General features: G+C 73.2%; 50 protein-coding genes and 1 pseudogene (1 of these 51 cut by a window edge). 27 read left to right on the top strand and 24 right to left on the bottom strand.

Translation table 11 applies throughout. The features are described from left to right. Positions 1-615: the 3' portion of an NCS1 family nucleobase:cation symporter-1 gene (locus tag ACF07V_RS21705; protein ID WP_392156324.1), read on the top strand. It extends 927 nt beyond the left edge of the window; the window shows 615 of its 1,542 coding nt (coding positions 928-1,542); the start codon falls outside the window, past its left edge; it ends in the stop codon at positions 613-615. Here the strand turns inward: ACF07V_RS21705 and ACF07V_RS21700 are convergent. Then, the gene (locus ACF07V_RS21700) at positions 569-1,360 is read right to left on the bottom strand and encodes a serine protease (RefSeq protein ID WP_392156322.1); all 792 of its coding nucleotides are present in this window, start codon (positions 1,358-1,360) and stop codon (positions 569-571) included. The two genes, ACF07V_RS21705 and ACF07V_RS21700, sit on opposite strands and share 47 nt — an antisense overlap. Positions 1,361-1,786: 426 nt before the next feature. Further along, a complete protein-coding gene (locus tag ACF07V_RS21695; protein WP_392156320.1) occupies positions 1,787-2,842 on the bottom strand; it encodes a biotin/lipoate A/B protein ligase family protein in 1,056 nt (351 codons plus the stop codon). Between the two features lie 112 nt (positions 2,843-2,954). On the opposite strand from ACF07V_RS21695, the gene ACF07V_RS21690 reads away from it, so the two are divergent. The 7 genes from ACF07V_RS21690 to ACF07V_RS21660 all read left to right on the top strand — a co-directional run bounded on the left by ACF07V_RS21690 (position 2,955) and on the right by ACF07V_RS21660 (position 9,092). Further along, positions 2,955-3,791 (top strand): inositol monophosphatase family protein, encoded by an 837-nt coding sequence (locus ACF07V_RS21690; protein WP_392156319.1) that lies wholly within the window; start codon positions 2,955-2,957, stop codon positions 3,789-3,791. Between the two features lie 72 nt (positions 3,792-3,863). Next, positions 3,864-5,276 (top strand): phytoene desaturase family protein, encoded by a 1,413-nt coding sequence (locus tag ACF07V_RS21685; RefSeq protein WP_392156434.1) that lies wholly within the window; start codon positions 3,864-3,866, stop codon positions 5,274-5,276. A gap of 10 nt (positions 5,277-5,286) precedes the next feature. Next, the gene (locus ACF07V_RS21680) at positions 5,287-5,907 is read left to right on the top strand and encodes an L-threonylcarbamoyladenylate synthase (protein WP_392156318.1); all 621 of its coding nucleotides are present in this window, start codon (positions 5,287-5,289) and stop codon (positions 5,905-5,907) included. Between the two features lie 109 nt (positions 5,908-6,016). After that, complete coding sequence (locus tag ACF07V_RS21675; RefSeq protein ID WP_392156317.1) at positions 6,017-6,793, top strand: metallophosphoesterase; 777 nt, start codon at positions 6,017-6,019, stop codon at positions 6,791-6,793. A 72-nt stretch (positions 6,794-6,865) separates the two neighbouring features. Next, positions 6,866-8,344, top strand: a complete 1,479-nt coding sequence (locus ACF07V_RS21670; protein WP_392156315.1) for an AlkA N-terminal domain-containing protein — start codon at positions 6,866-6,868, stop codon at positions 8,342-8,344. A gap of 22 nt (positions 8,345-8,366) precedes the next feature. Then, positions 8,367-8,867, top strand: a complete 501-nt coding sequence (locus ACF07V_RS21665; protein WP_392156313.1) for a methylated-DNA--[protein]-cysteine S-methyltransferase — start codon at positions 8,367-8,369, stop codon at positions 8,865-8,867. 21 nt (positions 8,868-8,888) lie between these two features. Continuing rightward, on the top strand, positions 8,889-9,092 hold the full coding sequence (locus ACF07V_RS21660; protein ID WP_093873280.1) for a type II toxin-antitoxin system VapB family antitoxin: 204 nt from the start codon (positions 8,889-8,891) through the stop codon (positions 9,090-9,092). 12 nt (positions 9,093-9,104) lie between these two features. Here ACF07V_RS21660 and ACF07V_RS21655 read toward each other — a convergent pair whose 3' ends face one another. Beyond that, positions 9,105-10,169, bottom strand: a complete 1,065-nt coding sequence (locus ACF07V_RS21655) for an ADP-ribosylglycohydrolase family protein (RefSeq protein ID WP_392156311.1) — start codon at positions 10,167-10,169, stop codon at positions 9,105-9,107. A gap of 43 nt (positions 10,170-10,212) precedes the next feature. Next, complete coding sequence (locus ACF07V_RS21650) at positions 10,213-11,886, bottom strand: BCCT family transporter (protein ID WP_392156310.1); 1,674 nt, start codon at positions 11,884-11,886, stop codon at positions 10,213-10,215. A 112-nt stretch (positions 11,887-11,998) separates the two neighbouring features. Between ACF07V_RS21650 and ACF07V_RS21645 the strand changes: the two genes are divergently transcribed. The 3 genes and pseudogenes from ACF07V_RS21645 to ACF07V_RS21635 all read left to right on the top strand — a co-directional run bounded on the left by ACF07V_RS21645 (position 11,999) and on the right by ACF07V_RS21635 (position 14,633). Then, positions 11,999-13,150, top strand: coding sequence for a glycerate kinase (locus tag ACF07V_RS21645; RefSeq protein WP_392156309.1), 1,152 nt, complete (start codon positions 11,999-12,001; stop codon positions 13,148-13,150). A 478-nt stretch (positions 13,151-13,628) separates the two neighbouring features. After that, a pseudogene (locus ACF07V_RS21640) lies at positions 13,629-14,057 on the top strand (GNAT family N-acetyltransferase); the annotation flags it as partial. 60 nt (positions 14,058-14,117) lie between these two features. Next, a complete protein-coding gene (locus ACF07V_RS21635) occupies positions 14,118-14,633 on the top strand; it encodes a GNAT family N-acetyltransferase (protein WP_392156432.1) in 516 nt (171 codons plus the stop codon). A gap of 64 nt (positions 14,634-14,697) precedes the next feature. On the opposite strand, the gene pssA is transcribed toward ACF07V_RS21635, so the two are convergent. The 9 genes from pssA to ACF07V_RS21590 form a co-directional block, all read right to left on the bottom strand. After that, a complete protein-coding gene (pssA, locus tag ACF07V_RS21630; protein WP_392156430.1) occupies positions 14,698-15,564 on the bottom strand; it encodes a CDP-diacylglycerol--serine O-phosphatidyltransferase in 867 nt (288 codons plus the stop codon). Then, complete coding sequence (locus tag ACF07V_RS21625; RefSeq protein WP_123456200.1) at positions 15,557-16,213, bottom strand: phosphatidylserine decarboxylase; 657 nt, start codon at positions 16,211-16,213, stop codon at positions 15,557-15,559. Before ACF07V_RS21625 ends, pssA begins: the two co-directional genes overlap by 8 nt. A 169-nt stretch (positions 16,214-16,382) precedes the next feature. Continuing rightward, positions 16,383-17,588 (bottom strand): acyl-CoA dehydrogenase family protein, encoded by a 1,206-nt coding sequence (locus ACF07V_RS21620; RefSeq protein ID WP_017236794.1) that lies wholly within the window; start codon positions 17,586-17,588, stop codon positions 16,383-16,385. 2 nt (positions 17,589-17,590) lie between these two features. Further along, positions 17,591-18,103, bottom strand: a complete 513-nt coding sequence (locus ACF07V_RS21615; RefSeq protein ID WP_015656728.1) for a MaoC family dehydratase — start codon at positions 18,101-18,103, stop codon at positions 17,591-17,593. A 5-nt stretch (positions 18,104-18,108) separates the two neighbouring features. Further along, entirely contained in the window at positions 18,109-19,074 is a 966-nt protein-coding gene (locus ACF07V_RS21610; RefSeq protein ID WP_351845217.1) for a CoA ester lyase, read from the bottom strand. Continuing rightward, a complete protein-coding gene (locus tag ACF07V_RS21605; RefSeq protein ID WP_392156307.1) occupies positions 19,071-21,107 on the bottom strand; it encodes a protein meaA in 2,037 nt (678 codons plus the stop codon). The genes ACF07V_RS21610 and ACF07V_RS21605 overlap by 4 nt, the downstream gene beginning before the upstream one ends. 10 nt (positions 21,108-21,117) lie before the next feature. Then, positions 21,118-22,455 (bottom strand): crotonyl-CoA carboxylase/reductase, encoded by a 1,338-nt coding sequence (gene ccrA, locus ACF07V_RS21600; protein ID WP_392156306.1) that lies wholly within the window; start codon positions 22,453-22,455, stop codon positions 21,118-21,120. Positions 22,456-22,858: 403 nt separating this feature from the next. Then, a complete protein-coding gene (locus ACF07V_RS21595; protein ID WP_392156304.1) occupies positions 22,859-23,701 on the bottom strand; it encodes a TetR family transcriptional regulator in 843 nt (280 codons plus the stop codon). A 115-nt stretch (positions 23,702-23,816) separates the two neighbouring features. Next, a complete protein-coding gene (locus ACF07V_RS21590) occupies positions 23,817-25,598 on the bottom strand; it encodes a 3-hydroxyacyl-CoA dehydrogenase family protein (RefSeq protein WP_392156303.1) in 1,782 nt (593 codons plus the stop codon). A gap of 342 nt (positions 25,599-25,940) precedes the next feature. Here ACF07V_RS21590 and ACF07V_RS21585 point away from each other — a divergent pair, with 342 nt between their 5' ends. Then, complete coding sequence (locus tag ACF07V_RS21585; RefSeq protein ID WP_392156301.1) at positions 25,941-26,549, top strand: HEAT repeat domain-containing protein; 609 nt, start codon at positions 25,941-25,943, stop codon at positions 26,547-26,549. On the opposite strand, the gene ACF07V_RS21580 is transcribed toward ACF07V_RS21585, so the two are convergent. The 4 genes from ACF07V_RS21580 to ACF07V_RS21565 form a co-directional block, all read right to left on the bottom strand. Then, positions 26,523-27,833, bottom strand: a complete 1,311-nt coding sequence (locus ACF07V_RS21580) for an MFS transporter (protein WP_392156299.1) — start codon at positions 27,831-27,833, stop codon at positions 26,523-26,525. The genes ACF07V_RS21585 and ACF07V_RS21580 overlap by 27 nt on opposite strands. 133 nt (positions 27,834-27,966) lie before the next feature. After that, the gene (locus tag ACF07V_RS21575) at positions 27,967-28,419 is read right to left on the bottom strand and encodes a RidA family protein (RefSeq protein ID WP_392156297.1); all 453 of its coding nucleotides are present in this window, start codon (positions 28,417-28,419) and stop codon (positions 27,967-27,969) included. Positions 28,420-28,498: 79 nt separating this feature from the next. Continuing rightward, on the bottom strand, positions 28,499-30,127 hold the full coding sequence (locus ACF07V_RS21570; protein WP_392156295.1) for an alpha/beta hydrolase: 1,629 nt from the start codon (positions 30,125-30,127) through the stop codon (positions 28,499-28,501). 114 nt (positions 30,128-30,241) lie between these two features. Beyond that, positions 30,242-31,273: an Rv2578c family radical SAM protein gene (locus tag ACF07V_RS21565; protein ID WP_392156293.1), complete on the bottom strand. Its 1,032-nt coding sequence runs from the start codon at positions 31,271-31,273 to the stop codon at positions 30,242-30,244. Positions 31,274-31,420: 147 nt separating this feature from the next. Between ACF07V_RS21565 and ACF07V_RS21560 the strand changes: the two genes are divergently transcribed. Together ACF07V_RS21560 and ACF07V_RS21555 are read left to right on the top strand one after the other, a co-directional pair. Beyond that, complete coding sequence (locus ACF07V_RS21560; protein WP_017236784.1) at positions 31,421-31,864, top strand: SRPBCC family protein; 444 nt, start codon at positions 31,421-31,423, stop codon at positions 31,862-31,864. A 238-nt stretch (positions 31,865-32,102) separates the two neighbouring features. Then, positions 32,103-34,565: an MFS transporter gene (locus tag ACF07V_RS21555; RefSeq protein ID WP_392156291.1), complete on the top strand. Its 2,463-nt coding sequence runs from the start codon at positions 32,103-32,105 to the stop codon at positions 34,563-34,565. 11 nt (positions 34,566-34,576) lie between these two features. On the opposite strand, the gene ACF07V_RS21550 is transcribed toward ACF07V_RS21555, so the two are convergent. Further along, positions 34,577-35,716, bottom strand: coding sequence for a hypothetical protein (locus ACF07V_RS21550; protein WP_392156289.1), 1,140 nt, complete (start codon positions 35,714-35,716; stop codon positions 34,577-34,579). A gap of 161 nt (positions 35,717-35,877) precedes the next feature. Between ACF07V_RS21550 and ACF07V_RS21545 the strand changes: the two genes are divergently transcribed. From ACF07V_RS21545 to ACF07V_RS21525, 5 genes are all read left to right on the top strand, one after another. After that, positions 35,878-37,626: a hypothetical protein gene (locus tag ACF07V_RS21545; protein ID WP_392156287.1), complete on the top strand. Its 1,749-nt coding sequence runs from the start codon at positions 35,878-35,880 to the stop codon at positions 37,624-37,626. Between the two features lie 95 nt (positions 37,627-37,721). After that, positions 37,722-38,555, top strand: a complete 834-nt coding sequence (locus tag ACF07V_RS21540; protein ID WP_392156285.1) for a M55 family metallopeptidase — start codon at positions 37,722-37,724, stop codon at positions 38,553-38,555. After that, entirely contained in the window at positions 38,548-39,882 is a 1,335-nt protein-coding gene (locus ACF07V_RS21535; protein ID WP_392156283.1) for a M20/M25/M40 family metallo-hydrolase, read from the top strand. The genes ACF07V_RS21540 and ACF07V_RS21535 overlap by 8 nt, the downstream gene beginning before the upstream one ends. A 46-nt stretch (positions 39,883-39,928) precedes the next feature. After that, the gene (locus ACF07V_RS21530; protein ID WP_392156281.1) at positions 39,929-41,929 is read left to right on the top strand and encodes a S9 family peptidase; all 2,001 of its coding nucleotides are present in this window, start codon (positions 39,929-39,931) and stop codon (positions 41,927-41,929) included. Next, positions 41,926-42,861 (top strand): LD-carboxypeptidase, encoded by a 936-nt coding sequence (locus tag ACF07V_RS21525; RefSeq protein ID WP_392156279.1) that lies wholly within the window; start codon positions 41,926-41,928, stop codon positions 42,859-42,861. The genes ACF07V_RS21530 and ACF07V_RS21525 overlap by 4 nt, the downstream gene beginning before the upstream one ends. A gap of 69 nt (positions 42,862-42,930) precedes the next feature. Here the strand turns inward: ACF07V_RS21525 and ACF07V_RS21520 are convergent, their stop codons facing one another. After that, a complete protein-coding gene (locus tag ACF07V_RS21520) occupies positions 42,931-43,584 on the bottom strand; it encodes a GntR family transcriptional regulator (protein WP_392156277.1) in 654 nt (217 codons plus the stop codon). Positions 43,585-43,784: 200 nt separating this feature from the next. On the opposite strand from ACF07V_RS21520, the gene ACF07V_RS21515 reads away from it, so the two are divergent. Continuing rightward, positions 43,785-45,569: a CocE/NonD family hydrolase gene (locus ACF07V_RS21515; protein ID WP_392156275.1), complete on the top strand. Its 1,785-nt coding sequence runs from the start codon at positions 43,785-43,787 to the stop codon at positions 45,567-45,569. A gap of 41 nt (positions 45,570-45,610) precedes the next feature. Here ACF07V_RS21515 and ACF07V_RS21510 read toward each other — a convergent pair whose 3' ends face one another. Further along, positions 45,611-46,699 carry an adenosine deaminase gene (locus ACF07V_RS21510; protein WP_392156274.1) on the bottom strand — a complete coding sequence of 363 codons (1,089 nt, stop codon included), beginning with the start codon at positions 46,697-46,699 and terminating at the stop codon, positions 45,611-45,613. Positions 46,700-46,778: 79 nt separating this feature from the next. Next, positions 46,779-47,534: a GntR family transcriptional regulator gene (locus ACF07V_RS21505; RefSeq protein WP_392156273.1), complete on the bottom strand. Its 756-nt coding sequence runs from the start codon at positions 47,532-47,534 to the stop codon at positions 46,779-46,781. A 190-nt stretch (positions 47,535-47,724) separates the two neighbouring features. Here ACF07V_RS21505 and ACF07V_RS21500 point away from each other — a divergent pair, with 190 nt between their 5' ends. From ACF07V_RS21500 to ACF07V_RS21490, 3 genes are all read left to right on the top strand, one after another. Further along, positions 47,725-47,979 (top strand): DUF1049 domain-containing protein, encoded by a 255-nt coding sequence (locus ACF07V_RS21500; RefSeq protein ID WP_392156271.1) that lies wholly within the window; start codon positions 47,725-47,727, stop codon positions 47,977-47,979. Next, a complete protein-coding gene (locus ACF07V_RS21495; protein WP_392156270.1) occupies positions 47,976-48,326 on the top strand; it encodes a hypothetical protein in 351 nt (116 codons plus the stop codon). The genes ACF07V_RS21500 and ACF07V_RS21495 overlap by 4 nt, the downstream gene beginning before the upstream one ends. Before the next feature lie 145 nt (positions 48,327-48,471). Beyond that, positions 48,472-49,023, top strand: a complete 552-nt coding sequence (locus ACF07V_RS21490) for a GNAT family N-acetyltransferase (RefSeq protein ID WP_392156269.1) — start codon at positions 48,472-48,474, stop codon at positions 49,021-49,023. Here ACF07V_RS21490 and ACF07V_RS21485 read toward each other — a convergent pair. Continuing rightward, on the bottom strand, positions 49,020-49,352 hold the full coding sequence (locus ACF07V_RS21485; RefSeq protein WP_392156268.1) for a DUF6204 family protein: 333 nt from the start codon (positions 49,350-49,352) through the stop codon (positions 49,020-49,022). The genes ACF07V_RS21490 and ACF07V_RS21485 overlap by 4 nt on opposite strands. A 180-nt stretch (positions 49,353-49,532) precedes the next feature. Between ACF07V_RS21485 and ACF07V_RS21480 the strand changes: the two genes are divergently transcribed. After that, positions 49,533-51,491 carry a DUF5107 domain-containing protein gene (locus ACF07V_RS21480; RefSeq protein WP_392156267.1) on the top strand — a complete coding sequence of 653 codons (1,959 nt, stop codon included), beginning with the start codon at positions 49,533-49,535 and terminating at the stop codon, positions 51,489-51,491. Between the two features lie 48 nt (positions 51,492-51,539). Here the strand turns inward: ACF07V_RS21480 and ACF07V_RS21475 are convergent, their stop codons facing one another. Further along, positions 51,540-52,376, bottom strand: coding sequence for a methyltransferase domain-containing protein (locus ACF07V_RS21475; RefSeq protein ID WP_392156265.1), 837 nt, complete (start codon positions 52,374-52,376; stop codon positions 51,540-51,542). 90 nt (positions 52,377-52,466) lie between these two features. Further along, positions 52,467-52,967, bottom strand: coding sequence for a GNAT family N-acetyltransferase (locus ACF07V_RS21470; RefSeq protein WP_392156263.1), 501 nt, complete (start codon positions 52,965-52,967; stop codon positions 52,467-52,469). Positions 52,968-53,132: 165 nt separating this feature from the next. On the opposite strand from ACF07V_RS21470, the gene ACF07V_RS21465 reads away from it, so the two are divergent. From ACF07V_RS21465 to ACF07V_RS21455, 3 genes are all read left to right on the top strand, one after another. Beyond that, positions 53,133-54,347: a sulfite oxidase gene (locus ACF07V_RS21465; RefSeq protein WP_392156262.1), complete on the top strand. Its 1,215-nt coding sequence runs from the start codon at positions 53,133-53,135 to the stop codon at positions 54,345-54,347. 82 nt (positions 54,348-54,429) lie between these two features. Continuing rightward, a complete protein-coding gene (locus ACF07V_RS21460) occupies positions 54,430-55,662 on the top strand; it encodes an aminotransferase class I/II-fold pyridoxal phosphate-dependent enzyme (protein WP_392156261.1) in 1,233 nt (410 codons plus the stop codon). A gap of 64 nt (positions 55,663-55,726) precedes the next feature. Further along, positions 55,727-56,773: an MBL fold metallo-hydrolase gene (locus ACF07V_RS21455; RefSeq protein WP_392156259.1), complete on the top strand. Its 1,047-nt coding sequence runs from the start codon at positions 55,727-55,729 to the stop codon at positions 56,771-56,773. The last annotated feature ends 27 nt before the right edge of the window (positions 56,774-56,800 follow it).

Below are 56,800 nucleotides of genomic sequence, written 5' to 3'. Positions count from 1 at the left end.
GCGCCGGTCTGGGACCCGGTCGCGCTGGCCGCGAAGACCGACAACGTCTTCGGCCTGCTGTTCGCCCTGGTGACGGTGCTCGTCGCGACCCTGTCGGTGAACATCGCGGCGAACGTCGTCTCCCCGGCGTACGACCTCGCCAACCTCGCCCCGCGGCTGGTGAACTTCCGTACGGGCGCGCTGATCACCGGCGTCGTCGGCGTGCTCATCATGCCGTGGAAGCTCACCGCCACCCCGGAGCTGTACATCTTCACCTGGCTCGGCCTGGTCGGCGGCCTCCTCGGTACGGTCGCGGGCATCCTCATCGCCGACTACTGGCTCGTCCGCCGGACCGTCCTCGACCTCGGAGGCCTCTACCGGGCCGACGGCCCCTACTGGTACCGGGGAGGCTGGAACCCGGCGGCCGTCCTCGCCTTCGTGGTCGGCGGCGTCCTCGCGGTCGGCGGCTCCCACTCGGCGCCGGGCGCGGGCCCGTTCCCCGAGGACGGCCTGATCCCCTTCCTCGAACCGCTCTCCGACTACGGCTGGGCCGTGGGCCTGGCCGCCGCCCTGCTCCTCTACACGGCCCTCATGAGGCGCGGGGCAGCTTCCCGGCGGTCCTCCCGATCCAGCTGAGGTAGGACCAGACCCGGGTGTTCACGGCGGGGGTGTCGGTCGCGCAGCCCTTCCCGTACGAGACCAGTCCGACCAGGTACGGCGTCCCCGCGACCGTGTGCACGAGGGGGCCGCCGGAGTCGTACTGACAGGTGTCCCGCCCGGGCGCGTACGTGCAGAGCTGGGCGGCGGTGACCCCGGACATGCCGCGGGTGCCGCACGTCGGGCTGCTCATGGTGCCGAGGACCACGGTCCGCAGGACGTCGGAGGTGCGGCCCCCGAAGGAGGTGGCGCCCCAGCCGGGGGCCTCGACCTGGGTGTGGTCGAAAGCGCCGTGGGCGTACCGGGCGGGCAGGGCGACCGGCCGCACGTCACGGTTGAACGCCACCGGTTCGGCCAGCCGGATCAGCGCGATGTCGTCGCGCTGGGTGGCCGGGTCGTAGCCCGGGTGCGGGAGGAACGAGGCCGGGGCCGCGAGCACCGCGTTCGGGCTGTCGTCCGCGCGCGTCAGGTCGTGGTCGCCGAGGAGCACCCCCACGCGCGCGGTGCTGCTGTACGAGCCGGTGAGACAGTGCGCGGCGGTCAGCACGTACCGCTCGCCGACCAGCGCCCCACCGCACATCACCCGCCGCTCCTCCCGGTCCACGAGCCCGACCATGTACGGGTACTGATGGGGCCGTGCCTCCTGCCCGCCCACGACCGCGTACGCGTGCGGCGCGACACCGAGGGGGCACACGCCCAGCACCGCGCCCGCGACCGTCGCCATGAGCTTCCTCGCCCGTCCCACCTGATCTCCGCCCTGTCGACACCGTGTTCCGGGCCCGGCGACGGTGCGGAGACGTTTCCGCACGTCCGTCCCGGCCCGCGTGGGCATCAACGACGGGGGCACGGTGGGGTCACCTGATCACGGGGCCGGACTGGTGACCGAGGCGGTGCTCAGCGGTCCGCGTCGGGTGCCCGGCCGGGAGCGTGCGCGGCGGCGGCCGCGTCCCAGGCCGGGCTCCGCCCGGGAGCGGCCCCCGCCCCGTTGTGGGCATGCGTTCCGCCGGGGCGGAACGCATGGGCACGACGGACGGCGCCCTTGCCGGCGCCAGAGGCTTCCGTGCCTGGACCCGCACCCGTTGCGCGGCGCCCTGGGGTGCGGGTTCAGGCGCAGGGGGCGAGGCGCCGCCAAGCGCGTCGGCCCGGGTGACTACGGCACCCGGGCCGTCCACTCCCGCGTGCCGAACTTGGACTCCGCCAGCTCCTTCGCCCGCGTCAGTTCGTCCTCCGTGAGGCTGCCCACCGTGAGGCCGTAGCGGTTGCGGAAGGACGCGATCATCCGGTCGATCACCGTCTCGCGCGGCAGGCCCGTCTGGCGGCGCAGCGGGTCCACGCGCTTCTTCGCACTCTTCGTGCCCTTGTCGGAGAGCTTCTCCCGGCCGATCCGCAGCACCTCCGTCATCTTGTCCGCGTCGATGTCGTACGCCATCGTCACGTGGTGCAGGACCGCGCCCTCGCCCGCCACCAGCCGCTTCTGCGCCGCGCCCGCGATCTTGCCGGCGTCCGTCGCGATGTCGTTGAGCGGCTGGTACCAGGCCCGGATCCCCATGTCGCCGAGCGCGCCGAGCACCCAGTCGTCGAGGTAGGCGTAGCTGTCGGTGAAGGACAGGCCCTGCACGAGGGCGTCGGGGACGGAGAGCGAGTACGTGATCGTGTTGCCCGGCTCGATGAACATCGCCCCGCCGCCGCTGATCCGGCGCACCACCTCGATGCCGTGCCGCTCCGCCGCCTCCGGGTCGACCTCGTTGCGCAGGGACTGGAAGCTGCCGATCACCACGGCCGGGGCGCCCCACTCCCACACCCGCAGGGTCGGCGGGCGGCGGCCGGACGCCACCTCGGCCGTCAGGACCTCGTCGAGCGCCATGTGGAGCGCGGGGGACTGCGGCGGCTCGTGGATCAGCTGCCAGTCGTAGTCGGTCCAGTCCGTGGCGTGGGCGAGTGCGCGGCGGACCGCGACCCCGACGCCCTCCGCGGTCAGGCCGAACATCTGTGTGCCCGGCGGGAGCGCCGCGTCGATGCGCGCCGCGAGTCCCGCGGCGTCCGTGTCGACCGGCGCGCCCTCCAGGGCCCCGTCGATCGCGAGGATCGCCTCGTCCGGCTCCAGGAAGAAGTCGCCGGCGACCCGGACGTTCCGCAGGACCCCGTCCTCGGTGTCGAGGTCGACGACCACCAGTTTTCCGCCGGGGACCTTGTACTCGCCGTGCACGGAAGCCTCCCTGTAAGTAAGGGGTGAACTCGGCCAAAGGGTACTCCCCGGGGAAACGGAGGATGACAAGTGCGGCATTCCGGTTGTCAGCGGCCCGTGCTTAGCTGGAGGCATGATCGAAGACTTCCTTGAAAGCGTCCTCGGCGGCCGTACGACCGAGGTCGAGGAGGCCGTCCGCAAGGCGGCCGCCGCCGAGATCATGCCGCGCTTCCGGCAGCTCGCCGCCGACGACATCGTCGAGAAGAACGGCCCGCACGACCTGGTCACCGTCGCCGACCGGGCCGCCGAGGCGCACCTCACCGCCTCCCTCACCGCCCTGCTGCCCGGCTCCGTGGTCGTCGGGGAGGAAGCGGTCCACGCCGACCCGACCCTGTACGAGGCGCTGCGCGGCGACGCCCCCGTCTGGATCGTCGACCCGGTCGACGGCACGCGCCAGTTCGTCCACGGCGACCCCGGTTTCTGCACCCTCGTCGCCCTCGCCCGGCACGGCGAGGTCCTCGCCTCCTGGACCTTCGCGCCCGCTCTGGAGGAGTTCGCCGTCGCCGTGCGCGGGCGCGGCGCCACCCTCAACGGGCAGACGATCCGGTCGGGTTCGCCGGCGCCCGGCGAGGTCCTGGAGGTCGCCACCTCCCACCCCGACTACACCACCCCGGACCAGAAGCGGGCGCTGCTCGGCCTGCAGGTCGAGGGCGTCCGGCCGCGCCCCTGCGGCTCTGCCGGGCTCGAATACCTGGCCGTGGCGCGCGGAGAGCTGTCCGGGACGGCCTTCTCCTGGGAGTACGCCTGGGACCACGCCGCCGGACTGCTCCTCGTCGCCGAGGCGGGCGGCGCGACCACGACGATCGCGGGGGAGCCCTTCCGTATCGCCGGGGGCAACGCGCTGCCGTTCACGACCGCACGGGACGCGGCCACCGCGGAGCGGATCCGGACGCTCCTCGGGGGCGCGTGAGTCACCGACCGGCCCCCGCCTATCCTGGGAGCCTTGGCCATCGGCTGACGAAGGAGTCCGAAGGTGACGAACGTGACGTCGATGTTCGATGCCGTCGTCGTGGGGGCGGGGCCCAACGGACTGACGGCCGCTGTCGAACTGGCCCGGCGCGGGCTCTCCGTGGCCGTCTTCGAGGCCAAGTCCACTGTCGGCGGCGGCGCCAGGACCGAGGAGCTCACCCTCCCGGGTTTCCGTCACGACCCCTGCTCCGCCGTGCATCCGCTCGGTGCCGGCTCGCCCGTCTTCAAGACGATGCCGCTCGACCGGTACGGCCTGGAGTGGCTCCACCCCGAACTGCCCATGGCCCACCCCTGGGACGACGGCACCGCCGCCGTCCTCGCCCGCTCCGTCGCCGAGACCGCCGCCTCCTTCGGGCCGCGCGACGCCGGGACGTACCGCAGGCTCGTCGCCCCCTTCCTCGGCAAGTGGGACACCCTCGCGAGCGACTTCATGCAGCTGCCGCTCACCGCGCTGCCCCGCGACCCGGTCACCCTCGCCCGCTTCGGCCTCGCCGGACTGCCGCCGTCCACCTGGCTGATGCGCAGGTTCCAGGACGAGAAGGCGCCCGCGCTCTTCGCCGGCATGGTGGGCCATGTCATCGCCCCGCTGGGCGGCTTCGCCACGGCCGCCGTCGGCCTGGTCTTCGCGCTCGCCGCGCACGCGGGCGGCTGGCCGATGCCCCGGGGCGGCTCCCAGTCGATCTCCGACGCCCTCGCCGCGTACCTCAAGGACCTCGGCGGCGCCGTCCACACCGACTTCGAGGTCAAGCGGCTCGACGACCTGCCGCCCGCCCGCGCCTACGTCTTCGACACCTCGCCCGCCGCCCTCGCCCGGATCGCCGGCTTCGGCGGGCACTACGACCACTACAAGTACGGCGCCGCCGCCTTCAAGATCGACTACGCGCTCGACGGGCCCGTGCCCTGGACCGCCGAGGAGGCCCGCCGGGCCGGCACCGTCCAGGTCGGCCCCACCGCCGGCGAGATCGGCACCGCCCTGCGCGAGGCCTCCTCCGGCACCGCGCCCGAGGCCCCCTTCCTCATCACCGCCCAGCCCAGCCTCGTCGACCCCTCCCGCGCCCCCGAGGGCAAGCACGTCTTCTGGGCCTACGGCCATGTGCCCCACGGCTGGCGCGGCGACCTCACCGAGGCGATAGAGCGTCAGATCGAGCGCTTCGCCCCCGGCTTCCGCGACCGCGTCCTCGCCCGCGCCACCGCGGGCCCGCCCGAACTCGCCGAGCGCAACGCCAACTACATCGGCGGCGACATCGCCTGCGGCGCCGCCCGAGGCCTCCAGCTGGTGCTGCGCCCCAGGCTCTCCCTCCGCCCCTACGCCACCCCGCACCCGGCGGTCTTCCTCTGCTCCTCCGCGACCCCGCCCGGTCCCGGCGTGCACGGCATGTCCGGGCACAACGCGGCGAAGGCCGTGTGGCGGAGCCTGCGAAAATAGACTGCTCCCCATGGCCAAGTACTTCGACGTGCACCCCGACAACCCCCAGCCCCGCACCATCGGCGCGGTGGCCGAGTCCATCAGGAACGGGGCGCTCGTCGCGTACCCGACCGACTCCTGCTACGCGCTCGGCACCCGGCTCGGCAGCCGCGACGGCATCAGCCGCATCCGCGCCATCCGCGACCTCGACGACCGGCACCACTTCACGCTGATGTGCGCGAACTTCGCCCAGCTGGGCCAGCTCGTGCACATCGACAACGACGTCTTCCGCGCGGTCAAGGCGTCCACCCCCGGCGCGTACACCTTCATCCTCCCGGCGACGAAGGAGGTGCCGCGCCAGCTCCTCCACCCCAAGAAGAAGACCGTCGGCGTCCGCATCCCCGACCACGTCGTCACCCAGGCGCTCCTCGCCGAGCTCGGCGAGCCGCTGCTCTCCAGCACCCTGCTCCTGCCCGACGAGGCCGAACCGCTCACCCAGGGCTGGGAGATCAAGGAGCGGCTCGACCACCAGGTGGACGCCGTCCTCGACTCCGGCGACTGCGGCACCGAACCCACCACCGTCGTCGACTTCTCCAGCGGCGAGCCCGAGATCGTCCGCCGCGGCGCGGGGGACACCACCCGCTTCGAGTAGCCGAACCGGGGAAGGCCACCGGTCCCGGATCGGCCCTTCCCGGCCCGCCCGTGATCACCGTACGGTCGCGTGAACGCCCGTTCACGCGCACCCACGGAGGTCCGGCCGCATGATCGTCATCGCCCACGTCAGCGACGTCCACATCGACGGCGATCCGCGCAGCCAGGACCGCACCCGCGCCGTCCTGCGGTACCTGGAGGAGCTGCCGTACGACCTGGCGGCCGTCCTCGTCACCGGCGACATCGCCGACCACGGGACCCCGGACGAGTACGCGGCGGCGCGGGAGCTGCTGACCTCCCGCCACCCGCTGCTCGTCTGCCCCGGCAACCACGACGACCGCGCCGCCTTCCGCAAGGGCCTCCTCCCCGAGGAACACCTCACCGAAGAGGCCGCGCCGCGCCCCTACGCCCCCGTCAACCAGGTGATCCGAGGCGAGGGTTTCGTCATCGCCCTCTGCGACTCCTCGGTGCCCGGCGAGGACCAGGGCCTCCTGGAGGACGAGACCGTCGAGTGGCTCGACGGCGTGCTCGCCGCCACCCCGCACGAGGTGCCCGTCCTGGTCGCCTTCCACCACCCGCCGGTGCCGCTGCACACCCCGTACGTGGACGGGATCCGCCAGTTCGGAGAGGAGCGGCTCGCCGCGCTCGCCGACCGCCACCCCCACCTCACGGCCTTCCTCGCGGGCCACGCCCACACCGCCGCCGCCACCACGTTCGCCGGGCGTCCGCTGCTCGTCGCGCCCGGCGTCGTCTCCGCCCTCCGGCTGCCGTGGGAGAACCCGACCGACGACCCGCACGTCCACCTCGGACTGCCGCCCGCCCTCGCCTTCCACGTCCTCGGCGAGGACGGCCGGCTGACCACCCACTACCGGACCGTCACCCTCTGAGACCGGCAGGGGGCGGACGTCCATGTCGTTTTCTCGCCAGCCCACGAGCCGTCCGTCCCCGATCCTGGAACCATGCACACCGACACCGAGCGCTGCGTACGGGCCGTCCAGTCGAAGGAGGCCCGTTTCGACGGCGTGTTCTTCACCGCCGTCCGCACCACCCGGATCTACTGCCGGCCCAGCTGCCCGGCCGTCCCGCCCAAGCCGGAGAACATGGAGTTCCACCCCAGCGCCGCCTCCTGCCAGCGCGCCGGCTACCGGGCGTGCAAGCGGTGCCGGCCCGACACCAGCCCCGGCTCACCCCAGTGGAACGTCCGGGCCGACGCCGTCGCCCGCGCCGTCAGGCTCATCCAGGACGGCGTCGTCGACCGCGAGGGCGTCCCCGGCCTGGCCCGGCGGCTCGGCTGGTCCACCCGCCAGATCGAACGCCAGCTCCTCGCCGAGCTGGGCGCCGGACCGCTCGCACTGGCCCGCGCCCAGCGCGCCCAGACCGCCCGGCTGCTCATCGAGACCACCGTGATGCCCTTCGGCGAGATCGCCTTCGCGGCCGGCTTCTCCTCCATCCGCACCTTCAACGACACCATCCGCGAGGTCTTCGCCCTCACCCCCGGTGAGCTCCGCGCCCGCGCCGCCCGCCGGTCCTCCCTGCAAGCGAGCGCGACCCCGGGCGTCATCAGCCTCCGGCTGCCGTTCCGCGCCCCACTGGAACCCTCCAACCTCTTCGGGCACCTCGCCGCGACCGCCGTCCCCGGCGTGGAGGAGTGGCGCGACGGCGCCTACCGGCGGACGCTGAGCCTCCCGTACGGACACGGCATCGTCGCCCTCGCCCCGCGCCCCGACCACATCGCCTGCCGCCTCTTCCTCACCGACCCCCGCGACCTCACCCACGCGATCAGCCGCTGCCGGCGGCTCCTCGACCTCGACGCCGACCCCGTCGCCGTCGACGAGCAGCTCCGCACCGACCCCCTGCTCGCCCCGATCGTCGACAAGGCGCCCGGCCGCCGGGTACCGGGGTCCGTCGACGCCGCCGAGTTCGCCGTACGGGCCGTCCTCGGCCAGCAGGTCTCCACCGCCGCCGCCCGCACCCACGCCGCCCGCCTCGTCACCGCGCACGGCGTCCCGATCGACGACCCCGAGGGCGGCCTGACCCACCTCTTCCCGAGCCCCGAGGCGCTCGCCGCCCTCGACCCCGAGACCCTCGCCCTGCCGCGCAGCCGCCGCACCACCCTCCTCACCCTCGTCCGGGCCCTCGCCGACGGCTCGCTCCCGCTCGGCCCCGCCGACGACCGCGAGGAGGCGCGCGCCCGGCTGCTCGCCCTGCCCGGCTTCGGCCCCTGGACCACCGAGGTCATCGCCATGCGGGCCCTCGGCGACCCCGACGCCTTCCTCCCCGGCGACCTCGGCGTGCGCCGCGCCGCCGAGGCGCTCGGACTGCCCGGCACCCCGGCCGCGCTCACCGCCCGCGCCGCGCACTGGCGCCCCTGGCGGGCCTACGCCGTCCAGTACCTCTGGGCGACCGACGACCACCCGATCAACCTCCTTCCCGTGTAACGGACCGTCAGGAACCCATCCCATGCCCACCATCCAGCACACCGTCGTGGACAGCCCCTACGACCCGCTGACCCTCGTCGCCGTCGACGGCGTCCTCAGCCGCATGTACATGACGGGACAGCGCCACCGCCCGCCCGAGGAGACCTTCGGCGAGCCCGACCCGCGCCCCTTCGGCGAGGCGATCCGCCAGCTCGACGCCTACTTCGCCGGCGAACTCACCGAGTTCGACCTGCCGTTGAACCTGGTCGGCACCCCGTTCCAGCTGCGCGTCTGGGAGCAGCTCCTGCGCATCCCGTACGGGGAGACCCGGACCTACGGCGAACTCGCCGAGGAGCTCGGCAGCCCCGGCGCCTCCCGTGCCGTGGGCCTCGCCAACGGCAAGAACCCCGTCACCATCATCGTCCCCTGCCACCGGGTCATCGGGTCGGGCGGCAGCCTCACCGGCTACGGCGGCGGCCTGGACCGCAAGCAGCGGCTGCTCGCCTTCGAATCGGGTGCGGCGGAACCCGACGCCCTGTTCTGAGCAGGGTGTTAGGTTCCCGCCATGGCCAAGGTGAACATCGGTCTCGACGCCGAACTCGTCGTGGAAGTCATGGTCCTGGCAGGCATCGGCAACCCCCAGGACGCCGTCGAGGCGGTGGTCCGCGACTACATCGCCCGCGGCCACCGCACCGAGGCGCGGGCCGTCAGCCGCGACGAACCCCAGCGCACCGGCGAGATCGTCCCGCCGGAGCCCCCGCAGGGGTGAGGTGCCGGAGCCTCAGCCCCGCTCCGCCAACCGCAGGGTTCGCTCCGCCAGTTCGCTGATGCGGACGCCGTCGAAGCCGAAGACGGCACTGCGCACCCGGTCCCGCAGCGGTTCGGACCACTGCGGCGGGATCGCGGCGGCGCCGCAGCGGACCCCGGCCACCGAGCCCGCCGTCGCCCCGTTGGAGTCGGTGTCCAGGCCGCCGCGGACGGTCAGGGCGATGGTTCGGGTGAAGTCCCCTTCCCCGTACAGGAGTCCGGCGGTCAGGACGGCCGCGTTCGGGACGGTGTGGATCCAGCCGAGGCCCGCCGTCCGCTCCGCGAGCTCGGTGAGCGCCTCCGACCAGCCGAGCCCCGACTCGTACAGCGCGATCGTGCCCCGTACCGTCCGGGCGAGCCGGCTGCTCGCCGGCACCCGCTCCAGGCTCGTCTCCAGGGCCGACCGCAGGTCCGGCGCGGTGAAGGCCGCCGCGATCAGCGCCGCCGCCCACATCGCCCCGTACACGCCGTTCCCCGTGTGCGAGAGGACCGCGTCCCGGCGGGCGAGCGAGGCCGCCCGGCGCGGATCGCCCGGACAGGTCCAGCCGTACACATCGGCCCGGATCAGCGCGCCGATCCACTCCTGGTACGGATTGTCGTACGTGGCCGTCAGCGGCGGCCGCAGCCCGTCCGCCAGGTTCCGGTAGGCGACCCGCTCCGCCGTGAACGTCTGCAGGTACGGCAGCCGCAGCAGCCACTCCCGGCCGACCTGCTCGGTGGTGAACGCGAAGCCGTACGTCTCCAGGAGGTGCAGCCCCAGCACCGACCAGTCGACGTCGTCGTCCCGGCAGCTGCCGTCGATCCCGCCCCGCACACACCGCTCCCACTCCGGCCGCAGCTCGAAGTCCGCCGCCCCGGGCGGCGGGGGAGGGAGGTAGTCGGTCAGCGGGAGCGCCCCCGTCAGCCGGAGATACGCGTCGATGCGCTCCCGGGTCCAGTGGTCGCCGCGCTCCACGGGCTTGCCGAGCATGTTCCCGGCGATCCGGCCCGTCCAGCCGCCCAGGATCCGGTCCCCGAGCTCCCCGTCCGTGAACCCCATACCTCCGGTGTACCGAACGCGGGGGCCGGGCGCGCGCCGAGCATCAGCCCTCGCCGTCGAGCGGCGGTTCCGCGCCGGTACGGGCCTTCTCCGGCGGCCGCGGCGGGCGCAGCGGGTCGCCGCCCCGCTCCGTCATCGCCTCGCCCACCAGCGTCCGCACCGCGTCCCGCAGCCCGTGCAGGGCGTGCTGCCGGGCCGGGCCCGCCCCCGGGTCCTCCCGCAGCTCCTTCAGGAGCGCGAAGCACAGCACCAGCATCACCACCACGAACGGCAGCGCCACCAGGATCGTCGCCGTCTGCAGCGAGCTCAGACCGCCCGCCACGAGCAGCACCGCCGCCACGGCCGCCATCAGCACGCCCCAGGTCACCACGAGCCAGGTCGGCGGGTTGAGCGAGCCGCGGCTCGTCAGCGAACCCATCACGAGCGAGGCCGAGTCCGCGCTCGTGACGAAGTACGTCATCACCAGGACCATCGCGATCACCGAGGTCACCGTCCCGATCGGCAGCGCCTCCAGCATCGCGAACAACGAGGCCTCCGCGCCGTCCTTCACCGCCGTCGCCAGGTCCGCCGCACCCGTCGATTCCAGCCGGATCGCGGTCCCGCCCATCACGCAGAACCACACCACCGTCGCCCCCGACGGCACGAGCAGCACCCCCACCAGGAACTCGCGGATCGTCCGGCCGCGTGAGATCCGGGCGATGAAGGTGCCGACGAACGGCGCCCAGGACAGCCACCACGCCCAGTAGAAGATCGTCCACGTGCCCAGCCAGTCCCGGTCGGTGAACGCACCCGTACGGCTCGCCATCGGCAGCAGCTGGTGCAGATAGCCGCCGACGGAGGCCGGGATGGTGTCCAGGATGTAGACGGTCGGGCCCAGCAGGAACACGAAGACCATCAGACAGGCCGCGAGGACGATGTTCAGCGTGGACAGCCACTTCACGCCCTTGTGGAGACCGGAGAACGCCGACAGGACGAAGGCCCCCGACAGCGACACGATGATGATCAGCTGCGTCGCCGTGGAGTTCTCCACGCCCATCGTCAGATTCAGCCCCTCGGCGACCTGCAGCGCACCGAGGCCCAGACTCGTCGCCGTGCCGAACACCGTCGCGAACACCGCGAGCAGGTCGATCGCCTTCCCCGGCCAGGAATCCGCCCGGCGCGCCCCCATCAGCGGCACGAAGGCGGAGCTCAGCCGGTTCCCCCGGCCCTTGCGGAAGCCCGCGTACGCGAGCGCCAGACCCGCGATGCCGTAGATCGCCCACGGCGTCAGCGTCCAGTGGAAGAACGAGTACTCCAGGGCCGTCCGGGCCGCCGCGCCCGTCCCCGCCGGGACCCCGCTCGCCGGAGGAGGACTCAGGAAGTGCGTCAGCGGCTCCCCGACCCCGTAGAACATCAGACCGATGCCCATTCCGGCGCTGAACATCATCGCGATCCACGCCAGGTTCGTGAACTCCGGCTCGGAGTCGTCCGCACCCAGCCTGATCCGGCCGAAGCGGCTCAGCGCGATCACCACGCACAGCACCAGGAAGGTGTCCGCGGCGACCACGAAAAGCCAGGCGAAGTTCGACAACACCCAGCTCAGCGCGGTGGACGACGCCCGGTCGAAGGAATCCTCGCCCAGCGCCGCCCAGCCGACGACCGCGACGACGGCCGCGACGCCGATCCCGATGACCTTGCCGTCGGGCCTGCCGTCCGGAACGATCTTTTCCGTACTCATGTGACCCCACTATGGTGCGGAATATCGCCTTATCAGGGGGTGGCACGCCGTCTGGCGGTACGGATAGGCTCCCCCTCGGCGCGACTGCACGTTCGAAAGCAAGGGATGCAAGGTGACGGACGGGGCAGCAACTCAGGTCGCTCACGTTCTCGTGGCGGCCGACAAGTTCAAGGGCTCGCTCACGGCCGTACAGGTCGCGGAGCGGGTCACAGCAGGACTGCGACGGGTCGTCCCGGAGCTCACGGTGGAAACGCTGCCCGTCGCGGACGGCGGCGACGGCACCGTCGCGGCGGCCGTCGCGGCCGGCTTCGAGCGGCGCGAGGTCCGTGTGACGGGCCCGCTCGGCGAGCCGGTCACCGCGGCGTACGCGCTGCGCGGCACCACCGCGGTCGTCGAGATGGCCGAGGCCTCGGGCCTCCAGCTGCTCCCGCCCGGTGTGTTCGCCCCGCTGACGGCGACCACGTACGGCTCCGGAGAGCTGCTCCGCGCCGCCCTCGACGCCGGTGCGACCACCCTCGTCTTCGGCGTCGGCGGCAGCGCCACCACCGACGGCGGATCCGGCATGCTCGCGGCGCTGGGCGCCCGGTTCCTCGACGCGGACGGCGAGCCCGTCGGCCCCGGCGGCGCGCCGCTCGCCGACCTCGCCACGGCCGACCTCAGCGGTCTCGACCCCCGCTTCGCCTCCGTCGACCTGATCCTCGCGAGCGACGTCGACAACCCGCTGACCGGCCCGAAGGGCGCCCCCGCCGTCTACGGACCGCAGAAGGGCGCGACCCCGGACGACGTCCGGGTGCTGGACGCGGCCCTCGCCCACTTCGCCACCGTCCTGGAGAAGGCCGTCGGGCCGCGCGCCGCCGAAGCGGCCGTCGCCCCCGGCGCGGGCGGCGCGGGCGGCATCGGGTACGGCGCGCTCATCCTCGGCGCGAGCTTCCGGCCCGGCATCGAGCTGATGCTGGAGGTCCTCGGCTTCGCCCCGGCCCTGGAGCGGGCCACCCTCGTCATCACCGGCGAGGGTTCCCTCGACGAGCAGACCCTCCACGGCAAGGCCCCGGCCGGCGTCGCCGCCGCCGCGCGCGCCGCGGGCAAGGAGGTCGTCGCGGTCTGCGGCCGGCTCGCCCTGCCGCCGGAGGCGCTGGGAGCGGCGGGCATCCGCCGCGCGTACGCCCTCGCCGAGCTGGAGCCGGACCCGGCGAAGTCCATGGCGAACGCGGGGCCGCTGCTGGAGGACGCGGCGTCGAACCTGGCCCGCGACTTCCTGGCATAACCAGGACGCCCCGCTGCGGACAGCGGTGCCCACCCGCCGCCCGCCCCGTTGTGGGCAGGCGTTCCGCCGGGGCGGAACGGGTGGGCACAACGGACCCGCGCCCTGCCGACGCCAGAGGCTTCTGTGCCCTGAACCCGCACCACGTTGTGCGCCGCCGCTGAGCTGCGGGTCCAGGCGCGGAACGCGGAGGCGCCGCTAGAGGGCGCCGTCCCGTGTGCCCACCCTCCCCCAAGCTCTCGGCTCCGCTCGAGCAGGGGGGACCCCCATCGCCCCAGCGGGACGATTGCCCACACGGCGGGTGGACGGGGGCACCGCGCGCACGGGGCGGGGCGAAGCCCCGGGCGGGGGCACCGCACCGCACGGGCGCGGGCCCACACGGGCGGGGCGCGGGCCCACACGGCGGGTGGGGCGAGGGGCGCCGCCCGCCTGGCGCGGGGCTCGTCATCTGGTGGAAACACGCCGGTGTGAAGCTGCCCCCATGACTGCTGCCCGCATCGAGGAGAACCGCTCCCACCCCCGCCTCCCTGACCTGCTCCGCGCCTACCATCTCGTCAACCAGGCCGAGAAGGGCACCGCCGTCGCCTCCGTCGACGAGCTCCCGGCCGTATACCGCGTCGAGACCGAGGACCCGGCCGCCGCGTTCGCCGACGACACCGTCCTGCTCGCCACCCCGCCCGGCGCGGACGAGCCGGCGGGATGCGTCGTCCTCAAGGCCCCCAGGGAGGGCCGCGCGCCCGAGATCAAGCGGCTCTGGGTCGCGCCCGAGGCCCGGAGGAAGGGCCTCGCGAAGGCCCTCATGGCCGAGGCCCTGCGCCGGGCCGCGGACTCCGGCGTGCCCGCCGTACGCCTCACCGTCTGGAACTGGCGGGAGGAGCCGCTCGCCCTCTACCGGAGCCTCGGCTTCGCGACGGTGGATCCCTGGGACGACCGTCCGGACCTCCTGTGCCTGGAGCGGCGGCTCGACGTCATCGAGCACCTCACCCCCGACGCCGTACGGACCCACGCCCCCGCCGGACTCGCCGCGCTCCTCGTGGACGCCGTGGACGGCGGGGCCTCCGTCGGCTTCCTGGCGCCCCTGGACCCCGCCGAGGCGGCCGCCTGGTGGTCCCGCGTCGCCGAGGAGGCCGCACAGGGCGTACGGGACGTCTGGGCCGCCCAGGGACCCGACGGGCGCCTCACCGGCGTCGTCACCCTCGTCCGTACGGGCACGGCCAACGGCCGGCACCGCGGCGAGATCGCCCGGCTCCTCGTGCACCGCTCCGCCCGCGGCCGCGGCCTCGGGCGGAGCCTGCTCGCCACGGCCGAGGCCCACGCCGCCGCCACCGGTCTCCGTCTGCTCGTCCTGGACACCCAGACCGACAGCCCGGCCGAGCGCCTCTACCGGGGCGCGGGCTGGACCGTCGCCGGGACGATCCCGGACTTCGCCGCCGACCCGGCCGGCACCCTTCGCGCCACCACGCTGTACTACAAGCGGCTCGGCTAGGGCATGCGAAAGGGCCCCGGGAGGCGATTCGCCTCCCGGGGCCCTTCCGTACGACGTCCGTGCGCTACGGCAGCTGTGCCGCCCGCGCCTCCCGGCTCTCACGCCGGTTGCCGCGGAAGGTGTTCACTCGGCGGGCCGTCGCGAAGAGGGGGATCACGGCGCCCATCACGACCTGGAGCGCGCAGCCGGTCTGGAGCAGGAACGCCCCGCCCGGCGCGTCGAACGCCCAGGCCGCCAGCATGGCCATCGCGCCGACGATCCAACTGAGCATCGCCACCGCGAGGACACCCCGCGGCTTGGGGTACTCGACCCGGCTGACCATCAGCCACGCCACTCCGATGATCGCGAGCAGCGTCGGGATGAAGGGCAGCTCCAGGAGCACGATCGAGACGACCGTCAGCGCGCCGAAGGGGCTCGGCATGCCCTGGAACATGCCGTCCTTCATCGTCACGCAGGAGAAGCGAGCCAGCCGCAGGACCACCGCGAGCAGCACCACGATCGCGGCGACCGCCGAGACCTTCTGCTGCGCGTCGTCCGCGACCATGCCGTACACGAGCACGAAGTAGGCCGGGGCCAGACCGAAGCTGATCAGGTCCGACAGGTTGTCGAGCTCGGCGCCCATCGGCGAGCTGCGGAGCTTGCGCGCCACGATGCCGTCGAAGAGGTCGAAGATCGCTGCGGCCAGCATTAGGATCACGGCGGTGGCGGCGCTGTTGCGCGCCATGCCGGTCTCGCTGCTGCCGGTGAGGTGCGGGATGAGGATGCCGGTGGTGGTGAAGTACACCGCCATGAAGCCGCACGTGGCGTTACCGAGCGTGAGGGCGTCCGCTATGGACAGCCTCAGCGACAGCGGCATCTCCTCGGCTTCGTCGGCCGCCTCCGCCTCGGCGTCGGCGACCCAGTCGGCGGCACGTGTGTCGGGATCAATCACGGTCAATGCGAGTCACCCCCGCTGTGGTGGCCTGGCCGACCTCGACCGCGACCTCGACACCCTCGGGGAGGTAGATGTCGACGCGCGAGCCGAAGCGGATCAGACCGATACGGTCACCCTGCTCGACCTTCGTCCCCTGCGGGATGTACGGCACGATCCGCCGGGCGACGGCGCCCGCGATCTGGACCATCTCGATGTCGCCGAGCTCGGTGTCGAAGTGCCAGACAACGCGCTCGTTGTTCTCGCTCTCCTTGTTGAACGCCGGGACGAACCCGCCGGGGACGTGCTCCACGGACGTCACCGTGCCGGCAAGCGGGGCGCGGTTGACGTGGACGTTCAGCGGGCTCATGAAGATGGCGACCCGGGTGCGTCCGTCCTTCCACGGCATGATGCTCTGCACCACACCGTCGGCGGGGGAGATGACCCGGCCCTGAGCGATCTCACGCTCGGGGTCGCGGAAGAACCACAGCATGCCGGCCGCGAGAGCGGTGGTCGGCACGGCGATGGCCGCGGCGCGCCTCGACTTGCGGGAGCGCGCGAGGCTGAGTGCCGCGGTGGCGACGGTCGGCAGAAGCCACGGCGATGCTCCGCGTGCGATGCGTGCGCCCTTGAGGCTGTCGCGATGTGCAGAGGTTCGACTGTCGGGCATGGATGACCTTCGTAGCGGATGATGCCGCACTGGCAACGGGGGACGGCGGCTTTCCGGCGATGCTATCGGTTGCGGGGCGCAACTGGGCAAGCCAGGAACCGAGTCGACGGCCGGAAGACGAACACAGGGTGTGATCTTCTTCGCGGCCGTACCGACTCAAAAGCGACAATCAGCCCTGGAATCGGTACTCCTCCAGGAGCCGACGACCAATGATCATTTTCTGGATCTCGGCGGTACCTTCACCGATGAGCAGCATCGGTGCCTCCCGGTAGAGGCGCTCGATCTCGTACTCCTTGGAGAAGCCGTATCCACCGTGAATGCGGAAGGCATCCTCGACGACCTCCTTGCAGTATTCGGAGGCGAGGTACTTCGCCATCCCTGCTTCGAGGTCGTTTCGTTCCCCGGAGTCCTTTTTGCGTGCTGCGTTCACCATCATGGCATGGGCGGCCTCGACCTTGGTAGCCATCTCGGCCAGCTTGAACTGAATCGCCTGGTGCTGGGCGATCGCCTTGCCGAAAGTGTGACGTTGCTGGGCATAGGAGACACCCAGTTCGAAAGCACGCTGTGCGACGCCGCAACCACGGGCCGCCACGTTCACGCGGCCGACCTCGACGCCGTCCATCATTTGGTAAAACCCTCGGCCGGTGACCCCGCCGAGCACGCGATTGGCCGGAATGCGCAGTCCGTCCATGATGAGTTCGGTCGTGTCGACGCCCTTGTAACCCATCTTGTCGATCTTCCCGGGGATCGTGAGGCCGGGGCGGACCTCTCCGAAGCCGGGCTCCTTCTCGACGAGGAAGGTCGTCATCGACTTGTGGGGGGCCGTGCCCTCCGGGTGTCCTTCGTCACTTCGGACGAGAACGGCCACCAGCGTTGACGTGCCGCCGTTCGTCAGCCACATCTTCTGGCCGTTGAGGACGTACTCGTCGCCGTCCTTGACGGCCTTGGACGTGATCGCCGACACGTCCGAGCCGAGGCCCGGCTCCGACATCGAGAAGGCGCCGCGCGTCTCGCCGGCCGCCATCCGCGGAAGGAAGTACTCCTTCTGCTCCTGGGTGCCGTGCTGCTTCAGCATGTACGCCACGATGAAGTGCGTGTTGATGATGCCGGAGACCGACATCCAGCCACGGGCGATCTCCTCCACGCACAGCGCGTAGGTGAGCAGCGACTCGCCCAGGCCCCCGTACTCCTCGGGGATCATCAGGCCGAAGACGCCGAGCTCCTTGAGCCCGTCGACGATCTGCTGCGGGTACTCGTCGCGGTGCTCGAGCTCCGTCGCGACCGGAATGATCTCCTTGTCGACGAAGTCCCGGACCGTGGCGAGGATCTCCTGCTGGACATCGGTCAGACCGTGGGTCTGGGCGAGTCGCGCCATGACTACTTCCCCTGTTCCTTGAGCTCGGGGCGGCCGGGCTGCTCGCCGCCGCGCTCCTTGATGTACGTCTCGGTGGGGACCATCACCTTGCGGCGGAAGACGCACACGAGGGTGCCGTCCTGCTTGTAGCCCTTGGTCTCGACGTAGACGATGCCGCGGTCGTTCTTCGACTTCGACGGGGTCTTGTCGAGGACCGTGGTCTCGCCGTAGATCGTGTCGCCGTGGAAGGTCGGCGCCACGTGCCGCAGCGACTCGATCTCCAGGTTGGCGATGGCCTTGCCGGAGACGTCCGGCACGGACATGCCGAGGAGCAGCGAGTAGATGTAGTTGCCGACGACGACGTTCTTGCCGAAGTCCGTCGTGTTCTCGGCGTAATTCACATCCATGTGCAGCGGATGGTGGTTCATGGTGAGCAGACAGAAGAGGTGGTCGTCGTACTCGGTGACCGTCTTTCCGGGCCAGTGCTTGTAGACGGCACCGACTTCGAACTCTTCGTAGGTACGGCCGAACTGCATCGGACTCAGGCCTCCGGGATCTCGAACTTGCTGGTGCGCTGCATGCCGGCGGCGCGGCCCTTGCCGGAGATGACCAGGGCCATCTTGCGGGAGGCCTCGTCGATCATCTCGTCGCCGAGCATCGCGGAGCCCTTCTTGCCGCCCGCCTCGGAGGTGTAGTAGTCGTACGCGTCGAGGATCAGCTCGGCGTGGTCGTAGTCCTCCTGCGAGGGCGAGAAGATCTCGTTCGCGGCGGCGACCTGGTCCGGGTGCAGCACCCACTTGCCGTCGAAGCCCAGGGCCGCGGCGCGCTGCGCGACCGCCCGGTAGCCCTCCTGGTTGCGGATCTGCAGGTAGGGGCCGTCGATCGCCTGGAGGTTGTTGGCGCGGGCCGCCATCAGGATGCTCATCAGGATGTGGTGGTACGCGTCGGCCGGGTAGCCGGGCGGCTGCTCGCCCACGACGAGGGACTTCATGTTGATGGAGGCCATGAAGTCGGCCGGGCCGAAGATGATCGTCTCGACGCGCTGGGAGGCCTGGGCGATGGCGTTGACGTTGGTCAGGCCCTGGGCGTTCTCGATCTGCGCCTCGATGCCGATCTTGCCGACCTCGAAGCCCATGGTCTTCTCGATCTGGGTGAGCAGCAGGTCGAGGGCGACGATCTGCTGGGCGTCCTGGACCTTCGGCAGCATGATGCAGTCGAGGTTCTGGCCGGCGCCCTCGACGACCGTGACGACGTCGCGGTAGGTCCAGTGGGTCGTCCAGTCGTTGACGCGGACCACGCGGGTCTTGCCGGTCCAGTCGCCCTCGTTGAGGAACTTCACGATGGTGTGCCGGGCCTCGGGCTTGGCCAGCGGGGCGCACGCGTCCTCCAGGTCGAGGAAGACCTGGTCGGCCGCGAGGCCCTGGGCCTTCTCCAGGAAGCGCGGGTTGGAGCCGGGCACCGCCAGGCAGGAGCGGCGGGGGCGGAGCCGGTTCACAGGGCTGGTCATGCGAGGACCTCCGTACTTTCAAGGGGGCTGAGCTTGTTCGCTTGCCGGATCTCGTCGACGATACGGCCGATGATCTCCGTGATACCGAAGTCCTTCGGTGTGAAGACCGCGGCGACACCCGCGCGCTTCAGTTCTGCGGCGTCGGCGTTCGGGATGATCCCGCCGACGATGACCGGGATGTCCGTCGCGCCGGCCTCGCGGAGGCGGTCGAGGACGTCGGGGACCAGCGCGGAGTGCGAGCCGGAGAGGATCGACAGACCCACGCAGTGCACGTCCTCCGCCAGGGCGGCGTCCACGATCTGCTCGGGGGTCAGCCGGATGCCCTGGTAGACCACCTCGAAACCGGCGTCACGCGCGCGTACGGCGATCTGCTCGGCCCCGTTGGAGTGCCCGTCCAGGCCCGGCTTGCCGACGAGCAGCCGCAGCCGCCCGACGTTCATGTCCTCGGCGGTCCTGGCCACCTTCTCGCGGACCAGGGCGAGCGGCGTGCCTGCCTCGGCCGTCACGGCCACCGGGGCGGAGGAGACGCCGGTCGGGGCGCGGAACTCGCCGAACACCTCGCGCAGGGCCCCGGCCCACTCGCCGGTGGTGACCCCGGCGCGGGCGCACTCCAGGGTGGCCTCCATGAGGTTGTCCGTGCCCTTGGCGGCCTCCTTGAGGCGCTCCAGGGCCTTGCAGGGCCGCGGGTGGTTGAACGGCGGCTGGTAGCGGTTGTCGCGCCAGGTCTTCATCGAGCCGACGACCCGGGCCTCGACCGCCGGGTCGACCGTCATGATCGCGGTGTCCAGGTCGGCGGTGAGGGGGTTCTCCTCGGTCGACTGGAAGATGTTGACGCCGACGATCTTGTCGTCGCCGGCCTCGATCCGGGCGCGCCGCTCGGCGTGCGAGGAGACCAGCTGCGACTTGAGGTAGCCGGACTCGACGGCCGCCATCGCGCCGCCCATCTCCTGGATCCGGTCGATCTCGGCCAGGCACTCCTCGACCAGGGCGTCCACCTTGGCCTCGATCACGTGCGAGCCGGCGAAGATGTCCTCGTACTCCAGCAGGTCGGACTCGTGGGCGAGCACCTGCTGGATGCGGAGCGACCACTGCTGGTCCCAGGGCCGGGGGAGGCCGAGGGCCTCGTTCCAGGCCGGGAGCTGCACGGCACGGGCGCGGGCGTCCTTGGAGAGGGTGACCGCCAGCATCTCCAGGACGATCCGCTGGACGTTGTTCTCCGGCTGGGCCTCGGTCAGGCCGAGCGAGTTGACCTGGACGCCGTAGCGGAACCGGCGCTGCTTGGGGTTCTCGATGCCGTACCGCTCCAGCGTGATCTTGTCCCAGATGCGGCCGAAGGCGCGCATCTTGCACATCTCCTCGATGAAGCGGACGCCCGCGTTCACGAAGAAGGAGATGCGGGCGACGACCTCGCCGAACCGCTCCTCGGGGACCTGGCCCGAGTCGCGGACCGAGTCGAGGACGGCGATCGCGGTCGCCATCGCGTACGAGATCTCCTGGACCGGCGTGGCCCCGGCCTCCTGCAGGTGGTAGCTGCAGATGTTGATCGGGTTCCACTTCGGGATGTGGTTGACCGTGTACGCGATCATGTCCGTCGTGAGGCGGAGCGAGGGGCCGGGCGGGAAGACGTGCGTCCCGCGCGACAGGTACTCCTTCACGATGTCGTTCTGGGTGGTGCCCTGGAGCTGGGTGATGTCCGCGCCCTGCTCCTCGGCGGCCACCTGGTAGAGCGCCAGCAGCCACATGGCGGTGGCGTTGATCGTCATCGAGGTGTTCATCTGCTCCAGGGGGATGTCCTGGAACAGCCGGCGCATGTCACCGAGGTGCGAGACGGGGACGCCGACCCGGCCGACCTCGCCGCGGGCGAGGATGTGGTCGGGGTCGTACCCGGTCTGCGTCGGCAGGTCGAACGCGACCGAGAGGCCGGTCTGACCCTTGGCGAGGTTGCGCCGGTACAGCTCGTTGGACGCCTCGGCGGTCGAGTGACCGGCGTACGTCCGCATGAGCCACGGCCGGTCCTTCTGGCGCTCAGTCATCTTCGGGACCTCAGATGTTCCGGAAGCGGTTGATGGCGTCGATGTGCTGGGCCCGGAGCTCCGGGTTGCTGACGCCCAGGCCCTCCTGCGGGGCGAGGGCGAGGACGCCGACCTTGCCCTGGTGGAGGTTGCGGTGGACGTCGTAGGCGGCCTGGCCGGTCTCCTCCAGGGAGTAGACCTTCGACAGGGTGGGGTGGATCTTGCCCTTGGCGATCAGGCGGTTGGCCTCCCACGCCTCGCGGTAGTTGGCGAAGTGCGAGCCGATGATCCGCTTCAGCGACATCCACAGGTAGCGGTTGTCGTACTGGTGCATGTAGCCCGAGGTCGAGGCGCAGGTGGTGATGGTGCCGCCCTTGCGCGTGACGTACACGGAGGCGCCGAAGGTCTCGCGGCCCGGGTGCTCGAAGACGATGTCGATGTCCTCGCCGCCCGTCAGCTCACGGATCTTGGAGCCGAAGCGCTTCCACTCGCGCGGGTCCTGGGTGTTCTCGTCCTTCCAGAACTTGTAGCCCTCGGCGTTGCGGTCGATGACCGCCTCGGCGCCCATCGACCGGCAGATGTCGGCCTTCTCGGGGGAGGAGACGACACAGATCGGGTTGGCGCCGCCGGCCAGGGCGAACTGCGTGGCGTACGAGCCGAGTCCGCCGCTCGCGCCCCAGATGAGGACGTTGTCGCCCTGCTTCATGCCGGCGCCGTTGCGGGAGACCAGCTGGCGGTAGGCGGTGGAGTTGACGAGGCCGGGGGCCGCCGCCTCCTCCCAGCTCAGGTGGCCGGGCTTCGGCATCAGCTGGTTGGACTTGACGAGGGCGATCTCGGCGAGGCCGCCGAAGTTGGTCTCGAAGCCCCAGATGCGCTGCTCGGGGTCGAGCATCGTGTCGTTGTGGCCGTCGGAGGACTCCAGCTCGACCGAGAGGCAGTGCGCGACGACCTCGTCGCCGGGCTGCCAGGCGTTGACGCCCGGGCCGGTGCGCAGGACGACGCCCGCGAGGTCGGAGCCGATGACGTGGTACGGCAGGTCGTGGCGCTTGGTGAGCTCGGAGAGACGCCCGTAGCGCTCCAGGAAGCCGAAGGTCGAGACGGGCTCGAAGATCGAGGTCCAGACCGAGTTGTAGTTGACGGAGCTCGCCATGACGGCCACGAGCGCCTCGCCCGGGCCGAGCTCGGGGAGCGCGACGTCGTCGAGGTGGAGCGACTTGCGGGGGTCCTTGTCGCGACTGGCGACTCCGGCGAACATCTCGGCCTCGTCCTTGTGGACGGTGACGGCCCGGTACGACTCGGGGAGCTTGATGTTCGCGAAATCGGCGGACGTGGAGTCCGGCGACTGGATCGCGTCCAGGATTTCCTTCACGGGTTGCCTCCGGCGGTGAGCGTCCTGAGGGAGGGACGCCTGGGGGTTACGGCGGGAAGTGCTGCTGCTGTGGAGGTGTGCCGTCGGTTCGGCTGGGTGGTGCGGTGGCGGCGCTGTGTGGTGGAGCGCGAGGGTGCCTGTGACGCAGGCGTCCGGGCGCACGAGCCGTTGGCTTGTGGGGACAGCCGGCGAACGAGGTGATCTCTGCTCGCCGGCCGCCCGGACAACATCAACGTATGGCACGCCGTGTCACCTGACAAGGCACTGCGTGCCAACAATTTCACTCAGATGCAATCTGCCCGTCACGGATGAGCGATGATCGATCGAAATGGCCCGTGAGCTGCGGGAACGCAAGGAGGGCCGCCCCCGGAAATCGGGGGCGGCCCTCCTGGTGGAAGAGGTGTCAGGGCTTCGTGAGCGCCTGCTGGATGGTCCGCATGACCTCGTCGAGCGGAGCGTCCGTACGCGCCACGGCGACCACGACGTCGCCCGTCGTGGACGCGGTCGCGGCCACCGGCTGCTCCGGGGCTGGCTCGGCCGGTGCGGCGGTGGTGCTCCCGGCGGGCGCCGGGCGGGCGCCTATGCCCGTGCCGAAGGTCTCCCGGACGATGGCGAAGGCGTGGTCGAGCTGGGCCTCCACGTCGCCCTCGCCGCCCGCCCGCAGCCAGCGGCGCAGCACGTGGTTGTGGGCGGTGACGACCGCCGACGCGGCCACCTCGGCGAGCAGCGGGTCGTCGTTGCCGGCGTGGTGGTCCCGCTCGTCGAAGTGCCCGAGCAGATAGCGGGTGAAGAGCCGCTCGTAGCGGGCCACCGAGGCGATCTCCCGCTCGCGCAGGGTCGGCACCTCACGGGTGAGCCGGTAGCGCTCCACGGAGACCGCGGGAGACCCCGCGTACATCTTCATGACTTCCTTGATGCCCCGGCACACCGTGTCGAGCGGGTGCTCGTGCGGCGGGGCGGCGTTCAGCACGGCCTCCGCCCGCACGAGGGTGTCGTCGTGGTCCGGGAAGATCGCCTCTTCCTTGGACCGGAAGTGCCGGAAGAAGGTCCGCCGCGCGACCCCGGCCGTGGCCGCGATCTCGTCGACGGTCGTCGCCTCGTACCCCTTCGTCGCGAAGAGCTCCATCGCCGCGGCGGCGAGCTCCCGGCGCATCTTGAGCCGCTGCGCGGCGGCACGAGTGCCCGCCGTGCTCTCCGGAGCGTCGGACGGGGACGTGGCACGGGGTGTCTTCGCGGCCTTGGGCATGGTCCGAACGTACTGCATCGGAGTGGGAGTGTGCCCAGGTGGGGGCGGGGAGACCCCCGGGACACCGGCGGTGCCCGGGGGGCTCAGCAGACCGCCCCAGCCGGGGCCGCGGGGCTCAGCGTCGGGCATATTCGCGGAAGCCGCGACCCGTCTTGCGGCCGAGGCAGCCCGCCGCGACCAGGTGCTCCAGGAGCGGGGCGGGGGCGAGGCCCGGGTCGCGGAACTCGCGGTGCAGCACCTGCTCGATCGCGAGCGAGACGTCCAGGCCGACCACGTCGAGCAGCTCGAACGGGCCCATCGGGTAGCCGCCGCCCAGCTTCATCGCCGCGTCGATGTCGTCCAGGGTCGCGTAGTGCTCCTGGACCATCTTGATCGCGTTGTTCAGGTACGGGAAGAGCAGCGCGTTCACGATGAAGCCGGCGCGGTCGCCGCAGTCCACCGGGTGCTTCCTGATCTTCGCGGTGACCTCGCGGACGGTGGCGTGGACGTCGTCGCCGGTCAGGACCGTGCGGACGATCTCGACCAGCTTCATCGCCGGCGCCGGGTTGAAGAAGTGCATCCCGATGACGTCCTGCGGGCGCGTGGTGGCCCGGGCGCAGGCGATGACGGGCAGCGAGGAGGTCGTGGTGGCGAGCACCGCGCCCGGCTTGCAGATCTTGTCGAGCCGCGTGAACAGCTCCTGCTTGATCTCCAGGTCCTCGGCGACCGCCTCGACGGCCAGGTCGACCTCGGCGAAGGCGTCGAGGGAGCCGGCCGGGGTGATCAGGGCGAGCGTCTCGTCGCGGGCCTCGCCCGTCATCCGGCCCTTGTCGACCGAGCGGGCCAGGGACTTGGCGATCCGCGCCTTGGCGGTGTCCGCCTTCTCCTGGGAGCGGGCGGCGAGCACGACCGCGTACCCGGCCTTGGCGAAGACCTCGGCGATCCCGGAGGCCATCGTGCCCGAGCCGGCGACGCCGACCGAGCGGACCTCGCGGCCGTCGCCGGTCCCGGCGGAGGTCAGCGGGGTCAGCGCGTCGCGCACGACCTCGCCGGAGCCCGGCGCCGCGTACGTGTAGAAGCCGCGGCCCGCCTTGCGGCCGGTCAGACCGGCCTCGCTGAGCTGCTTGAGGATCGGGGCGGGGGCGTGCAGCCGGTCGTGCGAGGCCGCGTACATGGCCTCCAGGACCGTACGGGCCGTGTCGACGCCGATCAGGTCGAGCAGCGCCAGCGGGCCCATCGGCAGGCCGCAGCCCAGCTTCATCGCCGCGTCGATGTCCTCGCGGGAGGCGTACTTGGCCTCGTACATGGCGGCGGCCTGGTTCAGGTAGCCGAAGAGCAGGCCGTCCGCGATGAAACCGGCCCGGTCCCCGACCGCCACCGGCTCCTTGCCGAGGTCCTGCGCGAGGCGCGTCACGGCGTCCACGGCGCGCGGGTCGGTCAGCACGGAGGAGACGACCTCGACCAGCTTCATGGCCTGGACCGGGGCGAAGAAGTGCAGGCCCAGGACCCGCTCGGGGTGCGCCGAGTCGGCGGCGAGCCGGGTCACGGAGAGGGCGTTCGTGCCGGTGGCCAGGATCGTGCCGGGCCGGACGATCCCGTCCAGGGCGCGGAAGACCTCCTGCTTCGCCTCGTACGACTCGGGCACGACCTCGATGACGAGGTCGGCCTCGGCGGCCGCCTGGAGGTCGGAGAAGGTACGGAAACGGGCCAGGACGTCCTGGCGCTCCTCCTCGGTGATCCGCTCGCGGGCCACGGCGCGGGCGGTGGAGGCCTCCAGGGCGGCGACGGCCTGGGCGGCGGCGGTGTCGCTGATGTCGATGCCGATGACCTCGCGGCCGGCCCGGGCGAGGACGTCGGCGATGCCCGCGCCCATGGTGCCGAGACCGACGACGGCGATGGTGGAGAGAGGGGTGTCCATCAGGGGACTCCAGAGGAAGAGTGACGACTGAGGGCAGTGCGTGGGAAACGTGAGTGCGCGGGTGCGGCTGCGTGCGAGAGGAGCACACGAGTGGTGCCGCTGAAATGCGCGAGAGGGAACGCGCGAGGAAGGGCGATGCCCCTGGGAAAAGGAGCGACGGACTCTGTCCCGGAGCCACGTCGAAACTGCCGAACCGACAAGCGAACACAACGGCTGCGTCACCAGGCCGTCGTGCGAAGTGCGGGTGGTGCCCGCTCACCTGAGACTAACCGGCCGGTAACGAGCGCGCCAGTCCCGGGAAGTTGGGAAAGTGTGATCTGGATCGCGGATAGGGTCGGATTCATGGAAATCGCCGAGGATCCGGAATTCTGCTCGATGATCGATCGATTGCGGGACGAGATCGTGAATGACACCGGAGAACTCCCGGCGGCATTCACGGAACTCTCGGAACTCGCCGTTACAGGGGATCGGGAGGAACTGCACCGCGTCCTCACCGCGCCCGGACAGCCGCTCTGGGCCCGCGAGATCGCCGCCTACGTCCTCGGTGTCGCCGGCGACCCCCGCGCCTTCGAGGCCCTCGTGCTCCTCCTCAACCACCGCGATCCGGAGCGCTGCGTCACCGCCGCCCACGCCCTGGCCCGGCTCGGCGACCCGCGCACCGCGCGCGCGGCCGCCGCCCTCGCCACCAACGAACTCCGGGTCGCCTACGCCCTGCTGCCGGTGCGGCTGCTCGCCGAGCTCCGCGCCCCCGAGTCCGTCCCGGCCCTGATCACCGTCCTCGGACGGCGACTTCGGGCCGACGACCCCCACTGGCGCGTCGGCCTCGCCTGCGTCGAGGGCCTCGGCACCCTGGGAGACCCCGGCGCCCGCCCGGCCCTGGAGGCGGCGCTCCCGCACCCCCGGCTCGGCTCCGCGGCCAGGACCTCACTTCGGCGACTCGACGCCCACTGACGCGGGACGCCGGCGGGCCGGAACCAGGGTCCCGGCCGCCGCGAGAACCGCCGGGAGCGCGGTCAGCGCGAAGCACAGGGGCAGCGGCAACCGCTCCACCAGCAGACCCGCACCGGCCGTGGCCACCGTCGTGCCCGCGTTGAACGCGGTGTTGACCCAGGCGCCGGCCCGGGTGCGCCACTCCTCCCCGACGGCCTCGTCGGCCAGGAGATAGGCGCTGGTGATGGCCGGCGCCACGAAGAGACCGCCGAGCGCCACCCAGCCGACCAGCGCGTACGGATGCGGGGCGAGCCCCGCCGACGCCAGGACCGCGCCGAGGCCGAGTGCCAGGGCCGACAGGCGTACCGCGGTGGGCACCCGCCACGGCACGGCGCCGTACACGAGGCCGCCGACCGCGCTGCCCGCCGAGAGGGCGGCCGCCGCCCACGGCACCGCCCCCGGGCGGTGGTGCGCGTCGGCGAACGCGATCACAAGGAGTTCGACGGCACCCAGGCACATGCCGACCCCGGCCGCCCCGGCCGCCGCCCTCAGCAGCCCGGCCCCGGGGCCGCCCCGCAGGCCCGCGGCCCGCTCCGGCGCCGCTGTCCCTTGCTGTCCGGTCCCGGTTCCTTGCTTTCGGGTCCCTGCCTCTTGCCTTCCGGTCCCTGCCCCTTGCCTTCCGGTCGCGCTCCGCACCGCCGGCGAGGTGACGAACGCCAGCGTCCCGGTCAGGACGAGGCCGGCGCTCACCGCGAGCCCGGCCGGTGCCGACGCGTACCGCACGAGCAGTCCCACCAGCAACGGGCCCGTGACGAAGAGCAGTTCCTCCGCCACCGTGTCCAGGCTGTACGCGCGCCGCAGCAGGTCCCGGTCGGTCAGGATCCCGCTCCAGAGCGCCCGTGACACCGGGCCGAGCGGCGGAGTCAGCGCCCCCGCGGCGGCGGCCAGGAGCACGAGGACGGCCGACGGGGTCGCGGGCCGGGCGGTCGCCACCGCCAGCGCGAGGAGCAGCAGCGCGGACCCCGCGGCCAGCGGTACGAGGGCCCGGCGCGGCCCGAACCGGTCGACCAGGGCGGCCCGCGCGGGCGACAGCAGGACACCGGTCAGCGCGAGCACGGCCATGACCGTGCCGGCCGTGGCGTACGAACCGGTGCCGTCCTTGACGGAGAGGATCAGGGAGAGCGGGGCGACGCCGTTGGACAGCCGTCCCAGGAGGGCGGCACCGAAGGCACGGCGGGCGTGCGGGGTCCGCAGCACCGCGGCGTACGTGGGCGCGGGGGAGTGGGCAGGGGAGGTCACGGACATGACGGAGTTCCTCGGAAGAGGCGCCGGGCAGCGGCCTGCGGCGCCGTGGCGTGCGGGGGCGGCGGGACACCGTGCCCGGCTGGGCACGGTCGTCGGATCGCCGACTCCTACGCACGGAAGAGGAACATGCGCGTCAACGTAGCAGACGGAGCTCCGCCCCGGCCTCGCCGGGCGCCGGGGCCGTCCGCTCCGGTATCAGCGCGAACGCCTCGATCTCCACGAGCAGTTCCGGACGGACGAGCGCGGAGACCTGCACCGCCGAGCTCGCCGGCAGGGGCGCGCCAGCGAAGTGGGCGTCCCGGGCGTCCCGCACCGCCGGGAGGTGGGCGACGTCCGTGACGAAGTACGTCAGCTTCACGACGTCCCCGAAGCCCGCGCCGGCCGCCGCGAGGCAGCGCTCAAGGTTGGCGAAGACCTGGTGGGCCTGGGCCGCCGCGTCACCCTCCCCGACCACCGCGCCGGAGGCGTCGAGGGCGCACTGCCCGGATATCGCGACGAAGCGTCCCGTGCCCCACACGACGTGGCTGTACTGGGGGCTGGGCGCGAGGCCGTCGGGGGCGGGCACATGGGTGAGGTGGCTCGTCATGCCCCACATCCTCGCGCACACCACTGACAGTGCCCGCGACCCCTTGCGGGGCGCGGGCACCGTGGGGGCCGGAAGGCCGTCAGCGGACGTGGCCCAGGAGGCCGTGGAGCGCGACGCCCGCCGGTTCCGCGCGTACGGCGCCGGCCCGCTTGCCGGACTTCTCCGGGGCCGTCGGCGCGGCGGCGGTCACGGGCTCCGGCTCGGGCTCGGGGAGTGCGGCGCAGACCGCGTCCACCTCGGCGTCGCCCTCGCCGCGCGGGACCTCGCCGGTGGCGAGGTAGGCGGCCAGGTGCCCGTCGAGGCAGTCGTTCCCGCCGAGGGTCACGCCGTGGTTCCCGCCGCCCTCCTCGACGACGAGGCTGGAGCCGCGGATCAGCCGGTGCAGGGCGACCCCGCCCTCGTACGGCGTCGCCGCGTCGTTCGTGGCCTGGAGGATGAGGACCGGCGGCACCTGGTCGTTGGTGACGTCCGGCGGGGTCAGGGACTCCACCGGCCAGAAGGCGCAGGGCGCGTTGTACCAGGCGTTGTTCCAGGTCGAGAACGGCGCCTTCGCGTGCACGTCCCAGCTGTCCTTGCGCCACACGTTCCAGTCGCGGGGCCAGCCCGCGTCCCGGCACTGCACGCTCGTGTAGACCGAGTAGCCGTTGTCGGCGGCCGCGTCGGCCTCCCCGTACCGCTCGTACGCCTCCTTCAGCGGCGCCGGGTCCGCGTCGTTGACGTATGCCGCGAAGGCGCTCGCGAGGCGGGGCCAGTAGCCGTTGTAGTACCCGCCCGGCAGGTAGGTGTCCTCCAGCTCGCCGGGTCCGACCTTGCCGCCGGCCGGGTTCTCGCGCAGCTCGTCGCGCATCCGGTACCAGGCGGCCTCGACCGCCGCCGGGTCGGTGCCCAGCTTGTACACGGCGTTCTGCCGGGCCACCCAGGCCATGAAGTCCTTGTGGCGGGTGTCGAAGGCGTAGTCCTGCGCGATGTTGTCCTCGTACCAGACGCCGTGCGGGTTCACGACGGAGTCGAGCGCCATCCGCCGCACCCGGTCCGGGTACAGGCGCGCGTAGACGGAGCCCAGGTAGGTGCCGTACGAGTAGCCGAGGTAGTTGATCTTCGGCGCGCCGAGCGCCTCGCGGATCCGGTCCAGGTCCCGGGCGGTGCTCACGGTGTCGATGTACGGCAGCACGTCCGCGTACTTCTTGCCGCAGGCGTCGGCGAAGGACTGCGCCCGCTCGATCGCCGCCCGCTCGGCCGCGGCCCCGTTCGGCACCGAGTCCGCCCGCACGGGTGCGAAGTGGCCGGGCTTGCAGTCGAGCGCGGGCTCGCTCTTGCCGACGCCGCGCGGGTCGAAGCCGATCACGTCGTACTCGGCGGCCACCTTCGCGGGCAGCGAGGCCGCCACGTACCCGGCCATGCCGCGCCCGCTGCCGCCGGGCCCGCCCGGGTTCACGAGCAGCGGGCCCTGGAAGGTCTTCGCGGTGTGCGGGACCCGGGTGAGGGCGAGGGTGATCCGGCGCCCGGCCGGGTTGTCGTGGTTGAGCGGCACCTTCAGGGTGGCGCACTGGAGCCTGGGGTACGCCTTCGAGGCGCAGTCCGTCCAGGCGAGCGGGGGGAGCGGTCGGGGGGTCGGTTCACCGGCGCCCGCGGGGGCGGCGGGCAGGACGGTGACCGTCCCGGCGACCAGCGCTCCAGCGGCGATCAGCATTCCTGCGCGTGGGGTCATAGGGCGTTTGTGTCCCGAACCGGCACCGAGGGGACCTGTTTCGCCGAGAGTTGACCCGAACGGAGGGCGATCCGACGGCGTGTCAGGTGACCGGTCCGACGATCGGAAAAGACCTCAGAGGAGGGTGAGCTGCTCGGGGGCGGCCGCCAGGGAGGGCTCCTCCGGTACGGGGATCCGGCGCGCCGCTCCCCGGTGGGCGGGCCCGATGCCGAACTCGGCCGCCAGCTCGTGCACCTGACGGGTGATCCGGCGCTGGTACCAGGTCGGCGCGTAGGCCCCGTCCGCGTACATCCGCTCGTACCGCCGCACCAGGCCGGGGTGGTGCTCCCGCAGCCAGGCCATGAACCACTCGCGGGCGCCCGGCCGCAGGTGCAGCACGAGCGGGGTGACCGAGCTCGCGCCGGCCTCGGCGATCGCGCGGACCGTCGCGCGCAGCTGCTCGGGCCGGTCGCCGAGGAAGGGCACCACGGGTGCCATCAGGACCCCGCAGTCGATGCCGTGCTCGCCGAGGGTGCGGACGACGTCGAGGCGCCGCTGCGGCGAGGGGGTGCCGGGCTCGATCGTCCGCCAGAGCTCCTGGTCGGTGAAGCCGACGGAGACGGAGATGCCGACCTCGGTGACCCGGGCGGCCTCGGTGAGGAGCTCCAGATCGCGCAGGATCAGGGTGCCCTTCGTGAGGATCGAGAACGGGTTGGCCCGGTCCCGCAGCGCCGTGAGGATGCCCGGCATCAACCGGTAGCGGCCCTCGGCGCGCTGGTAGCAGTCGACATTGGTGCCCATGGCGATGTGCGCGCCCTGCCAGCGCGCGGAGGCCAGCTGCCGGGCGAGCAGCTCCGGAGCGTTGATCTTGACGACGATCTGGGAGTCGAAGCCGAGGCCGGTGTCGAGGTCGAGATAGCTGTGGGTCTTGCGGGCGAAGCAGTACACACACGCGTGCGTGCAGCCCCGGTACGGGTTGACCGTCCATTCGAACGGCATCCGGGAGGCCCCGGGCACCCGGTTCAGGATCGAGCGGGCCCGCACCTCGTGGAAGGTGATGCCCCGGAACTCGGGGGTGTCGAAGGTGCGGGTGGTGACCGCGTCCGTGCCGAACAGGGCGATGTCGGCGGGGGCGGCGGGGGTGTCGCCCAGATTGTCCCAGCGCATGGACGCCTCCTCGGTGGCTCTGCCTCGGCCGTTCGCCCAGAATAGAACACCTGTTCCCTTGATCGTTGCAACCCGGATTTCGCCCACCGGAGCCCACGTGGTTCGCTTGGCCCACACCCCCGAGGAATGACGAGCTGGAGGAAGTCCATGGCGCAGGTCGAGGCCACCACCGAACGGATCATCGCCGCCGACGCGGAGACGGTGTTCGACGCGCTGGCCGACTACAGCGGTACGCGCGCGAAGGTGCTCCCCGAGCACTTCAGCGAGTACGAGGTCCGCGAGGGCGGCGACGGCGAGGGCACCCTCGTCCACTGGAAGCTCCAGGCCACCAGCAAGCGCGTCCGCGACTGCCTCCTGGAGGTCACCGAGCCCACCGACGGGCAGCTCGTCGAGAAGGACCGCAACTCCTCCATGGTCACCACCTGGACCGTGACCCCCGCCGGCGAGGGCAAGTCCCGTGCCGTCGTGACCACCGTCTGGAACGGCGCCGGCGGCATCGGCGGCTTCTTCGAGAAGACCTTCGCGCCCAAGGGGCTCGGCCGCATCTACGACGCCGTCCTCGCCAAGCTGGCGGACGAGGTCGAGAAGTAACGCCCGGAGCGTTCACCGATTCGAGTGGATCGCCCGCGCCCCCGTACCCGCGCCACCGCGTACCGGGGGGCGCGGGCCTTCTCGTAAACGCGCTGATGAGCGACCCAAGTGCGCCGTAGTGCAGGGACGTTCACCCCCCGGCGTGCCACCACCCTCCCGTACCGCCCGACTTGCTCCCCCTTCGTGCGCAATGCGAAGAATGGCGCGGCGCAGACGCCGCGACGAGGGGAGCAGACACGTGGGTGCGATCACGATCGTGAAAGGCGTCGAGGACGCCACGGGGGACCCGGAACCCCTGGACGCTCCACCCGGCGACCCCGCCCCACCGGCCGGGCCGGGGCCCGCCGGCCTCGACCCCCGCCGCGTCCGGCTCGTCTTCTGCGGCCTCATGCTCGCGCTGCTCCTCGCCGCGCTGGAGCAGATGATCGTCGCCACCGCCCTGCCGAAGATCGTCGGCGAACTCCAGGGCCTGGACCGGATGTCCTGGGCGATCACCGCCTACCTGCTGACCTCCACCATCGGCCTGCCGGTCTACGGAAAGCTCGGCGACCTCCTCGGCCGCAAGGGCGTCTTCCTCTTCGCGATCGTCGTCTTCGTCATCGGCTCCGGCCTCGCCGGCTGGTCCCGCACGATGGACCAGCTCATCGCCTTCCGCGCCATCCAGGGCATCGGCGCCGGCGGGCTCATGATCGGCGTCCAGGCGATCATCGCCGACATCGTCCCCGCCCGGGAACGCGGCCGCTACATGGGGCTGATCGGCGCCGCCTTCGGCCTCGCCTCCGTCGCGGGACCCCTGCTCGGCGGCTTCTTCACCGACCACGTCTCCTGGCGCTGGTGCTTCTACTTCAACGTGCCCTTCGGGCTCCTCACCCTCGCCGTCGTCGCCGCCGTCCTCAAACTCCCGAAGCCCACCGCACGCGCGCGGTTCGACGTCCTCGGCGCACTGCTCCTCGCCGCCGCCTCCACCTGCCTCGTCCTCCTGACGAGCTGGGGCGGCACCGAGTACGCCTGGAACTCCCGGGTCATCCTCGCCCTGGCCGGCGGAGCCGCCGCAACGGCCCTGCTCTTCCTGGTCGTCGAGCACGTCGCGCCCGAACCCCTCATCCCGCTGCGGCTGTTCCGCGACTCCGTCTTCACCGTCACCGCCCTCGTCGGCGCCGTCGTCGGCATCGCGCTCTTCGGCGCCGCCAGCTACCTCCCCAGCTTCCTGCAGATGGTCGAGGGCGCCAGCGCCACCGAGTCCGGCCTGCTGATGCTGCCGCTCATGGGCGGCATCGTCATCGCCTCCGTCGTCTCCGGCCAGCTCATCAGCCGCACCGGCCACTACAAGATCTACCCGGTGATCGGCGGCGCCGTCTCCGTCCTCGGCATGTGGCTGCTCTCCCGCATGGACACCGACACCCCGCGCCTCCAGCACAGCCTGTGGCAGGCCGTCCTCGGCACCGGGATCGGTCTCGTCATGCCCGTGCTCGTGCTCGCCGTGCAGAACTCCGTCCGCCCCGCCGACCTCGGCACCGCCACCAGCGCCCACAACTACTTCCGCCAGATCGGCGGCAGCGTCGGCGCCGCCGTCTTCGGCACCCTCTTCGCCTCCCGGCTCGACGACGCCCTCGGCGACCGGCTCGCCCACGTCCCGGCGCGGGACTCCGCGCACCTGCCGCCGGCCGAGTCGATCACCCCGGGGACCGTCCACAACCTGCCGCCCGCCCTGCGCGACGCGTACATCCAGGCGTACGCGGACGCGATGCCGCGGATCTTCCTCTACCTCGTGCCGGTCCTCGTACTCGGCCTCGTCCTCGCCTTCTTCCTCAAGGAGAAACCGCTGGTGTCCCACCACAGCCCCCTCACCGAGGCCACCGACATCACCTTCGACACCGCCGCCCAGGCCGTGCCGCACGCCCGCCACGCCGCCCCCGCCCCGGCCGTCGCCACCCCTCCGCACGCCGGGGTCCCCGTCTGCGGCACCGTCCAGCACCACGACGGCAGCCGTGTCCCCCGGGCCGCGCTCACCCTCATCGACGTCCAGGGCCGCCAGATCGGCCGCGGCGCGAGCGGCGAGGACGGCCGGTACGCCCTGAGCGTCCCCGGCGGCGGCGCGTACGTCCTGATCGCGGCGGCCGGCGGCCACCAGCCGCAGGCCGTCTCCGTCACCGTCGGCGACCGGCCGGTGGAGCTCGACGTCGTCCTCGGCGGCGCCGGACGGCTCGCGGGCAGCGTCGTCACCGCCGACGGCACGCCCGTGCGTGACGCGGCCGTCACCCTGACCGACGTGCGCGGCGAGGTCGTCGCCTCCACCCGCAGCGGACGCGAGGGCGGGTACGTCATCGGCGAACTCGTCGCGGGCGAGTACACGCTCGCCGCCAGCGCCCCCGCCTTCCGGCCCGCCGCGCTCCCCGTGAGCGTCCAGTCCTCCCGCGAGACCCGCCAGGACATCGAACTGGCCGGCGGCGCGGTGCTGCGCGGCACCGTGCGGGCCGGGGGAGGGCGCCCCGTGGAGGACGCCCGGGTCACCCTCCTCGACGCGGCCGGCAACGTCGTCGACACCCTCACCACCGGCGCCGACGGCACCTTCCGCTTCATCGACCTGTCCTCCGGCGAGTACACGGTCATCGCCGCCGGCTACCCGCCCGTCGCCACCGTCCTCCAGGTGGCCGGCGGCGGCCGCACCGAGCGCGACCTCCAGCTCGGCCACGAGGACTGACCGGGCTCCCCTCAGGAGGTGGTCGTCGCCCTGCGCAGCGCGCTGATGCAGGTGCCGATCGCCTCCTGGAGGGCTTCGAGGCGCTGGAGCATGTCCGCTTCGTAGATGTCCTCCTCCATCACCTCGTCCAGCGTCAGCTCCTCGAAGACCTTCGTCGCCTTCTGCAGGCTGTTGTAGAACTTCGTCCGCCGCTCCTGGACGCGCAGCGCCGGATCCTCCTCGACCGCCTTGGCGACCAGGCCCTTCACCGTGTCGTAGGCCTCACCGGCCCACTCGCCCGCCTCCTCCGAGTCGTCCAGCTCGTCGAGGAGCGAGAGGTGCCGCTCGGCCTCGGCCCGCAGCTCGGCCGGCGCCTCGACGGTCTGCCCGGCGGGGGTCTTGATCTGGCCGTTCTCGACGATCTGGCGGACGTACCCGATGCGGTCGGCCGCCTTCGCCTCGCTCGCCACCGCCTTCTTCAGGTCGTCGGTGCGGGCGAAGGCCCGGGCCATCTCGGTCTGGAGGGCCGGGTCCTCCTTCATCCGGTCGAGCAGCGCCCCGCGCGCGGCCTCCGCCGTCCCGGGGTCGGCGAGGATCGCCGCACGCAGCGCCGTCGGGTTCTCCGCGACCTCCAGTGCCTTCGTCGGCCGGATGCCCTCCGCCTCGGCCGCCGCGGTGATCGCCTGACCGCGCACCGAGGACGCGCTGTTGCGCGAGGTGTAGTACGACAGCCAGACGTCCGCGTCCGGCAGCTCGATGTCCTCGCCCGGGACCAGCACCTCGAACTGCGGGACCAGACCGTCGTCGGCCGCCATGTCCCAGGCCTTGTAGTAGCGCATGACCCGCTCGGGCGAGCACCCCGCGAGCTCGGCGAAGGCCTTCGCGGAGACCTTCGTCCGGGCCGTGCCCTCGGCGGGCTGGCCGCCCGGCCGCACGCTCCGGGCCACCTTCAGCGCGAAGGTCCAGCCGCCGGTCCGCGCGTAGACCCCGAAATCCTGGGCGTCACGGACGACGACCGGGTCGTGGTCCGGGCCGTGGTCGTCGTCGTCCTCCTCCTGGGTTCCCTGGACGCCCTCCGCGGCGGCCCGGGGCTCGGGAGCCGAGGGCTCCCAGAACTCCGGCTCCTCGGCCATGACGGGCGTGGTTTCGGACGGGGTGAAGGCGATGGTCACCGCGAGCTCTCCGGAAGGTCGGGAACGACAACTGAGACAGCCTATACGCACCCGTTGGCAATGGTTCGTCCGATTCGGTGGACGCCAAACGGGTGGCGCGTGGGGTGGCAGTCAGGACAGCATGCCTCCATGACCAACGGAATCGAGCTCCACCCCGCGCGGTGAGCGCCTCGTACGAGCGCTCGACGCTCGCCCCCGCCCTGTCCGACCACGCCCTCGGCCTGCGCGGCGCACCCGTCCCCAAGGGCGGCCACCCCCTCCCCGACTCCGCGTGCCCTCCACGCCCCCGCGGCCCGGCACCCCGCTACCCGGAGGCACTCGCCCGCGTGACGGACGTCCTCCTGCGGCTGTTGCTCGCCCCACCCGGCACCGACGCGGAAGGCGCACTCCTCGCCGTCGGGGTCCGCGACCGGATCCTCTTCCGGGCCGCCGCGACACTCGAACATCCCGACCACCGCGCCGCCCGCGCCCTCGGCCGCCGCCTCGTACGGACCGGGACCACCCTCGTCGGCGTGGCCGGCGGACTCGGCCTCCTCAGCCGGTACGCGGAACCCGAGGACGTGCCGTACCTGCGCGACCTCGGGCTGCTCCACGGACTGGGGTCCGCCGCCGCGGAGGCCCTCGCACCGCTGGACCCGCAGGCCGCCGCGACGGTCGGTCTGGCACAGCGCGCGCAGGGGACCGGGCTGCGTGCCCTCGCGGACGCCCTGGTCTCCGGCCGGGCCGACGGCCTGCGCGACCTCGTCGTGGCCGTGCGGGCCGATCCCGCACGGGACGTGAGTCCCGGCCAGGCCCGCTCGATCGCCGAGGCCGTCCGGCTTCCCGCGCTCCTCCGGGCACACCCCGACGATCCCGCACTGCTCGCCCAGGCGGTGCTCCTGCTCGCCAGGATGACCAGTCGCAGCGACTACACGACCGCGCTCCTGCGGTACGGCGAGGCGAAGGAGCTGTACGAGGCGATCACCGCGCGCCTGGCCGGCGCGGCCCCGCCGACCGACCTCGACCTCCGGGCCCGGCTGCTCTCGCTCGCCGTCGACCTCCACAGCGGCGCCTCGTCCCTGCTCGACTGGGGGCCCGGGCGCCGTGCGGAGGTCCTCGGCACCCTGCTCGACGCCGGCGGGGAGGCACCCGGGGCCGCCGAGGATCCGCGCGAGCGGCAGCGGGCCGCCTGGATCCGCCGGACGGCGCCCCGGCTCCGCGCCGTCACCGCCGCGGTGGCGCCGGGCCCGGCGCCCCGGCTGCGGATCGAGGTCGCCGTCGCCGACCCGGGCGACCCCGATGGCGCCGAGACCCGCTTCCTGGTCGACGGCCGCCCCCTCGTGCCCTGGGCGTTCGGCCTCGGGCCCGGCGACGTGCCCGAGCGGCTTCTCGACACCGGTGCCCTACGGGCCGGAGAGGAACCCCGCGAGGTCCGGCTCGCCGAGGCGTACTGCACCGAGGGCTGCTGCGGCGCCCTCTACGTCACCGTCCGCCGGGTGGGCCCGCACGTCGTGTGGGACGGCTGGAGCAGGCCCGGGGCACCGCGAGGGCTCCCGGACCTGCCCGAGCTGCGTTTCGACGCCGCCGCCTACGACACGGAGGTCACCCGGGCCGAGCGGGACCGGGGCTGGAGCTGGCCGGCCCGGGACACCGCCCGGCTGATCGCCCGGGGGCTGCGCGAGCGGCCCGGCCTGCTCGCCCGCTGGGGCCTGCGGCAGGGGTGGTCGAGCACGGACTTCCGCGACCCCGACACCACCGTGATCACCTACGTCGACCTGCCCCCGACCGCCGGCGGCGCGCCGGACGTCCAGCCGCGGCAGTACCTGTGGCGGCTTCCCGACGACGGCACCCCGCCCGAGCGGCGGGCCGCAGCCGCGCTGCGCAGGTTCGCGGAGGAGGACCCCAGGCGGTATCCGGAACCGGCCCGGTGACCCGTACCGCCGTCCGGCGGGTGCCAGAGGTCCACTCCAACGGCGGTTATCCACAGGGGTGGTAGGGCGGCCGGGCGGCGCGTACGGTGCCAGGCATGAAGATCCTCATCAGCGCCGACATGGAGGGCGCGACCGGTGTGACCTGGCCCGCCGACGTGCTGCCCGGCACGCCCCAGTGGGAGCGGTGCCGCGCGATGTTCACCTCCGACGTGAACGCCGCCGTGCTCGGCTTCTTCGACGGCGGCGCGGACGAAGTCCTCATCAACGAAGCCCACTCGTCCATGCGGAACCTGCTCCTGGAGCAGCTCGACGAGCGGGCCGAGATGCTCACCGGGCGGCACAAGTCCCTCTCGATGGTCGAGGGCGTGCAGCACGGGGACGTCGACGGCATCGCCTTCGTCGGTTACCACACCGGCGCCGGATCCGAGGGGGTCCTCGCCCACACCTACCTCGCCAACTCCATCACCGGGGTCTGGCTCAACGGCGAGCGGGCCAGCGAGGGCCTCCTCAACGCCCATGTGGTCGCGGAGTACGGCGTGCCCGTCGTCCTCGTCACCGGGGACGACCTGACCTGCGAGGACGCCCTCGGCTATGCGCCCGAGGCGCCCAAGGTCGCCGTCAAGGATCACATCTCGCGGTACGCGGCGGTGTGCCGCACCCCGGCCAGGACCGCCGCCGACATCCGGGCCGCCGCGAAGACCGCCGCAGCGCTCGCCGTCCGGCACGAGCCGGTCCGGGGCGGCCCGTTCACCGTCGAGCTCGAGTTCGACGCCGAGCACCTGGGCGCCGCCGCCACGGTGGTTCCCGGCGTGGCGCGGAGCGGCGAGCGGCGCGTCGCGTACACCAGCGAGACGATGTACGAGGCAATTCGCACGTTCAAGGCGGTCACGACCATCGTCTCGGCCGCGGTGGAGGAGCAGTATGGCTGAGGAGGTCCGGGGCCCGGACACGACGGCGCTCGACGAGGTGGTCACCTTCACCTCCGAGCTCATCCGCATCGACACCACCAACCGCGGCGGCGGCGACTGCCGCGAGCGGCCGGCCGCCGAGTACGTCGCCGAGCGGCTCGCGGACGCCGGGATCGAACCGACCCTCCTGGAGCGGACCCCCGGCCGCACCAACGTCGTGGCGAGGATCCCCGGCACCGACCCCTCGGCCGAGGCGCTCCTCGTCCACGGCCATCTGGACGTCGTGCCCGCCGACCCCGCCGAATGGACCGTGCACCCCTTCTCCGGCGAGGTCCGCGACGGGCTCGTGTGGGGGCGCGGCGCCGTCGACATGAAGAACATGGACGCGATGGTCCTGGCCGTCGTCCGCGACTGGGCCCGGCAGGGCATCCGCCCGCGCCGGGACATCGTCCTCGCCTACACCGCGGACGAGGAGGCCAGCGCCGAGGACGGCTCCGGCTTCCTCGCCGACCGGCACGCCTCCCTCTTCGAGGGCTGTACGGAGGGCATCAGCGAGTCCGGGGCGTTCAGCTTCCACCCGCAGCCCGGCACCACCCTCTATCCGATCGCGGCGGGGGAGCGGGGCACCGCCTGGCTCAGGCTCACCGCCCACGGCCGGGCCGGCCACGGCTCCAAGGTGAACACGGCCAACGCCGTCACCCGCCTCGCCGAGGCCGTCGCCCGGATCGGCGGCCACGCCTGGCCGGTCCGCCTCACCACGACCGTCCGCGCCGCCCTCACCGAACTGGCCGCGCTGTACGGCATCGACATCGACACGAGCGCCCCCGACCTCGACGTCGACCTCCTCCTCGACAAGCTCGGCCCCGCCGCCGCCCTCGTCGAGTCGACCGTCCGCAACAGCGCCAACCCGACGATGCTCGAAGCCGGTTACAAGGTCAACGTCATCCCGGGCCAGGCCGTCGCCCACGTCGACGGGCGGATGCTGCCGGGTACCGAGGAGGAGTTCGCCGCGACCATGGACCTGCTCACCGGGCCCGACGTGGAGTGGGAGTTCCACCACCGCGAGGTGCCCCTGGAGGCCCCGGTCGACTCGCCGACCTTCGCCAAGCTCCGGGCCGCCGTCGAGCGCTTCGACCCGGCCGGGCACGTCGTGCCGTTCACCATGTCCGGCGGCACCGACGCCAAGCAGTTCTCCCGGCTCGGCATCACCGGCTACGGCTTCTCGCCGCTCCGGCTGCCCCCGGGCCTCGACTACGGGGCGCTCTTCCACGGCGTCGACGAGCGCGTCCCCGTGGACGCCCTGCACTTCGGCGTCCGGGTGCTCGACCACTATCTGAAGTCCGCGTAGGTCCGTGACAGGGGGAGACAGGCCCGTGACAGGCAGGGGAGACGGTATGGCCACGACCACGGCCCGGTACGGCAGCTGGCCGTCACCCGTGAGCGCCGAGCTCGCCGCAGCGAGCGACGGGCGGCCCGAGTACCTCGGCACCGTCGGCGACGAGCTGTGGTGGACCGCGCCCCGCCCCGGGGAGGGCGGCCGGCGCGCCCTCGTCCGGCGGCGCGCCGACGGCACCGAGCAGAGCCTGCTGCCCGCCCCGTGGAACGTCCGCAGCCGGGTCATCGAGTACGGCGGGCAGCCCTGGGCGGCGGTCGCGCGCCGGGCGGGCGGACCGCTCGCCGTGTTCTGCCACTTCCCCGACCAGCGGCTCTACGCGTACGAACCCGATGCCCCCGGCGCGGAGCCGCGGCCGCTCACCCCGGTCTCCGCCGTCGGCGGCGGACTGCGCTGGGTGGACCCGGTGATCCACCCGGACCGGGGCGAGGTGTGGTGCGTCCTGGAGGAGTTCACCGGTCCCGCGCCCACCGACGTGCGCCGCGTCCTCGCCGCCGTGCCCCTCGACGGCTCGGCCGCCGGGGACCGCGCCGCCGTGCGCGAACTCTCCGACGGGCGCCACCGGTTCGTGACCGGACCCCGGCTCTCCCCGGACGGCCGCCGGGCCGCCTGGCTCGCCTGGGACCACCCCCGGATGCCCTGGGACGGCACCGAGGTCCTGCTCGCCGAGGTCACCCCCGAGGGCACCTTCGGAGCGGCCAGGACCGTCGCCGGAGGGACCGCCGAGTCGATCCCGCAGGTCGACTGGGACGCGGCCGGCCGGCTGCTCTTCGTCAGCGACCGCACCGGCTGGTGGAACCTCTACCGCGCCGAGACCGCCGCCGACGGCGGCCTCGCCGAACCGGAAGCGCTCTGCACCCGCGCCGAGGAGTTCGGCGGCCCGCTCTGGAAGATCGGACTCCGCTGGTTCACGCCCCTGGAGAACGGGCTGATCGCCGTCGTCCACGGCAGGGGAACCACCACCCTCGGCATCCTCGACCCCGAGCGCCGCGCCCTCGTCGACGCGGGCGGGACCCGCACGGAGTGGGCCTCCACCCTCGCCGCGCACGGCACCCGCGTGGTCGGCGTCGCCGCGGGGCCGCACCGCTCCTACGAGCTCGTCGAACTCGACACCCGCACCGGCCGCAGCCGCGTCGTCGGCGCGGCGCACACCGACGCCGTCGACCCCGCCCACCTTCCCGAGCCCCGGATCCGCACCTTCACCGGCCCCGGCGGGCGGGAGATCCACGCACAGGTCCACCCACCCCACCACCCCGGCTTCACCGGGCCCGAGGGCGAGCTGCCGCCCTATGTGATCTGGGCGCACGGCGGGCCCACCGGGCACGCCCCGCTCGTCCTCGACCTGGAGATCGCCTACTTCACCTCGCGGGGCATCGGTGTCGCCGAGGTCAACTACGGCGGCTCCACAGGCTACGGCCGGGAGTACCGGGAGCGGCTGCGCGAGCAGTGGGGCGTCGTCGACGTCGAGGACTGCGCGGCCGTCGCGTCGGCGCTCGCCGCGGAGGGCACCGCCGACCCGGCCCGGCTCGCCGTGCGCGGCGGCAGCGCGGGCGGCTGGACGACCGCCGCGTCCCTCGTCTCCACCGACGTGTACGCCTGCGGCACGATCATCTACCCCATCCTGGACCTGCGGGGCTGGGCCACCGACGAGACCCACGACTTCGAGTCCCAGTACCTGGAGGGACTCGTCGGACCGCTCGACGAGGTGCCCGCCCGCTACAAGGAGCGCTCGCCGATCGAGCACGTCGACCGCGTCACGGTCCCGTTCCTGCTGCTCCAGGGCCTCGACGACGTCATCTGCCCGCCCGCGCAGGCCGAGCGCTTCCTCGCCCGCACGGCCGGCCGGGGTGTCCCGCACGCCTACCTCGCCTTCGAGGGGGAGGGGCACGGCTTCCGCAGGGCCGACACCATGGTCCGCGCCCTGGAGGCCGAACTCGCGCTGTACGTACGGACCTTCGGGATCGACCGTACGGACACGGCGGATCTGGAGTACCGCACGTGACCCCACTGGAGGCCCTGGCCCGGGCCGAGCGGCTCGCGCCCGGGGCACGGGTCGCCGTCGTCGCCCCCAGCGGGCCCGTCCCCGAGGAGCGGCTCACCGCCGGGCTCGACATCCTGCGCGGCTGGGGCCTGGAGCCGGTGGTCGCCCCGCACGTCCTGGAGACCCACCCCGCTCTCGGCTACCTCGCCGGGGCGGACCGGGCGCGGGCCCGCGACCTGACGGAGGCCTGGTGCGACCCCACCGTCTCCGCCGTGCTGTGCGCGCGCGGCGGATTCGGGGCCCAGCGCATGGTGGACCTGGTCGACTGGACGGCGATCCGGGCGGCCGGACCCAAGGTCTTCGTCGGCTACAGCGACGTCACCGCCCTGCACGAGGCCTTCGCCGTTCGCGCGGGCTTCGCCACCCTGCACGGACCGATGGTCGCCGCCGCCACGTTCCTGTCGGACCCGCGCACCCGGGAGTCGCTGCGGACCACCCTCTTCGAGCCCGAGGACGCCCTGACGCTCGGCCTGGAGACGGCACGGGCCCTGGTGCCGGGCCGCGCCCGGGGCGTGACGCTCGGCGGCTGCGTCAGCCTCCTCGCCGCCGACCTCGGCACCCCGCACGGACGGCCCTCGGCGCGCGGCGGGCTGCTGCTCCTGGAGGACGTGGGGGAGGAGCCGTACCGCCTCGACCGCATCCTCACCCAACTCCTGCGCTCCGGCTGGCTCGACGGGGTCGCGGGCATCGGCCTCGGCTCCTGGGAGGAGTGCGGTCCGTACGAGGCGGTGCGCGCGGTGCTCGCCGACCGGCTCGGCGGCCTCGGGGTCCCGGTCCTGGAGGAGATGGGCTTCGGGCACAGCCCGACGGCGCTGACCCTGCCGCTCGGCCTGCCCGCCGTGCTCGACGCGGAGACGGGCACGCTCACCCTGGAGGCCCCGGCCCTGCGCTGAGCGGCAGCGGCTCCCCTACGAGCGACATCACGGCCGGCGGCTTCGCCGGCCGGGAGGCCCGCCGGAGGGCTACTCCGGCGCCGTCCTGCGCTGGTGCGCGGCGGCCTCGTCCCGGCTCGTCTCCAGGTGACGCAGGGCCAGCTTCTCGACGCGCTCCACGTCCCGCGCCTCGATCCCGCGGTACAGCTCCGCGTGCTCCTCGGCGACGACGGTGAAGTCGTCGTGCTGGCCGAGCATCCAGCGCATCCGGCTGCGCAGCGTCGCGTTGAGCTCGCTGAGCAGTGCGTTGTCCGCGAGCTCCGTGACGGTCTCGTGGAAGTCGGCGGCCGCGCGACGGGCGGCCTGGCCGTCGCCCCTGGCCGCCGCGGCCAGTTCGGCGTCGAGGTCGGCACGGAGCTTGGCGAGCCCCGCCCGGGTGCGGCGCTGCGCGGCGAGCCGGAAGCCGAGGATCTCCAGGGCGGACCTGACCTCGCCGAGGTCCGAGATGTCGGACGCGCTGAACTCCCGTACCACCGCCCAGGTGCGCGGTCGCGGCGTCACCAGGCCCTCCGCGACCAGGTCCCGCAGGGCGTCGCGGACGGGCAGCCGGCTCACGTCCAGCTCGGCCGCGATCTCCCGCTCCACCAGCCTGCTGCCGGGTGCCCGGGTCCCGTCGATGATCTGGTCGCGCAGTGCGCGCGTCACCCGCTCCGATTCGGGTCTGAATTCCTCAGCGCCTGTCATGGCGCCATTCTCCCACCGAGGAGTGGACGGCGATCCGCAGGACCCGGCCGCCGGAGCGGGGCCGCGCGGCCTTCACTGAATCTGCGTCAACAACCTTCGTCCGGTGCGTTGACGTGGCTATGACACGTGTCACAGCATGGGCGCTGCCCGGGTACCTACCAGTCGGTAGGTGCGGTGGGTCACTCGGCGTCGTCCTCAGCGTGGAGGTCTCTGTGTCCCGTGCCGTGCCCCGGTCCCGCAAGGTCCTCGCGCTCGTGGCCGGTGCGGCCGCGCTCGCCGCGCCGCTCGCCCTCGCCGGCCCCGCCGCGGGCGCGGAGCCCGGCGACGCCCCGTACACCGTCACCCCACTGCGGTTCACCGTCGAGGCGGGCGGCCGGAGTTGCACCGTCGACGCCGACCTCTACCGCCCGGCCGGCGTGGACGCCGCGCACCCCGCGCCCGCCGTCCTCGCCACCAACGGCTTCGGCGGCAGCAAGAGCGACGGATCCACCGCCGCCATCGGCAAGGCCTTCGCCGAGCGCGGCTACGTGGGCCTCGTCTACTCGGGCCTCGGCTTCGGCCGGTCCGGCTGCCTGATCTCGCTCGACGCCCCGGAGGCGGACGGGCGGGCCGCCGCCCGCCTCGTCGACTTCCTCGCCGGAACCCGCGCCGCCGACGACGGCACCCGCGCCGACTTCGTCACCCGGGACGGCGCGGAGGACCCGCGCGTCGGCATGATCGGCGGCTCCTACGGCGGCGCCGTCCAGCTCGCCGCCGCCTCCGTCGATCCCCGTATCGACGCCCTCGTCCCCCTCATCACCTGGAACGACCTCGCGTACGCGCTCGCCCCCAACGCCGCCGACCGGAACACCCCCGGCGTCTTCAAATGGCAGTGGGCCAACGGCTTCTACCTCATCGGCGAGGGCCAGCCCCTGCTCTCCCCGTCGCTCGACCCCAGCCGGATCAACTCCCTCGGCTGTCTGCACTTCGTCACCGACGCCTGCGACACGATCAAGCTCCTCAACTCCGGCCGTTACCCGGCCGCCGCGAGCGAGAAGATGCTCGCCTACGCCCGCTCCGTCTCCCCGGTCTCCTACCTCGACCGGATCACCGCCCCCACCCTGATCGTCCAGGGCCAGTCCGACAGCCTGTTCAACCTCAACGAGGCCCGCGCCACCTACGACCGGCTGCGCGAGCGGGGCGTCGACACCCGGATGATCTGGCAGTCCTGGGGGCACAGCGGGGGACAGAAGCCGGGCGAACTCGACCTCGGCAACCCGGAGGGAAGCTACGTCGGGCAGCGCGTCCTCGCCTGGTTCGACCGCCATCTCCGGAAGAACGCCGCCGCGGACACCGGCCCCGCCTTCGCCTGGTACCGCGAGGGGCAGAGCGGCTACGGCACCGCCGACCGGGTCCCGGCCCTCAGCCAGAAGCTGTACCTCTCCGGCGACGGCAAGCTCGTCGACAACCGTACGAAGGTCGCCCGCGGCTCCCGCCAGTACGCCAACTGGCTGGTCCCGACAAGCCATTCGGAATCCTCGCTCGCCGGCATGATCGGGCTCCCCGACCCCCGCCCCTACGACACCCCCGGCACCTACCTGGGCTGGACCAGCGCCCCGCTCACCGAACCCGTCGACCTCGTCGGGGCGCCGAAGGCGACCCTCCAGGTCGTGTCCCCCGCGACCGAACGCGTCCAGGACTCGGGCGACGCCGCCGACAAGCTCGTCCTCTTCGCGAAGCTGTACGACATCGCGCCCGACGGGACGAAGACCCTGGTCAACCGCTTGGTCGCGCCCGTACGCGTACCGGACGTCACCCGCCCCTTCACCGTCGAGCTGCCGGGCATCGTCCACCGCTACGAGACCGGTCACCGGCTGGAGTTCGTCCTCGCCGCGAGCGACACCGCGTACTCCGGCAACCGCGGCATCAAGCCGGTGACCGTCGTCAGCGCCCCCGAATCCACGGGGACGCTGTCCCTGCCCCTGGTGGAGGGCAGGGTCGGCTAGGGCCTGTCCGGCGGATCAGGGCCGGACAGGCCCTGGCCGTCCTAGAGCGCCGCGTACCCCGGGCGGACGACCTCGTCGATCAGCCGCTGCCGCTCCGGCAGCGGCAGGAAGGCGGCCTCCAGAGCGGCGACCGTGAACTCCTCGAAGACCTCCGGGCCGTAGCCGAAGGCCTCCACCATGTGCTGGAACTCCTCGCTCATGGTGGTGCCGGAGACCAGCCGGTTGTCGGTGTTCAGCGTGATCCGGAAGCCCAGGCGGCGCAGCTCGTCGATCGGGTGCGAGGCGTAGTCCTTCGCTGCGCCCGTCTGGAGGTTGGAGGTCGGGCAGACCTCCAGGGCGATGCGGTTGTCCCGGACGTACGAGGCGAGCCGGCCCAGCGTGCCGTCCTCGGCGATGTCGTCCGTGATCCGCACGCCGTGGCCGATCCGCTCGGTGCCGCAGACCTGCACCGCCTCGTGGATCGACTCCGCGCCGACGGCCTCGCCGGCGTGGATCGTGTAGTGGCAGTTCTCCCGCTTCAGGTGCTGGAAGGCGGCGAGGTGGCGGGCCGGCGGGTTGCCGATCTCGCCGCCCGCTATGTCGAAGCCGGCCACGCCGTTGTCCCGGTGCGCGACCGTGAGCTCCGCGATCTCCAGGGAGCGGTCGGTGTGCCGCATGCCGGTGAGCAGGGTACGGACCGTGATCCGGCCGCCGGTGCGGCGCTCGCCCTCGCGGAAGCCGTCGTTGACCGCCTCGACGACCTCGTCGAGGGTCAGCCCGCCCTCCAGGTGCTGCTCGGGGGCGTAGCGGATCTCGGCGTAGACGACGCCGTCCGCCGCCAGGTCCTCGGCGCACTCGGCCGCGATGCGCGTGAGCGCCTCGCGGGTCTGCATGACCGCGCAGGTGTGCGCGAAGGTCTCCAGGTAGCGCTCCAGCGAACCGGAGTCGGCGGCGTCCCGGAACCAGACCGCGAGCTCGGCCGGGTCCTCGGTCGGCAGCGCGGTGTAGCCGCACTCCCGCGCCAGCTCGACGATGGTCGCGGGGCGCAGCCCGCCGTCGAGGTGGTCGTGGAGGACGGCCTTGGGGGCCCGGCGGATCCACTCGGAGACGGTGGCGGCGGCAGGCGTGGCAGGGTTGTCAGACAAGTGCATGGCGGGGAAGTGTACGCCACGGCCGGGCGGGGTGCTGTGACGCACCCGGCAGGCCCCCCGCGGGCCCGTTCTCCCGCTGTCAGTGCGACTGCAGCACCGGCAGCGCGGGGGTGCCCGTCGGGAGCATGTGCTTGGCGGCCAGGACAGGGGTCTCGCCGACCCGCACCACCTGGGTGACCAGGACCGCGGGAGTGTCCGCCGGGCGGCCCAGCTGCTCCCCGCGCCGCCGTCCGAGGAGCGTCGCCGTGATCCCGCTGTGCGCGCTCAGCGCCGTCTCCCGCGAGGCCGCGACCAGGACCGCGAGCATCGAGACCGCGCCCCCGGCGTCCGCCGCCGCCTCCCGCAGGGCGCGCGCGAACTCGGGGTGCACCCGGTCCAGCAGCTCGTCGGGCGCCGCCCACTCGTGGCTCAGCGCCGCCACCGCGCCCTCCCCGGTCAGGACGGACTCCCAGAACCGCAGCTCGGCGCGGGCGGGCGCGAGCAGGTGCTGGGTGGTGAAGTCGGTCGGCTCCTCGACGGTCCTCAGCAGCGCCCGCACCCGCAGCGGGGCGCCCGCGCCGATCAGCTCCTCCAGTGGCTGGACGTGCTCGAAGCCGCGCCGGGGCGGGCGGTCGTTGACCGTACGGCCCACGCCGCGCCGCACTGTGAGGACGCCGTCCTCCTGGAGCAGCAGCAGTGCCTCGCGCAGGGCCGGCCTGCTGACGCCCAGCTCGGCGGCGAGCTTCGGCTCGGAGGGGAGGGTGGAGCCAGGCGGGTAGGTGCCGTCGTGGACGGCGTCCGCGATCCGCTCGTAGAGCGCCACGACCGGTCGCCGCCGCTGTCCGCTGACCGCCACGGCCCCTCCTCGTCTCGTCCCCGGCCTGCTCTCCGCCGGTCTTCGTCCCCACGGTAGTCGGCCTACGTTGTCTGACAAGTCACCCGTACGGCTCTCCTCGCCGTCACGGGCGGGCGCCGCGCGTCCCATTCTGGTCCCACGGCGGTGGCCGGGTACGACCGACGGCACGACGGAGGAGAGGGGCCGGGCAATGAGTCCGAAGCAGACGCCACGGACATCGGGCGGGGGCACCTCGTCCCGGTTCGCCGGCGCCTTCACCCCGGGGCGGATCGCGATGATCGCGGTCGCGGTCCTCACCCTGGTCTTCATCTTCGAGAACACCCGCGAGGTCAAGATCCGCCTGCTGGTCCCCGAAGTCACGCTGCCGCTCTACGTGGCACTGCTCGCGACCGCCCTGCTCGGCGCCGCCTGCGGCTACTACGTCGCGGCCCGGAGGCGGAAGTGAGGCGGGCGGCCCTCGTCGTCGGCGCCGCGGTCCTCGCGCTCGCGGCCTTCGCGGCCTCCTCGGCGGAGGAGGCCGCGACGCCCGACGACGAGTCCGGGACGCGGCCGATGCCGGACTTCCTCGGCCGGGGCCTGTGGCAGGTCTTCACCCGTCTGGACCGCCGCACCCGGCTCGACGTCCACGACGTGAGCGGCCGCGACCGCCGGGTGCTGTGGCCGCCGCGCTGGCAGGTCTGCACCCAGTACCCGGCGGCGGGGACGGCCCTCGACCGGCGCACCACCGTCATGATCGGAGTCGTACGGAAGGGCGAGACCTGCCCGCCCCGCGTCCGCGACGCCCGCCGCTGACGGGAGGGCCCGCGCCCCGCCCCCCCGTGTGGGCAGGCGTCCCGCGGTGCCATGAGGGTCCCCCCCCCGCTGGAGCGAAGCCGAGAACTTCGGGGAGGGTGCCCACAACGGGCGTGCACCGCCCCCCGCCGCATAGCCTGGCCCCATGTCCGACGATCACGGCCCGTACCTCGCCGTCGGCCCCCGCGTGGGCCTGCGCCCCTTCACCCGGGCCGACGCCGAGGAGTTCACCGCCCGCGCCCGGGAGAGCCGGGAGCTCCACCACCCCTGGCTCTTCCCGCCGTGCACGCCCGACGCGTACGCCACCTACGCGGGCGCCCTGATCGACGACCCCGCCCGCGCCGGCTTCCTCGTGTGCGAGCGCGCCGAAGGCGGCGGCATCGCCGGCTTCGTCAACATCAACAACATCGTCCGCGGAGCCTTCCGCAGCGGCGCCCTCGGCTACGGCGCCTTCGCGCACGCCGCCGGACGCGGACTGCTCACCGAGGCCCTCGGCCTGGTCCTGGAACATGCCTTCGGACCCCTGGAGCTGCACCGCCTGGAGGCGAACATCCAGCCCGGCAACACCGCCTCCCGCGCCCTCGTCCGCCGCGCAGGCTTCCGCCTGGAGGGCTTCTCGCCCGCGATGCTGCACATCGACGGAGCCTGGCGCGACCACGAACGCTGGGCCGTCACCGACAGCGCGGCATCCGGCTAGCGCTTGCGGTTGATCTTCATCGTGTCGAGGTCCGTCACCGTCGAGCGCAGCGCCTTGTACGCGTGGCCCAGCTCCCGGAGCGCCGTCTCCACCCGGTCCTCGGCGATCGCGCCCGCCATCTCGTCGCCGTCCTCGGCGTCCGAGACGACGACCAGGCGGTACGAGAAGTGCTTCAGCGTCCGGTCGTAGGCCAGCGAGCCCTCCTGCGTGAACTGCATCGCCGTCAGCCCGTGCGCGTCCACCTCGGCGAGCAGCCGGGACCGGCTCTCCTCCGACAGACCGTCGAACGTGCCGCGCACGATGACCCGGTAGGTGTGCTGCGTGCCCATTCCTCGTACTCCCTGTGCCCATGATCCCCGGCCGCCACGGCGGCGGACCGACCCTCCACACTAAGGCGGCGGGCGCCGTCGCCGCCGGGAATATCCGGGGGTTCCGGCCCCGCCTCCTTTGCCGAAGCCTGACGCGGAGAACCCCTGGTCAGGACCGGCTCCGGCGTGTTCCATGGATCAATGACGACCGTACGACGTGCCGTACTGACGCTGCCCGCGGCCCCGCTGGGCCCGGACAACCCTCTCCCCGCACTGCGGGCCCCCGCCGGAGCCGGGGCCCACGCGGTCGACGCGCGGACCCTCGCGGAGCTCCCGCGCGACATGGCCCGGGGCATCGGACGGGCGCCCCTGCGCAGCCTGCTCCCCGCTCCCGTGCGCGACGGCTACGGCCGCGAGCGCACCCCCGCGGACCTCGACACGATCGTGATCGAGAACGACCGGCTCCGGGTGACCGTGCTGCCCGGTCTCGGCGGCCGCGTCCACTCCCTGCACCACAAGCCCACCGGCCGTGAACTCCTCTACCGCAACCCCGTCCTCCAGCCCGCCGCCTTCGCCCTCAACGGCGCCTGGTTCTCCGGCGGCATCGAGTGGAACATCGGGGCCACCGGCCACACCACCCTCTCCTGCTCGCCCCTCCACGCGGCCACCGTCCGCGCCCCCGACGGCGGCCCGATGCTCCGGCTGTGGGAGTGGGAGCGCCTGCGCGACCTGCCCTTCCAGGTCGACCTGTGGCTCCCGGAAGGCTCCGACTTCCTGTACGTCGGCGTCCGCGTCCGCAACCCGCACGAGCGGACCGTCCCCGCCTACTGGTGGTCCAACACCGCCGTCCCCGAGGAACGCAGGGTCCTGGCGCCCGCCGACGCGGCCTGGCACCACGGCTACGAACGCGGCCTCAACCGGCTCCCCGTGCCCGTCACCGAGGACGGCACCGACCGCTCGTACCCGCTGAACGGCACGCACGCCGCCGACTTCTTCTACGACCTGCCCGAGGAGCAGCGCCGCTGGATCGCCGCCCTCGACGCGGACGGCCACGGACTCGTCCAGACCTCCACCGACGCGCTGCGCGGCCGCAAGCTCTTCCTGTGGGGCACCGAGCGCGGCGGCCGGCGCTGGCAGGAGTGGCTGACCGAACCCGGCACTCCCGGTTACGCCGAGATCCAGGCCGGACTCGCCCGCACCCAGCTGGAACACCTGGAGCTCGCGGGAGAGGCGGAGTTCAGCTGGCTGGAGGCGTACGGACCGCTCGCCGCCGACCCGGCGACGGCGCACGGCGACGACTGGGCCGCCGCCCGCGCGGACGTCGAACACCGACTGGAGACGGCGCTGCCCCGCGCCGCCGTCGACGCCGCGTACACGGCCTGGCGGGAGGGTGCGGCCGACGCCGAGCCGGAGACCGTCCTCGCGGCGGGATCCGGCTGGGGAGCGCTCGAAGTCCTGCGCGGGGGACACGTGTTGCCCGGTACGCCCTTCCCCGGGTCGACGCTCGGCCCGGACCAGGAACCCTGGCGGGAACTCCTGCTCACCGGCGTCCTGCCGCCCCCGCCGAAGGGCGCGGGACCCGGCGCGCCGCTGGTCGCCGCGCCCTGGCGGGACATGCTGGAGACCGCCCCCGCCGACCCGACCACCGAGTACCACCTCGGCATCGCCCAGTGGCACGCCGGAGACCGCGCCCAGGCGGTACGGAGCTGGGAGCGCGGACTGCACCGGGCGGAGGTCCGCTGGCCCCTGCTGTACTGCCTGGCCGTCGCCGACCGGGAGGACGGCCACCCGGAGCGGGCCGCCGAGCGGTTCGTGGAGGCCTTCGCCGAGCACGCGGAGCGGGACGGCGGCGAGGCCGTGGCCGCCGCCCTCGGTCGCGAGGGAGTGGCGGCGCTGCTCGCCACGGGCCGGGCCGCCCGGGCCCGTGAGCTGTGGGCGCGGCTGCCGGACGGGGTCCGCGGCGGGGGAGCGTTCCGCCTCCTGGAGATCCGGATCCTGCTCGCCGAGGGCAGGCCGGCCGAGGCGCGCGCCGTCTTCGACGAGGGCTTCGAGGTCCCGGACCTGCGCGAGGGCGCGGAGATCCTCGGCGAGCTCTGGGCGGAGCTCACCGACGAACCCCTGCCGGACGCCTACGAGTTCCGGATGCGCCCCGGCCGGTGAGCGGCGCGGGCCCGCCCGGAGTTCCGGGCGGGCCCGCGGTGGTACGGGTCAGGACACCCGGCACAGGATCTCGCCGTGCGGGACCATGAACCAGGCGTCCTCCTGCTTGCCCCACTCCCGCCAGGCCTCCGCGATCGACGCCAGTTCGGCGGTGGTCGCGTGCCCGCCGGCGACGGCCAGGTCGGCGTAGCCGGAGGCGGTCGTGCGGTCCGCCCACAGGCCGCTCCACCAGTCCCGCTCCTCCGGGGTGGCGAAACACCAGGTGCCGGCCGTCGCCGCGATGTCGGTGAAGCCGGCCTGCCGGGACCAGGAGAACAGCCGCCGTCCCGCGTCCGGTTCGCCGCCGTTGGCGCGCGCGACCCGGTGGTACAGGTCCAGCCAGCCGTCCAGGGCGGGCCGCTCGGGGAACCAGGCGAAGGCCCCGTAGTCACTGTCCCGGGCCGCGACGACACCGCCGGGCCGGCAGACCCGGCGCATCTCGCGCAGCGCCTGGACCGGGTCGCCGACGTGCTGCAGCACCTGATGGGCGTGCACGACGTCGAAGGAGTCGTCGGGGAAGTCCAGGGCGTGGACGTCGGCGACCGCGAACTCGACGTTCTCCAGGCCGCGTTCGGCCGCGACCGCGCGGGCCTTCACCAGGACGTCCTCGGCCGCGTCGACCGCGGTCACGCGGCCCGGCGCGACCAGCGCGGCCAGATCGGCGGTGATGGTGCCGGGCCCGCAGCCCACATCCAGGACGTCGAGGCCGGCGCGCAGTTCGGGCACCAAATAGGCGGCCGAGTTGGCGGCGGTCCGCCAGCTGTGCGAGCGCAGGACCGACTCGTGGTGGCCGTGCGTGTAGACGGCGGTCTCATGGGCCGCGGACTGCGCGGAGGCGTGCGTCATCGAAGCGACTCCCTCGGTGTGGGTGCGTGCCTCCACCGTACGCAGAGCACCCGAATAATGAGACCCGCGTCTTGCGATATGGACAGTCGGTCACGCCAACAGGTCCCGCCGGTACCGGAGTTCCTCAAGGACCCGACCACCCGTCTCCTCCCGCACCGCCGTCCCGTCCGGCCGCCAGCCCCCGGCCTCGTAGAACCTCCGGCCGCGCGCGTTCCCCGCGAACACCCACAGCGCCGCCTCCCGGAACCCGGCCGCGACGAGCGCCTCGGTGGACGCGGCGAGGAGCGCCCGCCCCACGCCCGTACCCCAGACCTCCGGCAGGGCGTACAGCGCCGCCAGCTCGGCCGTGCCGTCCGGGCAGGGCCGGACGCAGGAGAACGCGACCACCCGCCCGTCGCCCCCCGTCGCCACGAGGACCGCGGGCCGGTCCGGGGCCGTGAGGCGCTCGCGCCACACCGCGGTCCGCTCCTCCGTGTCGAGGGCGTCGAGATACCGATCGGGGACCAGGCCGCGGTAGGCGGCCCGCCAGGACCGGACGTGGACGACGGCGACGGCCGCGGCGTCCTCGGGACACGCTTCACGTATCGACATGCCGCATTCTGGCCCGGGGGACAACCCCGTCGCCCCCGGATATCGGCGGGAGCCCGTCGACCTGACGAACCCTCGTGTGACAGCACCGTGAACGGACCGTCCGGAGCGCCCCCGCGCTCCTAGTGTGGGCGCGTCGATCCGCCGTCCCGCCCGCCGAGGAGTCCCGTGCCGTACTCACCCGCGCCCGCCCGCCGCTCCCTGCTGAAGCTGCTCGCGGCCGGCCCCGCGGCCTCCGCCCTGGGCGGGCTCGCCGCCGCTCCCGCGTACGCTGGTCCCATGGACGTCGTGGCGGATGCCGCGCCCGGCATCGTCAAGGCCCTCCCGCCGGAGTACTTCACGGTCCGCGGGACGAATGCCGAGGCCCGCTACGAGACCTTCGCCGACACCGGCCTCCTCACCCCCGCCGACCGCTTCTTCGTCCGCAACCACACCGCCACCCCCGTCCTCGACGCCGCCGACTGGCGGCTGACCCTCTGGGGCGACGGACTCCACGGCCGCACCCCCGTCACCTTCACCTACGGACAGCTGCGGGACCTGCCCTCCGTCACCCGGACGGCCCTGATCGAGTGCGCCGGAAACGGGCGCACCCTCTACGCCACCCAGCAGGGCGAGCCGGTCACCGGCACCCCCTGGACCCTCGGCGCCGTCGGAGCCGCCCGCTGGCGCGGCGTCCGCCTCGCCGACGTCCTCCGCAGCGCCGGGATCGCCCACGACGCCGTCGAGCTCCAGCCCCGCGGCCTGGACGAGCCCTACGTCTCCGGCGGCGTCGACTTCGGCCGGGTCCGCCGCCCGCTGCCGGTCGCCAAGGCGCTCGACGACGTGATCCTCGCCTACGAGATGAACGGCGAGCCGCTCCCGTACGACCACGGCTACCCGGTCCGCCTCGTCGTCCCCTCCTGGGTCGGCATCGCCTCCATCAAGTGGCTCGGCGACATCGAGGTCTCCACCAAGCCGCTGACCTCGCCCTGGTCCACCACCTGGTACCGCCTCTTCGGTGACGCCCACCCCGCCGGCGGCAGCGCCCCGATCAGCCGCCAGACCCTCAAGTCCGCCTACCAGCTGCCCTTCGGCGCCACCCTGGAGGCCGGCCGCCTCCACCGGCTCACCGGCCGCGCCTGGTCCGCCCTCGCGCCCGTACGGACCGTGGAGGTCTCCACCGACGGCGGCGCCCACTGGCGGCACGCCCTCCTCCACGACACCCCGCGCCGCGACGGCTGGGTCCGCTGGAGCGTGCCCTGGCGCCCGCACACCACCGGGCCGGTCACGCTGCTCTCCCGCGTCACCGACACCGCCGGCAACACCCAGCCCGAGCGGGCCGTCCACAACACCCAGGGGTACCTCTTCAACGCGGTCGTGCGTCACCCGGTCACCGTCGCCTGAAGGGGCGGAACCGCCCGAACCTTCGTATAAAGGGCACGGGGGTGCCTGCCCGGCGCCCCCGTGCGCTCAGGAGGTACGGGACATGCGGCAGACGGCTCCGGAAGGCCGCGGCCCGGTGCGCTACGGACCACCCGCACCCGACACCGGCCTCCCCGTGCTGCCCGGACTCGCCGGGCTCCTCGCCGCGGCCGCCGGACGCGCCACCCCCGAGCCGCCCGGCGGCGGGCCCGTCCTGCGGGAGGCCGCCGCCGGCTACTGGTGGCGCCGCGGCCTGCGCACCCACCCCGAGGACGTGGTCGCCGCCCCCGGCGCCCCCGCCCTCCTCCTCGCCCTGGTCGCCGCCCACGGCGGCGACCTCCTGCTGCCCCGCCCCTGCCCCGCCTGGTGGACCCCGCAGGCCCGCCTCCTGGGCCGCCCGGCCTACCACGTGCCCACGCCCGCCGAGGCCGGCGGCGTCCCCGACCCGTACGCCCTCCTGGAGACCGTCCGGCGGATCCGCGCCGAGGGCGGCGACCCCCGGGTCCTGCTGCTCTCCGTCGCCGACGACCCCACCGCCACCGTCGCCCCGCCCGAACTCGTCCGCGAGGCCTGCGAGGCCGCCGTCGCCGAGGGACTCCACGTCATCAGCGACGAGACCTGGCGCGACACCCTGCACCACCCGCACGACACCGTGCTGCTCAGCCCGGCCGAGATGTGCCCCGACGACGTCACCGTCCTCACCGACCTGAGTGGCGCCCTCACCCCCGCCGCCTGGCCCTGCGCCGTCGTCCGCTTCCCGCCCACCGACCCGTCCCGCGCCGACCGCTGGACCGACCGCAGGGCCCGCGTCCTCGACGTGCTCACCGCCCTCGGAGCGCTCGTCCCCGGGCCCGTCGCCCCCGCCATGGCCCACGCCCTCGACGAACCCGAGGACGTCACCGTACGGGCCCGGCGCGCCGCCACCGTCCACGGACTCCTCGCCGCGGCCGCGCACCGCGCCGTCCTCGCCGCCGGAGCCCTCGCCCGGCCCCCGCAGGCCGGCCGCCACCTCTACGCCGACCTCGGCCCGCTGCGCGCCGGGCTCGCCGCCCGGGGCGTCACCGACTCCCTGGAACTGGAGAGCCACCTCACCGAGCGGCTCGGCGCCCCGGCGACCGGCGGCCACCGCTTCGGCGACGAACTCGGCGCGCTGCGCGTGAGGTTCGGCACCGGCATGTTCCTCGGCGCCACCGAGGAGGAACGCGCCGAGACCCTCGCGGCGCCCGATCCCGTGGAACTGCCCCATGTGGCCCGCGCGTTGGAGGAGTTCCGGGGAGCCCTGGAGGAACTGCGATGACCGCGGCCGTACGTCGACGTCCCACGACCACGCCACCCGGCGCCGAGCGGAACGGAGCCCGCAGATGACCGAACGGACGGCGCCCCCCGCTCGCGCCGCACAGGCCCCGTACACCCCCGAACAGGTCACGCCCCCCGCACCCGCTCCCGTCCTCCAGCCCGTCGGACGGCTGCGCCACGACTGGCCCCGCACCTTCGCCGACCGGCTCACCGCACCCCTCCCCGGCGTCCGGGCCCTGGCCCGCCTCGCCCGCGAAGGAGCCGTACGCCCCCGCGCCGAGGGCCTCCGCGACATCCCCCTGCTGCCCTTCGAGCCCGGGCCGCTGCCACCCGCCGGACCCGACACCCTCGCCGTCACCTGGGCCGGGCACGCCAGCTGGATCCTGCGCGTCGGCGGACTCACCGTCCTCACCGACCCCGTCTGGTCCCGCCGCATCTTCGGCACACCGGCCCGGCTCACCCCCGTCGGCGTCCGCTGGGAGGACCTGCCGCCCGTCGACGCCGTCGTCATCAGCCACAACCACTTCGACCACCTCGACGGCCCCACCCTCAAGCGGCTGCCCCGGCACACCCCGGTCTTCGTCCCCGCCGGCCTCGGCCGCTGGTTCACCCGCCGCCGGTTCAGCCGTGTCACCGAGCTCGACTGGTGGGAGGCCGCCGAACTCGACGGCGTCCGCTTCGACTTCGTCCCCGCGCACCACTGGTCCAAGCGCACCCTCCTGGACACCTGCCGCTCCCTGTGGGGCGGCTGGGTGCTCACCGACCGGGCCGGGCGCCGGATCCACTTCGCCGGGGACACCGGATACGGCCACTGGTTCGCCGAGATCGGCCGCCGCTACCCGGGCATCGACCTGGCGCTGCTCCCGATCGGCGCGTACGACCCGCGCTGGTGGCTCAGCGACGTCCACACCGACCCCGAGGAGGCGGTCCGAGCCCACCAGGACCTCGGCGCGCGGCGGATGGCGCCCATGCACTGGGCCACCTTCGTGCTCTCGTCGGAGCCGGTCCTCGAACCCCTCACCCGGGTCAGGGCCGCCTGGGAGAAGGCCGGTCTGCCCCGCGCGGACCTGTGGGACCTGCCGGTCGGCGCCTCGCGCGTGCTCGTGCCCTGACGCGCCGGTCGGCGTCTCGCAGGTCCT

The sequence above is a fragment of the Streptomyces sp. NPDC015661 genome (genome assembly GCF_043077765.1).
Taxonomy (GTDB): Bacteria; Actinomycetota; Actinomycetes; order Streptomycetales; family Streptomycetaceae; genus Streptomyces.
This window is presented reverse-complemented; position numbering and strand designations above follow the sequence as displayed.

Bases quoted from the DNA above. Each gene is read 5' to 3' on its own strand.
- ACF07V_RS21680 (WP_392156318.1), top strand. From the start codon at position 5,287: ATGGCCAAGTACTTCGACGTGCACCCCGACAACCCCCAGCCCCGCACC.
- ACF07V_RS21590 (WP_392156303.1), bottom strand. From the start codon at position 25,598: ATGGACACCCCTCTCTCCACCATCGCCGTCGTCGGTCTCGGCACCATG.
- ACF07V_RS21605 (WP_392156307.1), bottom strand. From the start codon at position 21,107: ATGACTGAGCGCCAGAAGGACCGGCCGTGGCTCATGCGGACGTACGCC.
- ACF07V_RS21585 (WP_392156301.1), top strand. From the start codon at position 25,941: ATGGAAATCGCCGAGGATCCGGAATTCTGCTCGATGATCGATCGATTG.
- ACF07V_RS21535 (WP_392156283.1), top strand. From the start codon at position 38,548: ATGGCTGAGGAGGTCCGGGGCCCGGACACGACGGCGCTCGACGAGGTG.
- ACF07V_RS21490 (WP_392156269.1), top strand. From the start codon at position 48,472: ATGTCCGACGATCACGGCCCGTACCTCGCCGTCGGCCCCCGCGTGGGC.
- ACF07V_RS21595 (WP_392156304.1), bottom strand. From the start codon at position 23,701: ATGCCCAAGGCCGCGAAGACACCCCGTGCCACGTCCCCGTCCGACGCT.
- ACF07V_RS21620 (WP_017236794.1), bottom strand. From the start codon at position 17,588: ATGGCGCGACTCGCCCAGACCCACGGTCTGACCGATGTCCAGCAGGAG.
- ACF07V_RS21580 (WP_392156299.1), bottom strand. From the start codon at position 27,833: ATGTCCGTGACCTCCCCTGCCCACTCCCCCGCGCCCACGTACGCCGCG.
- ACF07V_RS21510 (WP_392156274.1), bottom strand. From the start codon at position 46,699: ATGCACTTGTCTGACAACCCTGCCACGCCTGCCGCCGCCACCGTCTCC.
- ACF07V_RS21540 (WP_392156285.1), top strand. From the start codon at position 37,722: ATGAAGATCCTCATCAGCGCCGACATGGAGGGCGCGACCGGTGTGACC.
- ACF07V_RS21575 (WP_392156297.1), bottom strand. From the start codon at position 28,419: ATGACGAGCCACCTCACCCATGTGCCCGCCCCCGACGGCCTCGCGCCC.
- ACF07V_RS21480 (WP_392156267.1), top strand. From the start codon at position 49,533: ATGACGACCGTACGACGTGCCGTACTGACGCTGCCCGCGGCCCCGCTG.
- ACF07V_RS21675 (WP_392156317.1), top strand. From the start codon at position 6,017: ATGATCGTCATCGCCCACGTCAGCGACGTCCACATCGACGGCGATCCG.
- ACF07V_RS21565 (WP_392156293.1), bottom strand. From the start codon at position 31,273: ATGCGCTGGGACAATCTGGGCGACACCCCCGCCGCCCCCGCCGACATC.
- ACF07V_RS21560 (WP_017236784.1), top strand. From the start codon at position 31,421: ATGGCGCAGGTCGAGGCCACCACCGAACGGATCATCGCCGCCGACGCG.
- ACF07V_RS21670 (WP_392156315.1), top strand. From the start codon at position 6,866: ATGCACACCGACACCGAGCGCTGCGTACGGGCCGTCCAGTCGAAGGAG.
- ACF07V_RS21475 (WP_392156265.1), bottom strand. From the start codon at position 52,376: ATGACGCACGCCTCCGCGCAGTCCGCGGCCCATGAGACCGCCGTCTAC.
- ACF07V_RS21625 (WP_123456200.1), bottom strand. From the start codon at position 16,213: ATGCCCGACAGTCGAACCTCTGCACATCGCGACAGCCTCAAGGGCGCA.
- ACF07V_RS21700 (WP_392156322.1), bottom strand. From the start codon at position 1,360: ATGGCGACGGTCGCGGGCGCGGTGCTGGGCGTGTGCCCCCTCGGTGTC.
- ACF07V_RS21660 (WP_093873280.1), top strand. From the start codon at position 8,889: ATGGCCAAGGTGAACATCGGTCTCGACGCCGAACTCGTCGTGGAAGTC.
- ACF07V_RS21650 (WP_392156310.1), bottom strand. From the start codon at position 11,886: ATGAGTACGGAAAAGATCGTTCCGGACGGCAGGCCCGACGGCAAGGTC.
- ACF07V_RS21460 (WP_392156261.1), top strand. From the start codon at position 54,430: ATGCGGCAGACGGCTCCGGAAGGCCGCGGCCCGGTGCGCTACGGACCA.
- ACF07V_RS21500 (WP_392156271.1), top strand. From the start codon at position 47,725: ATGAGTCCGAAGCAGACGCCACGGACATCGGGCGGGGGCACCTCGTCC.
- ACF07V_RS21615 (WP_015656728.1), bottom strand. From the start codon at position 18,103: ATGCAGTTCGGCCGTACCTACGAAGAGTTCGAAGTCGGTGCCGTCTAC.
- ACF07V_RS21655 (WP_392156311.1), bottom strand. From the start codon at position 10,169: ATGGGGTTCACGGACGGGGAGCTCGGGGACCGGATCCTGGGCGGCTGG.
- ACF07V_RS21665 (WP_392156313.1), top strand. From the start codon at position 8,367: ATGCCCACCATCCAGCACACCGTCGTGGACAGCCCCTACGACCCGCTG.
- ACF07V_RS21530 (WP_392156281.1), top strand. From the start codon at position 39,929: ATGGCCACGACCACGGCCCGGTACGGCAGCTGGCCGTCACCCGTGAGC.
- ACF07V_RS21570 (WP_392156295.1), bottom strand. From the start codon at position 30,127: ATGACCCCACGCGCAGGAATGCTGATCGCCGCTGGAGCGCTGGTCGCC.
- ACF07V_RS21520 (WP_392156277.1), bottom strand. From the start codon at position 43,584: ATGACAGGCGCTGAGGAATTCAGACCCGAATCGGAGCGGGTGACGCGC.
- ACF07V_RS21470 (WP_392156263.1), bottom strand. From the start codon at position 52,967: ATGTCGATACGTGAAGCGTGTCCCGAGGACGCCGCGGCCGTCGCCGTC.
- ACF07V_RS21610 (WP_351845217.1), bottom strand. From the start codon at position 19,074: ATGACCAGCCCTGTGAACCGGCTCCGCCCCCGCCGCTCCTGCCTGGCG.
- ACF07V_RS21455 (WP_392156259.1), top strand. From the start codon at position 55,727: ATGACCGAACGGACGGCGCCCCCCGCTCGCGCCGCACAGGCCCCGTAC.
- ACF07V_RS21690 (WP_392156319.1), top strand. From the start codon at position 2,955: ATGATCGAAGACTTCCTTGAAAGCGTCCTCGGCGGCCGTACGACCGAG.
- ACF07V_RS21485 (WP_392156268.1), bottom strand. From the start codon at position 49,352: ATGGGCACGCAGCACACCTACCGGGTCATCGTGCGCGGCACGTTCGAC.